This window comes from Acinetobacter sp. WCHA39 (assembly GCF_002165385.1).
Classification (GTDB): domain Bacteria; phylum Pseudomonadota; class Gammaproteobacteria; order Pseudomonadales; family Moraxellaceae; genus Acinetobacter.
The window spans coordinates 1-57,671 of sequence record NZ_NHRP01000002.1; the positions used below are offsets into that span (position 1 = coordinate 1).

The window sequence follows — 57,671 nt, forward strand, 5'->3', positions numbered from 1 at the left end:
GTTTACTGCTCATAAGCACCTCGTTAATTAGCCATTTTATCTAACTAAAAGGTGTCTACAAAATCGGTGGCTATTCAAATATAATTCAGATCAAACCAGCATCTTTGCATTCTAATTTAATGTAAGCGTAAAAAATCGGTGCAACGATTAAGCCACTTAATCCGAAAATCGATTCAAAAATGAGCATAGCCAAAAGTACTTCCCATGCACTTGCATTAATTTTTGTACCAATGATTTTTGCATTTACGAAATATTCAAGTTTATGAATGATGACTAAATATGCTAAAGCGATGGCTGCTACTGAGAGTGAAATGGTTAAGCCAGCCATAATAATTAAAGTATTAGAAATTAAGTTACCAATAATAGGTAAAAGACCAAAAATGAAGGTCAAAATAGTCAGTGTTTTAGCAAAAGGTAAATGGATATGGAATAGAGGCAAAACGATAAAAATAAAAATGATAAATAGTGCTGTATTGATTAAAGAGATTTTTACTTGAGCAAAGACGACATTTTTAAATGAAATCGAAAGCTTCTGAATACGATGTAAAATAGCAGCTTTAAAGACAGGTTGTGGTGCGTGCTGCTTAAAGTTCTGAATTGAAACCAAGATACCTACAATTAAACCGATCAGCATGGTCGCTAAGTTATGCAGAATATCGGTACCTGTATTTTTAACAATCGAAATATTATTCTTGATGAAGGACAAAATCTGATTCTTGATATCTGCAACACTATGAGGAAGATAACCAGGGACATATTGACTCATTTCAGCTTGGAATTTAATGAGAGTTTGATCAATCTTAAAGTTAAACGAGTTAAGACCTGTTCCTTTTAAATCATAGATCACAAAGCTAATTAAACTAGTAATAAAAAATCCAATCAAAAATGTGGTCAAAATTCCAAGAATAATACTGATAAAGATACGCGCACGTTGTCCATCAATATGTTTTTCAACAATTGAGCTTAGACTGTTAATAATTTCGAAAATCAAGAAACCTGCAAAAAAACTAGGCAACAAATGCAGGGGAATGACCATCATTAAAAATAAAAACATCAGAATAAAACTAGCGATGATGCTTTGACGGTCATTGAGAAGGGTCATGATCTGTATGCCTAAATTTGCTTGTAGTTATGATAAATGACAAAGATATATGCTTAATGACGATAGTCTATGCTGATGAAATTGCTTAATCAATTTCCATTTTATCAAAATGACGAGCACCTTCTAAAATCATACGAATCATTACCATGGTTTGCTCTGCAACGTCAGTTCGTTGTTCAGCAGGTAAATCAATCACTTTTGCGCCCATATTGAATACCAATTGGGTAATCGCTTTAGCCGCAATGTCAGCATGACTGATTTTACTATTATTCATTTGTTCTAGGCGAATCAGGTCTTCTTGTAATTCTTGCTGAAAGAAATTTAGCTGACGGTCTACAGCGAGTTTATATGAGGTTGAGCCCGTATATCCTTCACGTAATAATAAGCTGAGATAACCTTCATCGGCATCGAGCTGTTGAATGAAAACTTCAACTGAACTTCGAATAATGCTTTGCTGCATAGATGCCTGCAAACGCGCTTCGCGAATGATTTTACGTAATACCAAACCTGCACGATCGATCAGAGCGATAGCCAGTTCATCAATATCTTTAAAATGTCGATAAAAACTATTTGGTGCAATGCCTGCTTCACGCGCTACTTCACGTAAGCTCAAAGATGCAATACTTTTTTGTGGGCCAATTAAATTTAGTGTCGCCTGAAAAAGTTCTTCTTTGGTAATGGTTGCTTTTCTACCAACCGAACGTACAGGAGATTTCATAGCAATGACATCTTGTTCATTTAGTGTGTCATGACCGAGCGGTAAAAAAGTAGAAGACTGAACCATTATTTTCAAAATATAAGTAAGCTACTCGGGATTATAGCGATTGTCTGACTACTTGGGAAATGTAAATTATTATACGAATATATATACAAATATATATACACATGTATAATAATTAAAAAATGATCAGAGTTCCCGCTCATGCAAGCAGTCGAAAAGAGAATTTCTCTATTCAATTCAATAGCCCAAAGCGTAATTACGAACCATGATGCCAATTTTTGGCTACAAAAAATCAATCCACTGTGGTCTTTGAATCAATCACTCGCTAAAGTTGTAAAAAAACAAACGGTAGCTAAAGATACGGTAAGTCTTATTTTGCAATGCAATCGTCATGTACAACGCGGCGCAGCAGGACAACATCATCCTGTCACCGTTGAAATAGCAGGGCGTCATTACGAACGCACGTATAGCTTGATGCAATTAGATGCAGATCATCTCTGTTTAACCGTCAAAAAAGTTGATCAAGGTTTGGTGAGTTCATGGTTGGTTGAGCAAGCTAAAGTAGGGGATATTGTCTATTTAGGGCAACCTTATGGCGATATGCAGCAGCATATTCAAACTCCTAACCTGTTATTACTTGCAGCAGGTAGCGGCATTACGCCGATGCTGAGCCTGATCGAAAGTTTGAGTCAAACTAAACAGTTTTCGACGACATCTTTACAGTTGATGTATTGGGTGAAAACTCAAGCCGATGCAGCTTATGCTGAATATTTCAAAGAAACAGCGGAAAACTTTCCTCATTTCAGTTATCAAATTTTTTATACCCAAGAACAAGATCAACGCTTGAACCAGAGTTATGTTGATCAAATTTCAGCTTTAAATGAAACCACTGTATATGCCTGTGGTCCATCGGGTTTTGTGAGTACAGCAGAAAAATTATTTTCTTGTGCTGCTTTGCTTCAAACCGAGGCTTTTAGTTTAAGCCAATTTGATGTGGATGCTTCGGAAACTGGTTTTATAAATGTGAGATTGACTCAATCCAACAAAACGGTTGCGATACCTAAAGGGCAATCCATTCTTTCTAGTTTGGAACATCAAGGGATTAAACCTAATCATGGTTGTCGTATGGGCATTTGTAATAAATGCGCCTGCACTAAAGCACAAGGCTCAACGAAGAATTTGTTGAATGGTTCAGCGAATCATGAACCTGCTCAACTATTAAAAATTTGTGTAAATTCCGCTCAGTCTGATCTAGTGATTGATCTATAAATGAGAAATTAATTATGAATATGCCTGTTAAAATTGAATATTTTAAAAATCCAAAAAATCGTGATTTAACTGCTTCAGAATTAGATGCTTTTGCTCGAGAATTAGATCAGATCAAGCAAGAAGTATTAGATGACTTAGGCGAAAAAGATGCGAAGTATATTCGCCGTGTTTATTCCTCAATCCGTTATAGCAGCTTACTCGGACGAGCTTTGTTGTTTGCAGGATGGTTTCCGCCTGCATGGTTATTAGGAACGGGGCTATTGGGTTTTGCCAAAATTATGGAAAACATGGAGTTAGGTCATAATGTGATGCATGGACAATATGACTGGATGAATGATCCAAAATTTAATGGTCAGACTTACGAATGGGATACCGTTGGAACCTCAGATAATTGGCGACAAACCCATAACTATAAGCACCATACCTATACCAATGTGAAAGGTATGGATGATGATGTGGGTTATGGTGTATTTCGTTTATTTCCCGAACAACGTTGGACAAAGTTTACTTTAATTCAACCGATGTATATCGTACCGTTTAGCTTATTATTCCAATGGGGCGTCGCAATTCAAAATCTTGAACTCGGCAAAGTGATTTATAAGCGTAAATCAATGGCGCAATTTAAACGAGAATGGCAACCAGCGCAGAAAAAAATAGCGAAGCAACTTTTTAAAGATTATGTATTTTTTCCATTGATTGCAGGACCTTCAGCGATCCCAGTTTTTACTGGAAATTTAGTTGCTAATGGGATTCGTAATATTTGGACTTTTAGTATTATTTTTTGTGGTCATTTTACTAAAGATGCTGAGGTCTTCCCAAAAACTGTTTTACAGAATGAAAGTCGCGGTCATTGGTACATGCGTCAAATTCGTGGTTCATCCAATTTGACTGGCTCGGAAGCATTTCATATTTTGACAGGACATTTGAGCCATCAAATTGAACATCATTTGTTCCCAGATATTCCTGCACGCCGTTATCGCCAAATTGCACCAAAAGTTGAAGCGGTTTGTAAAAAATATGGTTTGAATTACAACAATGCCAGCTTTGTAAAGCAATTTGGTGAAGTTGTCGGACGTATTTTTAAATATGCCTTGCCGTTAAAAAAATAAATGTTAGGAGAGCGTATGTGATACGCTCCTACGAATTTATTTAAACTGAATCGACCCATTGGCGCTAACCGTGATTTTGGATTCACCAGCCGCCATGTCTTGTGCTGGAGCTGCCTCAGCCATCGCAAATTTTGCCATACCACCACGCATCATTGGTTGAGGGAAATAATTACTTGTATTTAAATTTAAACTGACAAGATTATATTGCGTTTTATTCCAAGCTTGGGTAATCGCTTGTGCGCGTTGCTGAAAGTTTTTAGAAGCTTCAATCATTAGTTCATTTTCAACTTTTTTACGTTGTTCGTCAGATACGCTAAAACTAATCGATTGAGTCTGAAAGCTCTGTTGTAGTTCACTAATCAACTGGCTTGCTGCTTTAAAGTCTTTACTTTCAATTTGGATTTCTGCGCGCGCTCGCCATTCTTTTAACTTATTATTATCATTGTCGTAAATAGGGTAAGTGCTTTGAGCACCCGTTTCGACTTTTACTTGTGTGTATTTACGTGAAATAGCTTGCGCTTGATTCATTAATTGATTGATTTGATTCGAAAGCTCTGCGGGTTGCTTATTGCTTCTTTCAATATAAAGCACAGCACGCATTTCATCATTGGCAACTTGGCGTGCTGCATCGGCTTGGATATTCACAATATTATAGTTCAAGTTTTCAGTCTCATGAGCAAAAAGTCTTGGGCTAAGTGCAGCTCCGATCATTAATGTTGCAAGTGCTAAAGTACGCATAAAAAACTCCTTAAAATTTGGTATTAAACATTTATTTTTACAAGTCTGATATTAGAAACAACTGATGGGGAACTTTTGCACATTTTGTGGTGTCTTTGTAATATATTAACAGTGTTTTGCAACAGAAAAATTAATTAAAAAATATTTAAAATTAAATAATTAGCTTTATATATTTGACCATTTATCTAAAAAAATTAAGGCTGTTAAAAAAAGCTTACTTTCTTTCGCTTGTCACATAGTATGATGATAATTCATCATAGTTAATTGAAAGAAACATTTTTTCAATAATATTAGATGAATGTCAGGCATAAAAAGAGTTTATTTTATTTCAAAATTAGGTATCATCTCGCTCCTAGTTGAAAGATATAAAATTTGTGTCTCACTAGATTCTAAAAAGCACCGAGTCAAACGACCGCAAGTCACCAGACTTATTTCTTTTACCCATATCAGAGATGGTAATTCGATATGAGCGTTACTTCCGTAAATCCTGCCGCTAATGCAACTAACGAATATTATCTGACTCGCCAAAGTCAGATGGAATCTAATGTTCGTAGTTATCCACGTAAATTACCGTTAGCGATAGCAAAAGCACAAGGCTGTTGGGTTACTGATGTTGAAGGTACAGAGTACCTTGATTGTTTAGCTGGGGCAGGGACATTGGCTTTGGGCCATAATCATCCTGCGGTGATTCAAAGTATTCAAGACACATTGGCAAGCGGTTTGCCATTGCATACTTTAGACTTAACGACTCCTTTAAAAGATGCTTTTACTGAAGCACTTTTGGCTTACTTGCCAGGCGGTAAAGAAGAATATTGCTTACAGTTCTGTGGACCATCTGGTGCAGATGCTACAGAAGCGGCGATTAAACTGGCTAAAACATATACTGGTCGTAGTTCTGTGATCAGTTTTTCAGGTGGATACCACGGTATGACTCATGGTTCACTGTCGATGACAGGTAACTTGAGTGCTAAAAATGCCGTGAATGGTCTTATGCCTGGCGTTCAGTTTATGCCATATCCACATGAATATCGTTGCCCACTTGGTTTAGGTGGTGAAGCGGGTGTTGATGCTTTGACTTACTTCTTTGAAAATTTCATCGAAGACGTTGAAAGTGGTGTAACGAAACCTGCTGCTGTGATTCTTGAAGCAATTCAAGGTGAAGGCGGTGTCGTAACTGCACCTGTTAAGTGGTTACAAAAAATTCGTGAAGTGACTGAAAAGCACAACATCGTTTTAATTTTGGACGAAGTTCAAGCTGGTTTTGCACGTTCAGGTAAAATGTTTGCCTTTGAACATGCAGGTATCGAGCCTGATGTTGTGGTGATGTCAAAAGCTGTAGGTGGTGGTTTACCATTAGCAGTGCTTGGTATTAAGCGTAAGTTTGATGCTTGGCAACCAGCAGGTCACACGGGTACTTTCCGTGGCAACCAGTTGGCAATGGGTACAGGTTTAATGGTTCTAAAAACTATTTCTGAACAAAACCTAGCTCAAAATGCGCAAGAGCGTGGTGACTTCTTACAAGCTGAATTCAAAAAGTTAGCTCAAGAATTCCCATGTATCGGTAATGTCCGTGGTCGTGGTTTGATGATCGGCGTTGAAATCGTTGATGAGCGTAAACCAGCTGACCATATGGGTTCACTTCCTGCTGATGCACAATTAGCTGCGGCAATTCAAACAGCTTGTTTCAACAATAAACTTTTACTTGAGAAAGGTGGTCGTAACGGTACTGTAATTCGTTTACTTTGCCCATTGATTATCAATCAAGACGAATGTGTTGAAGTGGTTGCACGCTTCAAAAAAGCTGTTGCTGAAGCATTAAAAGCAGTACGAGGCTAATCCATGGTTGATTTTGCAGAACATCGTAAAGCGTTACTCTGCAATGATGCACAATCCATTGCTGACTATCAGTCAGCAATGGGCGAAGCGGTTAAAGCCGTTTCAGCATGGTTGCAAAATGATAAAATGTACACAGGTGGAAGTATTAAAGATTTGCGTGCAGCAATTTCTTTTAATCCATCAAAAGAAGGTTTAGGTGTACAACAATCATTACAACGTATGGTTGAGCTTTTCCTCAACAAAAGTTTAAAAGTACATCATCCACACTCACTTGCACATTTGCATTGCCCAACGATGGTGATGAGCCAAATTGCGGAAGTGTTAATCAATGCAACGAACCAATCTATGGATTCATGGGATCAAAGCCCTGCGGGTTCATTGATGGAAGTTCAGCTTATTGATTGGCTACGCCAAAAAGTGGGCTATGGCGCAGGTCAAGCAGGTGTATTTACTTCAGGTGGAACACAATCAAACCTGATGGGTGTGTTACTGGCGCGTGACTGGTGCATCTCGAAAAACTGGCAAGACGAAAACGGCAAGCCGTGGTCGGTTCAGCGTGATGGTATTCCAGCAGAAGCAATGAAGAACGTCAAAGTCATCTGTTCTGAAAATGCACATTTCTCTGTGCAAAAGAACATGGCAATGATGGGGATGGGTTTCCAGTCTGTTGTCACTGTTCCTGTGAACGAAAATGCACAGATGGATGTTGATGCACTAGAAAAAACCATGGCGCATCTTCAGGCTGAAGGCAAAATCGTAGCATGTGTGGTAGCGACAGCAGGTACAACCGATGCGGGTGCGATTGATCCGCTCAAGAAAATCCGTGAAATTACCACCAAGTATGGTTCATGGATGCATATTGATGCGGCTTGGGGTGGTGCACTGATTCTTTCCAATGACCATCGTGCAATGTTAGATGGTATTGAATTATCAGACTCAATCACACTTGATTTCCATAAGCATTATTTCCAAAGCATTAGCTGTGGCGCTTTCTTGTTGAAAGACGAAGCAAACTATCGTTTTATGCATTATGAAGCAGAATATTTAAACTCTGCTTATGATGAAGAACATGGTGTACCTAACCTTGTATCTAAATCATTACAAACGACACGTCGTTTCGATGCATTGAAATTATGGATGACAGTTGAAGCATTAGGCGAAGAGCTTTATGGTTCAATGATTGATCATGGTGTGAAACTTACACGTGAAGTTGCTGACTATATTAAAGCAACAGCGGGTCTTGAATTGTTGGTTGAACCACAATTCGCTTCAGTCCTGTTCCGTGTAGTACCAGAAGCTTATCCTGCTGAATTTATCGATAGCTTAAACCAAAACGTGGCAGATGAATTATTTGCTCGTGGCGAAGCGAATATTGGTGTAACCAAAGTGGGTAATGTTCAATCATTGAAGATGACCACTTTAAGCCCAGTTGCAACGCTTGAAAACGTTCAAAACTTGCTTGCACTTGTGTTGGCAGAGGCTGATCGTATTAAAGATGCAATTGCTGCAGGAACTTATGTTCCAGCGATTGACTAATCGATTTGCTTTCTAAGAGAAAGGCACATTCATGTGCCTTTTTTATTTTTTAGTCTGTGAGATTGAGCTTAGAAAGATTTAGTTCATATGAATATACCTTTCATTTAATCTCAAGTAATTTTCGGAATAGCTTTAGATAGACGTGTAAATGGCTATTGGAAACCTGATTTTATTTCATTTAGAACCAAGTCGACGGATTAAAACTAATATTACATAGACATTTGTCATATAGTTTTCATTACTAAGGCTGTCAAATTTGTATTTCTAGTTTGATTTCTTATATGTCGTGTTTTAAGTAAAAAATTATAAATTACAATCATTAAGATAATTTTCTTTTGCTATTTTTATCAAAAAATTCTTTTCTTTATGACTGAAAATTTTCAAATAAAAAATGATCATCATAAAAGCGTCACAAAGTTGTCACTTAATTGTCATATTATCTCCTCAAAATGCAGTTAACTAAAGTACAACACTTGAATTAAAAAGAGTTGTAAATCAAATTGTATAAATGAGAGAAAACAGAATGCGCTTAAATCCACGTCATATCGCAATTGCATTAGCTGTATCTGGAGTAGCCGTAGCAACAACTGCGAATGCAGCTCGTGATACTATTCAAATCGCTGGTTCTTCAACTGTATTGCCATATGCAAGTATTGTTGCTGAAGACTTTGGGAATACCTTCCCGCAATTTAAAGCACCCGTTGTTGGTTCAGGTGGTACTTCAGGTGGTTTAAAGCAATTCTGTCAAGGTGTTGGCGATAATACCATCGATATTGCAAACGCTTCACGTAAAATTAAAGATTCTGAGCTTGCTGCATGTAAAAAAGCAGGCGTAAATCAAGTTCAAGAAATCAAAATTGGTTATGACGGTATTGTATTTGCGTCTAACTCAAGAAAGGGTGCTTATAACTTAGATCCAGTACATGTATTTACTGCATTAGCTGCACAGCTTCCTTCAGGTGGTAAATTGGTTCCAAACCCATATACACGATGGAACCAAATTGATGATGACTTACCAAATGAACCGATTACTTTAGTTATTCCAGCAACAAACCATGGTACGCGTGAAGTGTTCCAAGAAAAAATGGTTGAAGCGGGTTGTGAATCATTTGCTTATTTCAAAAACTTAGATAAAGAAGCTCAGAAAAAAGCGTGCTCTACATTCCGTAAAGATGGTCGCGTAATCGAAATCGCTGGTGACTATACAGAAACTCTTGCTCGTTTAAAAACTTCTCCTAATGCAGTGGGCGTATTTGGTTTAGGTTTCTATGACCAAAACCGCGATAAATTACGTGTTGCGACAGTAAATGGTGTATTACCTTCTGAGAAAACAGTTTTAAGTGGTCAATACCCAGTATCTCGTGCACTTTACTTCTATGTGAAAGGCGAGCATTTAAAATCAATTAAAGGTTTACCACAATACGTAGAATATTTCTTAAATAAGAAAGCTTCTGGTAAAGGTTCTAAATTAGAAAAAGCTGGCTTGATCAGTATGAGCGATAAAGAACGTGCAAAAGTTCTAGCTGATTTCAAAGCGGGTAAAACAGTTAAGTAATATTGTTAAAAGGGAGGCTGGTGCGACTTAGGTTCATCAGCCTTTTTGTCTAACTAAGTTTTTTCAAATGATGAAAATTGAGAAAACAGTGGAGATTACATGAATCTGCTACTTATCGGTGTGTTATTAGCCCTTGTGGCAATTGCATATCAAATCGGGCTGAGCAAAAGCCGTAACCTAGCAGGTAAGGGAAACAACTCAGCAACTTTGCATTCACGTCCAGGTTATTATGGTGCGTTGGTCGCTTTGTGGTGTGGTGTTCCTGCTTTTTTAATTTTGATCATTTGGAACTTGGTCGAACCAAGTGTCCTTCAACATATTATTTTTAACAATATTCCAGCATCGGTCAGTGCAACTTTAGATGAAGCAAGCCGTGAGGTTTTAATCGATCGTGTTCAAGCGATTGCGTCTGGTTTTGGGGTTACAGATCATCCAGCAGCTTATGAGCTAGCAGCTGCACAACAACTTGCTAAATTTGAAACCATAGGTTCTTTTGCAAAATTGGCAATCGTAATTAGTGCTGGTTTAGCAGGTTTAGTTTGGGCAAAACGTCATGTGAGTCAGCAATTTCGTGCTCGTAATCAGGTTGAAAAAGCCATTAATGTTGGTTTGATCCTATGTTCTGGTGTAGCGATTCTCACAACGATTGGTATTGTACTGTCAATGTTGAGTGAAGCATTACATTTTTTCCGTTTTGTTAGTCCAGCAGATTTTTTCTTTGGCACAGAATGGAATCCAGGTTTTAGCACGTCAGGTAATGCAGAGGGAAGTTACGGTATCTTGCCATTAATTTGGGGTACTTTAATGGTCAGTGGTATTGCATTATTAGTTGCAGTACCAGTGGGATTGATGATTGCGATTTATCTAGCTGAATATGCATCTCCAAACTTACGCTCTTGGGCAAAACCAACAATTGAAGTATTAGCGGGTATTCCAACTATCGTTTATGGTGTATTTGCTTTAATGGTCATTGGCCCATTCTTCAAAATGATTGGTGAAATTGTTGGTATTGATATTAATGCAACAAGTGCACTGACTGCGGGTTTTGTCATGGGGATTATGATCATCCCATTTGTTTCATCGCTTTCAGATGACATTATTACTCAAGTTCCTCGCGCGTTACGTGATGGTTCATTGGGTTTAGGTGCAACCAAATCAGAAACGATTCGCCAAGTTGTATTACCAGCAGCATTACCGGGTATTACAGGGGCATTTCTACTTGCAGTATCTCGTGCCGTAGGTGAAACCATGATTGTGGTACTTGCAGCAGGGAACAGTCCATTATTGCATGCAAATCCATTTGAAGCGGTTTCAACAGTGACTGTAACCATTGTTAAACAGTTAACTGGTGATACAGATTTTGCGAGTCCACAAGCATTGGTGGCATTTGCACTCGGTTTAACTTTGTTTGTGATTACTTTGGGTTTAAACATTATTGCACTATATATCGTGCGCAAATATCGTGAGCAATACGAATGAGTTCAAATACATCTCCTCTGGATCAGAACGTATTTGATCCACAAGTTGCTGCTGAACAACGTGAGCAGCGTAAAGCAATCATTCAAAGCTCTCTAGCAAAGCGTCATCGTAAAGAAAAGGCATTTCGCTTTGCAGGTTTCTCTGCGGTGATGATTGGTCTTGCATTTGTTGCTTTACTGTTCGTTAGCATTTTAGCAAAAGGTTTGCCTTCATTTTGGCAAAGTAGTATGACCGTTCCTGTGTATTTTGATCCTGCAATTATTAATGTAGGAGCAAAGCCAAAGCAGACTGCTGGTGAGACACCTGCTCATTTTGAAGAGCGCTTTGTGGCTTGGCAAACTGAAATGGGCATGGTGGATTGGGATGCACTTATTGTTAATGGTATTGTTGCTAAAGATCCAGCACTTGAGTCACAACGTGATTATTTGAATAGTTTGTACACGAGTTCAGAAGCCTATCGTTTACGTGACATGGTGCTTGAGAATCCAGCATTAATTGGTACTAAAGAAGAGATTAAATTCTTAGCGGACGCCAATGTGGATGTGTGGTTAGCAGGTAATATTGATCGTTCTTTACCAGATGACCAACAGCAGCTTGATCCAGAAGTTCGTCAACTTGCAGATAAACTAAAAGCAAATGGTGTTATTGAAAATACATTTAATACGAATTTATTTATCAGTCCAGACTCTCGTAGCTCACCAGCAACAAGTGGTTTAGCGGGCGCGTTTATGGGTTCGTTATTCATGATGTTGATTGTAATCTTGATTTCAATTCCAATCGGGGTTGCAAGTGCGATTTATCTTGAAGAATTTGCACCTAAAAACATCATGACTGACATCATTGAAGTCAATATCAACAATTTGGCTGCTGTACCTTCGATTGTATTTGGTCTACTCGGCGCAGCGATTTTTATTGGTTGGATGCATTTACCATTGTCTGCACCGTTGGTTGGTGGTCTGGTACTCAGTCTCATGACTTTACCAACCGTGATTATTACCACACGTGCTTCATTAAAAGCTGTGCCACCTTCAATTCGTCAGGCAGCGCTTGGCTTAGGTGCATCAAAAGTTCAAACAGTGTTCCATCATGTGCTACCACTTGCGTTGCCAGGAATCATGACAGGATCAATTATTGGTGTTGCACATGCTTTGGGTGAAACCGCACCATTACTATTAATTGGTATGAGTGCTTTCGTTGCGAGTGTTCCAGCTACGCCAATGGATCAGGCAACAGCCTTACCTGTACAAGTTTATTTATGGCAGGGAAATGAGTTACGTAACTTCTTTGAAGGACGTACTGCTGCTGCGATTATTGTGTTACTTGCATTAATGATTGGTTTAAATAGCCTTGCAATTTGGCTTCGTAAGAAATTTGAAGTGCGTTGGTAGTTGAGGAGAGTACAATGAATACGATTGATATTATGAACGCCGTAGAAAAGGATAAGTCAGTGAATCCACAGCAAACAGAATTTACTTCATCTGAAGTGCCAGTTCAGCAATCGAATACTGCGTTTGTTTCTCAGTTTGAAACAGCTTCATCGAATAAAAAGCCAAAAGTAAATGATGTGAAAATCAGTACCAAAGATGTTCATGTTTATTATGGTGAAACTGAAGCAATCAAAGGTATTGATATCGATATTTATCAAAATGAAGTGATTGCATTTATTGGACCATCGGGTTGTGGTAAGTCAACATTCCTGCGTACCTTAAACCGTATGAATGACACGATTGACAGTTGTCGCGTGACTGGTAAAGTAACACTCGATAACCAAGATATTTACGATCCAAATCTTGATGTAGTGTTGCTGCGTGCTCAAGTGGGTATGGTATTCCAAAAGCCAAATCCATTCCCGAAATCAATTTTTGATAACGTTGCTTACGGACCAAAACTGCATGGTTTAGCACGTGATAAATATGACTTAGAAGAAATTGTTGAAAACAGCCTACGTAAGGCAGGCCTGTGGGATGAAGTGAAAGATCGTCTCAGCCAACCTGGTACTGGTTTATCTGGTGGTCAGCAACAACGTTTATGTATCGCGCGTACCATTGCTGTAAGTCCAGAAGTCATCTTAATGGATGAACCATGTTCAGCACTGGATCCAATTGCGACCGCAAAAATTGAAGAGTTGATTTCAGAACTTTCTGAACAATATACCATTGCAATCGTAACTCACTCGATGCAACAAGCTGCACGTGTATCTGATCGTACTGCATACTTCCACTTAGGTGATTTGATCGAAGTCAATTCAACTGAAAAAGTATTTACACAACCAGATCATCAATTGACTGAAGCTTATATTACCGGTCGTTTTGGTTGATTCTTGCTGAATAAATTAAAGAGCCTTCGGGCTCTTTTTTTATGAGATAGATGAAAATGAATCTATTTTGCAAAATCACTATTGAATTTTTATTCAACAGGCCACATCTTAGTCGAATAAAGCCGAACTTATAGAGCACTTACTTTATGTTATTCCATTTACCTAAATTTCCTGCTGAAATTCGTATTAGTCATTTAAATGCGTGTGTGAATGAACAAAGAAAAAGAATTGCACAAACAACTGCATCTCGTTTGGAATTACTACAACTCGTTCAACAACTTGCTAAAGAAGCAAAGATTCGAAAAAAGAATGATCAAAAAATTTATGTGCTTGACTTTAAAGGTGATGTGCAAGCATCTGCGGTAGATACTATTCGTGAAGAAATTACTTTAATTTTAGCAACTGCAAAAGCAGGGCATGACCGTGTCGTTGTACGTTTAGAAAGCCCTGGTGGTATGGTTCATGGTTATGGTCTAGCTGCTGCTCAATTGGTTCGTTTACGTGATGCCGGTTTTAATGTCACGATTTGTGTGGATAAAGTCGCTGCAAGTGGCGGTTATATGATGGCATGTATTGCCAATGAAATTATTTCTGCTCCTTTTGCGGTTGTAGGTTCGATAGGAGTGGTTGCTCAAGTTCCAAACTTCAATCGTTTATTGAAACAGCATAATGTGGATTTTGAACTGTATACCGCTGGTCAATATAAACGCACCGTAACCATGTTTGGTGAAAATACTGCTGAGGGTAAGGCCAAGTTTGAAGAGGAATTGCAGCAGACACACGTGCTGTTTAAGCACTTTATTGAAAAATACCGCCCACAACTCAACGTTGAAAAGGTTGCCACTGGTGAACACTGGTATGGTGAAGATGCACGTGAATTAAATCTGGTAGATAAATTACAGACCTCGGATGAATATTTACTCAGTCTTCTGCCACAACATGATGTCTATGTGATCAATACTCGCAAACGCCCAACATTTGGTGAAAAGCTAGGGTTGCAGGCGGCACAAATGGCTGAGACTCTGATTCCAACGGTGATGGGTAAAATCGCTGATAGTCTCGCCAAGGCAAACAGCACGTTGGTTCAGATGCGTGACCCTAAGTTTTAATCAATTTGTTCTGATCAAATAAAAGCACCTGTTTAAGGTGCTTTTCTTTTGCTTTTGCCTAAATAGAGCAGCCCTGTAAAGATTGATCCGATTGTGGCTAGAAACATATCCTTGTGTGCATCCCACATATCTCCCTGCTGTCCATTATAGTTTTCTGCATCTTCGGGCGATAAACCAATGGATAGTCCCCATTCGAGCAACTCATAGAGCATACTGGAAGCCATCACAAACTGGATCACCAGCAGGAGCAACGTCAATGGTTTTGCGGTAGGAAACCAGACCTGAAAACAACGGAGAAAAAATGGGTAAAGCAATAATCCATAAGCAAAATGCACCAGTCGATCATACATGTTGCGAGACCAGCCCATCACCTGATTCAGGTCAAAATGAAATAGGGACTTTAACCATTCATTGTAAGGCACATAGGAGTACAAATAATGTGCCGCAACAATATGGATGAAAAGAAAAAGCAGGTACAAGCAAAAACTGGAAAAATTGATGCCTATTTTTTTCATGCTAATGATCAGCACAACCAGCATAAACACGGTGCCCACCTGATGCAGGAGATAGGACTCAAGCTCAAGCGGCTGTATGCTGGCAATTGCCACGGCAAGGGCGATGACCCCAAGCGCAATATAATGTTTTAAACCAAGTTGTTTTTCAATCATGCTGCATCCGAGAAGAAAAAATCATCAGGCAGGTTGATTTATCATTGTTCGGTTGAAACTGGTATTAAAGGTGACGCTGCAACCCCACCAAGCGCCTGACAAGCCTGTAGATAGAGCTGGTACTTTTGTTGTACAACTTCATCGAGTGGAATGTCAAACAGGTCCTCACCATTTTTATACTGTTCAATATAGGTGCTGGCTTTGTCCTTGTTTGCGGCAAGGGTCTGTTGATAAAAATTAGTAATGGAAGAAGTGGCAAGCTGGCTGGTCTCGACGTTGCTACACTGGAAACGCTGTAAAATTTTTTCAGCACGTTTGACTTCACTTGATTGTCCAAATACACATCCTGTTAATTGGGCAATCACAATCAGCACGCATAAGATCTTCATGATATTTAGAATAAAAATTTTTAAAGATTGTTATTGTATATAGAATTTATTCTGTAAATAAATTAATTATGTCTAATATAAGCAATTAAATGACTTAAATAGTGTGGCATAAAATCCAGTTTTGAGATGAAGCGCATATTTTTTTCTATATATTTGATTTTAATCATGTAATATAATTGGGAAAACAAAAATGAAAAATTTATCCTATTTTATCTTATTTTTCTCCTGTGCCTGTCATGCAGGGGATTATAATTTTTTTACAGAGGTCAATGATGATACTGAAGAAATGTTTGACTCTGCCTATCCACAGCAAGAGAAAACAGATTATTCAATCTTGCATAATCTGTTTTTCCAAGATGATCGTTGGCGTGTTTATAACTATACCGCTTACCAAACCAATCAATTTAATCAAAAGATGTTAACAGGAGATACCAGCAATCTATCTTTAGGTGATTTTTCGATTTCACTTGGATACGGTATGGTGTATCAATTGAATAAAAATAATCGGATTGGTTATGAATATCTTTCCAGTTTTCCATTTGATCGGGGCCAATTAATTCGATTATTTTGGTTGCGCATTTTTTAAGATTTTTTCTGGTATAAACCCGCTCTGACAATTCCTGCTTTGGTTTCTTTAATTTTTTGCCAACTAGATGGAAGTTTTAATTGAGATAATTCTCGATCTGCCTCTACATAAATAAAGGCATTTTCCGTAATAATAGGATCAGCTAATTCAGCAAGTTCTTCCCATAATTCTAGATCGTAGGGGGGGTCTAAAAAAACAACCTGATAATGACTATTTAATTGCTTTAATGCTTGCTGTGCAGTGAGTGTTAGTAGCTGACAATTTTCTGCTTTTAGCAATTGAATGTTTTCTTTTAAAAAGCGAGCTTGAATCGGGTTGGGTTCGATCATGACGACTTTTGCAGCGCCGCGTGATAAAGCTTCAAAAGCTAGTGCACCAGAGCCGCTACATAAATCTAAAACTTGTGAATTTTGTATATCCCACATGAGCCAATTAAATAATGTTTCTCTTACTCGATCTGGTGTCGGACGTAAACCTTCAATGCTAGCGAATGGTAGCGTTCTACGTTTCCAATCACCACCGATGATACGTAATTGATTTTTCATTACTCAGTGACTCCATCATTAGAATGAGAAGCAGCAGTAGTTGTAACTGAACTTGCTGCTGGTGTCGATGCAGGTGAATCAGAACTACTTGGTAGTTCACCGGGCTTAATACCAGCAGTCATTAAACCGCCACTCACTTGATGGTTGGCTGGACGAATAGGATTATTTTTACGAGTGACTAGCCAGTAATCAAAGACTGGACGTGCAAGTTGAGCTGCTGATCCGCCATGTTTACCATTTTCCCAAACGACAGCAATTGCGATTTGAGGATTATCCGCTGGTGCAAAGCCAACAAATAAACCGTGGTCCCATTGTCGGGAGGAAAGAGCGGCTTCATTATAACGTTTGCCCTGAGCAATACTTTTGACCTGAGCTGTACCTGTTTTACCCGCAATAGAATATTGTAATCCGCCCTTAATGCCACGCCCCGTTCCAGATTGAATCACGTCTATCATGGCTGCGTGCATGTTAAGCCAATCTTGCTCTGTACCATTAAATTGAATTTTACCGTCAGGAGCATTGTGCACAGAATATTTTTTTGCGCCTTTATTATCACGTAAAACGTGAGGTGTAACGTGAGAGCCTTTGTTCGCAGTAATTGCTACAGCCATCGCAAGTTGTAATGGGGTAGCAGTAAATGCGCCTTGTCCAATACTCACAGAAATCGTTTCACCTTTTAACCATTTCGATTTGCGTGTACGCATTTTCCAGTCTGGACTTGGATATAAACCTGTGCTTTCACTTGGTAAATCTACACCTGTTTTTGCGCCAAAGCCAAATTGTCGCATCCAGTCATTCATTTTTTCGATACCCATACGATAAGACAAGATATAAAAATAGGTATCACAAGATACAACTTCGGCTTTATGTAAATTTACAGCACCATGACCTGTCTTTTTATGATCACGGAAGCGGTGGCTATCTCCTGGTAAATTAAAATAACCAGGATCAGAAATTGCTGTGCCCCAATCGACGAGTCCGTAATGAATTCCGCCAAGTCCGAACATCGGCTTAATTGTCGAACCCGGTGGATAAACGCCTTGTACGGCACGGTTATAAAGTGGTTGGTCTAAGTTGTCACGTAAACCACTATAATCTTTTGAACTGATGCCTGTAACAAATAAATTTGGATTAAAACTTGGGCTAGAGACCAGTGCTAAAATTTCTCCAGTTCGAGGATCCATGGCTACAATTGCACCACGACGATCTGCCAACTGTTGAGCTGCAATGGTTTGAAGACCATAATCTATCGATAAATAAAGATCATTTCCGCGCGTTGGGTTTTGACGACCTAGATGACGGAGTACATTACCATGTGCATCGGCTTCAACGGATTCATAACCTGGTGTTCCATGTAATAACTCTTCATAGCTTTTTTCTGCACCAATTTTTCCAATCAGGTTGGTACCTGCATATAAATCTTTATCAATAGATCTTAATTCTTTGTCATTAATTCGCCCCACATAACCGATCACATGGGCAAACAATTCGCCATGAGGATAGTAACGTGTCATTTGTGTTTCAATTTTCACACCCGGGAAGTCGTATTTAACTTCGCTGAATTTCGCAATATCTGCTTCAGTCAGATTTAACTTGATGGCAATTCTTTCCGTTTTACGTGCAGTTTTTACGCGACTTTTAAAACGATCGACATCTTCTTGGGTTAAGCTCAGTACTGGAATTAAACGTGCAATGGTTGCATCAATATCTGCGACATCTGTACGACTGAGTGTTGCTGTAAAAACAGGATAATTATCCGCTAAGAGTACGCCATTACGATCATAAATATAACCACGTGCGGGTGGAAGAGGTTGTAAACGAATTCGGTTTTTATCAGAGGCTGTTGTAAAGTCGTCGTAATGAATAATCTGTAAATATGCATAACGGCAAATTAATAAAAGTAGAAAAGTAGCAACGACAAATATAGCAAAGAAGATTCGACCCTTGTAAATGCGCTTTTCTTGTTGCATGTTTTTTAAAGGAAAGTGCTGTTTCATAGGGTGTCGACTTAAATTACAAGGGAGAAAATATAAAAGGCGCACTATTTTAACGTAAGTTGCATGATCATACTGTAGTATTTTCAATACATCATCTGAATGATGATGCGACAGTTTTTGACTTTGCAGACATTAAAATTGTAGGGACTTGTATATTAGATGCAAAATAATTCTGTTAAAGTCTGAAGCTGTTTGAAATAGGATTGTCCAAGATACACTCTTAGGGAAAATGGAGAAAATAATGAAAAAATCTTACCTTTTACTAGCGGTTTTAGCATTCAACGGCGTTGTCCATGCTGAAGAAAATCCATATATGCCTGAAGCAAAATTAAAAGGGGCAAAAGACGTAGCAACTTGGAATATTGGTGCTGGTTTTACTAAAAAATTACTACATGCCAATCTTGAATGGGTAAATCCATACGGTATTGCTTATGCAAAAGTAGGCGCTTTTTTAAATGATGATAATGAATCTGGTGCGCAAATTGGCTTTCGTTATCCATATCATTTAACAGGTACAGATAAAAATGGTTATTACCTTGGTCTTTATGCTGGTCATTTAGATAGTAAAAACTATGGCGGTAAACAAAAAGGGAATTTAGGTGTTGGTACTGATTTAGCATTTGTTTGGTTAAATAGTGATCGAATTAGTACGTTTAGTGTAGGAGCGGGACTGCGTGACAAGATAGAAGATGGAAATGGGAATACTGTTAAAAAAGTAGAGCCCGTTTTTCAGATTTCTTACACGTTAAGTTTTGGCTTATAGGGACGTGACTGATTGTTCATTCTTTTATAAGTCTTAATGTATCAATAATTCTGAGAGTCATGCATGTTTGATTACGTCAATGAATTGTGGCAGATTTTTTTAAATCGGCCTGACCATCTGGCGGTCCTAAGTATTATTCCAGTGACAGCCCTAGTAACATGGGCTCATGTATGGATGGCTTTAAAAATGGTGTTTTACCCAATTAATTTTTGGGGATTCCATTTAGGACCATTACCTGTAGGTTGGCAGGGGATTGTGCCGCGTAAAGCAGGGCGTATTTCGGGCATCATTACCGATAATACATTATCTAAGTTGGGTTCATTGCGTGAGTTTTTAGAGGCAATGGATCCAGAAGATATGGCAATGATCATTGGTGAGCAAGTTGGCTTTGAGCTTGAACACTTAATTGATGAAGTCATGGTTGATCGTAATGCTGTGTTGTGGGAGAACTTACCATACTCGATTAAACGTCGAATTTATGCGCAAGCCCATAAACAGTTACCAAATACATTAAAAGAACTTGTGACTGAGCTGACCATGAACGTCGAGTCACTGGTTGACATGCGGGAAATGGTGGTCAGCCAAATGGAAGGTGATCGCCGTTTAATGGTACGTATGTTTCTTAAAGTTGGTCAGAAAGAAATTAATTTTATTTGGCATATCAGTGCGTTAATTGGAATGTTCTTTGGGATTTTCCAAATGATCGTTTGGTTTGTGGTACCGTGGCATTGGACAGTTCCTTTTTGGGCATCAATCTGGGGCTTTTTAACCAACTGGATTGCGATTTGGATGGTATTTAACCCAATTGAACCGCATTATATCCGTTATCCACAGATTTTCCGTTTGACCAAAGACCGTAAGTTTCCATGGATCGTTCCTGTGCTAAGGATTGGTACATATAACGTTCAAGGTGCATTTATGAAACGCCAAGAGGAAGTTTCAGATGTATTTGCAAGCGTGGTAACTGAAGATTTAATTACTCTGAAATCCATCATGACTGAAATGATGTATGGTAGTAAAAAAGATAAAACTCGTCGGATTGTCAAGCGCCATATTAATGAAATTATGGAAACTCCATTGGTCAGAACTTCACTGCAGCTTTCATTAGGGCCAAGAGAATATGCTAGACTCAAGACCGACTTGATTGATCGCTCAATTGAAATTACTATGGGTCCAGTATGTGACCCAGCTCTGAATGCAAGTCGTGCGCAGAAGATCTTTCAAATGTTTAGAGACCGCATCCGTGAACTAACACCGAAAGAGTTCCAGAATTTATTGCGACCTGCGTTCCAAGAAGATGAGTGGATCCTAATTGTATTGGGTGGTGTGACTGGTTTTTTTGCAGGTTTAATCCACTTATTTGTTGCTTTCTTATAATTAATTTGATGTTGGTTGAGCAATAAATCTGTATCATATTGCTCAATTTAAGATTTATTGTTTTTAAATGAGGATGTTCTTTTATGCGCATTATTTTACTCGGACCACCTGGGGCAGGTAAAGGTACTCAAGCTCAGTTGATCTGTAAGCGCTACAATATCCCACAAATTTCAACCGGTGATATGCTCCGTGCTGCAATTCGTGAAGGAACTGAACTAGGTCTTAAAGCGAAAAGTGTTATGGAGTCTGGTGGTTTAGTATCAGACGAACTCATTATTGGTTTGGTTCAAGAGCGTATTGCTCAACCAGATTGTGTGAACGGTTGTATTTTTGACGGTTTCCCACGTACGATTCCACAAGCTGAAGCTTTGGAAACGGCGGGTATTTCAATTGATCATGTGATTGAAATTGATGTTCCAGATGAAGAGATTGTTCAACGTCTTTCAGGTCGTCGTCAGCACCCAGCTTCTGGTCGTGTTTATCACCTTGTTTATAATCCACCTAAAGTAGAAGGTAAGGATGATGAAACTGGTGAAGACTTGGTACAACGTCCAGATGATCAAGAAGAAACGATTCGTAAGCGTTTAGGTTCATATCATAGTGAAACTGAACAATTAGTAGGTTTTTATCAAGGTCGTGCTGCTTCAGGTGAAGATGCACCAACTTATAATAAATTGAATGGCTTACGTGCAATCGAAGAAGTTCAAAAAGAATTATTTGCTATTTTAGATAAATAATTTAGTTTTGATAGAACTGTCTTATATAGCCATAAGACAGTTTTTTTATACCTATAATTATCTACGACATAAAATGTCGCTATGTCAGATTAAATGATATAAAAACTAAACAAAAAACGTTATATTCCATTCAAGCGTACAATTTAAAAATACTGAAACTTAGAATTATTTTAAAGGGTTAACTATGTTGCTGACGATTCAATCTGATCAAGTCGAGCAAATTATTCCAGATGCAAGTTCGGCAAAATCAGCCAAGAAACTCGCAAAATTTGAAGCATGGAACAATATCTCGGGTTCGACTGATCAGTGGATTTGGGGAGAAATTCAGGGTAGTGCGATTTATCAAAGCGCAGTTTTTTTACCTGAACTTAAATGCGAATGTAGTTGTCCAAGTTTTAAACGACCTTGTAAACATGCTTTAGCATTATTGTTTGTCTATACCGAGTATCAAGATAAATTTACTGTGCAATCAGATGAACAAAGCATACCTGATCGAGTACAAAAATGGCGAGATAAAAAAACTAAAACACTTGAGAAGAAAGAAAACAAGATTGATAAACCGATTGATGAGGAAGCACGTGCGAAACGCCAATTGGCACGTGAGAAAAAAATGGATGCAGGCATTGAGGCATTACAAACATGGTTGAATGATGTTGTTACGATGGGACTTGGGAGATTACGTCAGCAACAACATGAAAAGTTCCGCGATATTCAAAGTCGTTTGGTCGATGCTCAAGTTTCAGGTTTAGTTAGTTATTTAGATGAGTTTTCGAGTGCGCTATATCAAAGTAATTGGCAAATGCAGACTTCATTTTGGATAGCTAAATTACAAACAGCCGTTCATTTATGGCAAAACCGTCAACAGCTCAAACCAGAACTATATGAAGAATTAAAACAGCTTTTTGGTGTGAATTTACCAACTGATGCGTGGCATAACATATCCGCTCAGATACTTCATATTTATGCCTTAGGACAAGTAACTCAGGAGTTGGTCAATACCCGTGGACGTTATCGTCGTCAATGGCTGTGGGATAGTCAAAATTTACGCGACTATTTGCTATTAGATTTTGAAATTCCACCTTATTCGAACTTTGGCTTAACGTTGCCTTTCCAAAAACAACTGGCTCTAAATGCCAAACTTTATCCAGTGGTAAGCCAACAACGTCTTCGTTTAGAAGATAATTTAATGTCATTCAATGATTTGAGCCTAACGCTGGTTGCGCCAAAAGGCTTTAAAAATTTTGATCAAGCATTTACTCAATATGCGAATGGATTAAAACAATATCCTTTGCAGCTAGTACGATTTTTCTGGCTAGAGCAATTGCGTTTGGTCAAGCAGGATAAAGTAATTTATTTGGTCGATCAGGATCAAAAAATGTGTGAAATTGAGATTAAACAATTTGTTGAGTTATGGTTTTTAGTGGGGAATGAGCCATTTAGTGCAGGCGTTGAATGGAATGGATTGCAACTTAAACTGGTGAGTATTTGGCAAGGAGGGCACTTTGAATGTCTTTAAGCACATCATACAGTGAGTTTAATCAGCAGTTATTACTCAAACTGACGCTAGGGCAGCAGTTTAAACAGACTGTAAAAGTACCGAATGAATTGCAAGTCTATGCACCTAAACAGATTGATTCAGCTCAAGATTTATTAGTCTTGAATCAATATTGGGTGCTCATGCAACAAGCAGGTTATCAAGCACAAGGTGTACTTGAAACCTTACAAAAGAATATTGCTGAGATTGATCAGATAGAAAATGAAAAGCAATTGGATAATCAACTTGTGCAAATTTTGAAATGGGTTGTTGCACAAGAGTCGCCATTTTTATATCAAGATTGGGTTATTCAAATTTTCAAACTTGCTCAACTACAGCAGCGAGTGATTCCTCGTTATTTGGTGTTGAAAGTTCTACCACTGTGTCGAAACCCAGTGTTATTGGCATCAGTCTTACCTGAGTTTGCATTTCAGGGCGATGTGACAACGCGTTTGGATGATGCAAAAAGGGTATGGAAATATGTGAAACAACAAGACGCAGCACCATTGATTCGTCAATTACAGAAATCAAAAAGTAGCGAATGGTCTTTGTTGATGAGCCAATTATGCGGTCAATTGCCGAACTTTATTCATCAACATATAGCAGAGTTTTGGTCACAATCGATTCAGAGCAATCATTTGCAAAGTCATGCTGAAAGTCTTGTGATGTATAACATGCCAGTGACTCAATTTGAAGCTTTATACCAGCATGTAAAAACATTAGAACCACAGAATGCAGCGACAGTAAGTAGTAATGCTGCATTAGCTTTCTATTTATATTATCAAGATAATGCACTGTACAACGAAGTTATGGTGTTAATGCGTGTATGTTTGAGCTACGATGCCCAAGCTGAAAAAGTTAAATTCAACATTAACTTAGATCAAGATGATGCCCTCAATGATTATGGCTTTTTTGATCGAGAAGCTAATTTGGTTGAAAGTCGTAAAAGTTTAAAAACAGCTTACCAAAGTGCTCAGGTCGAGCAAGCTTATCAGGCATTTTGTGCAAGTTCACAGGGCGTACTTTATCTCAAAAGAATTTTAATCCAATTGCCACTTGCGTATTGGTTAGAATTATTTGGTACTTGGGATCATTTACTTTCATTGCATTCACAGCAAAAAGATTCACTTTGGAGTGCGTTTATTGTGTGTTGTTATCGAGAGCAACGACATGATTTAGCTTTATGGTTTTACCAACATCAAGTCAAATGGTGTGAAGCTGTAACGGCATCAAGTGGGAACATGTTTGAACGTGAGTTATTCTTTACTTTGCTAGACCAAGAACCAGCAACTGGATTGTTATTAAAGCAACTTGAATCCCATTACCAAAATCAAGATTTAGAACATTTTTGGTTGTTGTTTCAGCGTGCTAAGGCGCTGCATGATGTTCAAAATATCTCAGAAATGGCAGTCGTATTATTACAACATGCATATGCGAACTTAGATTTGCAGCAGGATCAGAAGAAATTTGCATTATTAAAAGAGCAGGCTCAATGGTTGATTTTGCAAGCTTATCCAATCGACATCAGTAGTTTACAAGCTCTTTTTTCTATTTCTGAATGGAAACAGCTCATTCAATTGAATCAGTACAAACAAAAACTTATTGCTTAATGATCAAGAAATCATAAATTAGGATAATCAACATGTCTCAACAAGTTTTACGTGCGCGTGCAGAACAACAGTTTTCTCATGAATTAGATGCATTAAAAGCACATGACAGTTTAGTAAAACCTCCACAATGGCAACTTTCGCCTAAAGCAGTCGTAGATTACTTATTGGGTACAACACTGCCAGATGGAACAGAAATTTCACCAAAATATATTGGTAATCGCCGTTTGATGGAAATTGCTGTTGCGACATTGGCGACTGATCGTGCCTTGTTGTTATTAGGCGTACCAGGCACAGCAAAATCATGGGTATCTGAACATTTAGCAGCGGCGATTTCAGGTAATAGTGCTTTATTGATTCAAGGTACGGCAGGTACGAGCGAAGATACTCTACGTTATAGTTGGAATTATGCCCAACTTTTATCCAAAGGTCCGAGTGAAGATGCTTTGGTGAAAAGCCCGATGTTACGTGCGATGCAAGAAGGTAAGATTGCGCGTGTGGAAGAGTTGACTCGTATTCCTGCCGATGTCCAAGATACGTTGATTACTTTACTTTCAGAGAAAAATTTACCTGTTCCTGAGTTGGGAATTGAGTATCAAGCGGTACAAGGTTTTAGTGTGATTGCCACCGCGAATAACCGTGATAAAGGGGTGAATGAACTCTCCTCTGCGTTAAAGCGTCGTTTTAATACGGTAATTTTACCGCCGCCTGCTACCATTGCTGAGGAAGTGGAAATCGTACAAAAACGCGTTCAATCTTTGGGCAAGAGTTTACAACTACCTGAGATTCAGCCTTTGGATGCTCAAATTCAAAAACTGGTGACGATTTTTAGAGAGCTGCGTCATGGGCAAACCTTAGATGGCAAGCAAAAACTCAAAACCACCACGGGAACTTTATCAACGGCTGAAGCCATTTCAGTGATGAGTCATGGTTGGGTGATGGCAGGGCATTTTGGTTCGGGCAATGTCACTGATCATGAGTTGGCGGCAGGTCTGCAAGGTGCAGTATTAAAAGATCCTGTGCAAGATATCGTACCTTGGAAAGAATATGTTGAAACGGTGATTAAACAACGTGAGGGTTGGCAAGACCTGTATCGTGCTTGTCGTGATTTAGAATAAAACCAAATAATAAAAACCTCATCCCAATCTTCTCCTTGAAAGGGAGAAGCTGTGATCGGAATAAAGGATAAAAAATGCTGCATATTCTCGGTATTCGTCATCATGGGCCTGGTTCGGCGCGTAGTGTCTGTAATGCTTTGGCTTCGATTCAACCTGATTGTATTTTGATTGAAGGACCACCTGATGCCAATGCAATCATTGCTCAATTGCAACATGCAGATTTTAAGCCGCCTGTGGCGTTGTTGTTGAATACCCCTGTACAAAAAGAAGTGCGATCACAGGCAGTGTTCTATCCTTTTGCTGAATTTTCGCCTGAGTGGCAAGCTTTGCAATATGCGTTGCGTCAGCAAATTGCAGTAGAGTTTATGGATCTGCCTTTGCAACATCGTTTTGCGTTGGAAAAACAATGGGCAGAGCAACGTTTACAGCAAGCTTCAGCAGACGAGCAAGAGATTGAGTCTAATCAGCAAGGTGATGTTGAGCCAGAACAGAATTTGGAACAGCATTATCTTTCGATTCGCCGAGATCCAATTCAATTGCTGGCAGAGCAGGCAGGCTATCAAGACAGCGAACGTTTTTGGGAGCATTTGGTCGAGCAGCAGCCACACACTGGACAAATGTTTGCCGCAATTAGCGATGCCATGTCAGCTTTACGTGATTATTTGCTAAGCCAGCAACCTGAAAATTATAGTAGTGAAGACCAACTGCTAGAGCAGTATCGCGAAGCCTACATGCGCAAAGTGATCAAGCAGGCACAAAAGCAAGGCTACCAAAATATTGTGGTGATTTGTGGTGCATGGCATGCACCTGTATTGGCGGATTTAAAAGCGCAAAATAAAGCAGATACCACCTTGCTCAAAGGCTTACCTAAAGTCAAAGTTGATGCTGCATGGATTGCATGGACACATGGGCGTTTGAGCAGGGACAATGGCTATGGTGCAGGTGTACAAGCGGTTGGATGGTATACCCATCTTTGGAAGCATTACCAACAAGCCTTAGATGCAGAGGTTGATGGCGAAAAAATTACGATTGATTGGTTAAGCAAATTTGCCCATGCCTTACGCCAAGCAGGTCATGATGCTTCTAGTGCTCAGATTATTGATGCGGTACAACTGATTCAATCTTTATTGCAATTACGTGGACGACGTATTCCTGATTTGGAAGATTTATTTGAGGCAATTCGTTCGGTCTTAAATCACGGCTTAGATATTCCGCAACCGATTTTAGCTAAATTGCTTGAAGACGAGCAATTGGGGCAAGTGCCTGATGAGTTGATTGAGTTGCCCATTCAAAAAGACTTTTTACAGCAAGTGAAGCATTTTCGCCTGAAACTCGAAGCACCGCATCGTGACATTAGTCTGGATTTACGGGAAGCCTTCGACTTGGCAAAAAGTCAATTTTTACATTGCGTGAAATTACTGGGTCTCGCTTGGGCAGAGTTAGCTGGTGCAGGCTCAAAGCAAGGTAACTTTAAAGAAGTTTGGCAGTTGTCTTGGCAGCCTGAAACTAGTTTATATCTGAATGAAATGTCGTTGTGGGGAAATAGCATTCAGCTTGCCACACAAAGTTATGTCGAACATCAGATTAGACAATGTGAAGATGTGGCGCAAATTGCGCAACTGATCGAGAACATTTTATTGTCTGGTTTGGATCAAAGCCTAAATTTGGCTTTGGATAAATTGAATGAGCTCACCACTCAGCATCAAGACCCAAGCATTATTTTGGCAACATTAAAGCCGCTTATTACGGCAATTCGTTATGGCAGTGTGCGCCAATTTTCAATGCAACATTTACATCAAGTGGTAGAACATTTAGCGATTCGTTTGATGTTGAGTTTGCCAAGTTATTGTGTACAACTGAATGCCGAAATGGCTCAGCAATTTGCCCAACAACTACAAACTTTATATGAGCTTTTAGAACAATTACAACAAGATGAATTGCTACAGCTCTGGCAAGAGACCTTACATCAGTTATTGCAGTTGGAACATATGCAAGGTTATTTGCATGGTTGTTGTGTGCGTTTAGCACGAGAACAGCACTTGATTGATGTGGAGCAAACACAGGGATTTCTGTCTCGAGCTTTGTCGATTGGGCAGACGGCAGATTATAGTGCGGCTTGGTTTGAAGGTTTCTTGACCCATCAAGCTTTGTTATTGATTCATGAGCAAAGTCTTTGGGACACCGTGAGCCAATGGGTCAATCAATTACAAGAACAGCAATTCATTGAGTTATTGCCAATTTTGGCCAGAACAGCTTCAAGTTTTAGCCCTGCTGAAGCACAGCAATTAATTCAGAAAGTGACGCAGAAAGCGACCGCAGTCAAACAAGAGGTCGGTACTTTAGATATTACACGTGCTCAAACGGTATTAGATGAAATTTACGCGTATTTACAGCCTGTTGCTGTCGAGGTTTAAGTGATGAATATGAATGAAGAACTGATCACTTTAGAGCAACCTGATCTTGCGGAACAAGAACGACGTTGGCGATTAATTTTAGGGCAAGTCCCCAATTCGACCTCGCATTTACCGAATTGGTCGGTGCAAGATACCAAAATGCAAGAATGTCTGAATGAGCTTTATCAGGCACAACAGCCTAATCGCCGTGGTGGTTTGGGGCATTCTAGTCCTAGAGTGGCACAATGGTTAGGGGATATTCGCCAGTATTTCCCATCTTCTGTGGTAAAAGTTATTCAGAAAGATGCTTTAGAGCGTTTGAATTTACAACAAATGTTGTTAGAGCCTGAATTGTTGGCAAGTGTAGAAGTCGATATTCATTTAGTTTCTACCTTAATTTCACTCAATCATTTGATGCCTGAAAAAACCAAAGAAACCGCGCGCATCGTGGTACGTCAGTTGGTAGAGCAACTTGAAAATCGTCTAAAGCAACCATTACAGCAAGCGATTCGAGGCAGTATTAATCGCTCAGCACATACACGCCGTCCTAAACGCATGCAAGACATTAATTGGCAGCGCACCATTCAGTCTAATTTGAAACATTGGCAGGAAGATTTTAAAACGATTATTCCACATGAGTTACATGGTCATCCACGTCAACAAACGGCTTTAAAAGACATTGTACTCTGTGTTGATCAGAGTGGTTCGATGGCACCTTCCGTGATTTATTCCAGTGTTTTTGCGGCAGTGATGGCAAGTATTCGTGCAGTCAGTACACAAATGATCGTGTTTGATACGGAGCTAGCCGATTTAACCCCTTTGCTCGAAGATCCTGTGGATGTGTTGTTCGGCACACAGTTGGGTGGGGGAACCGATATTGCGAAAGCAATTAAATACTGTCGTAGTAAAATCACTCGCCCAGAAGATACCATTTTTATTCTTATCAGTGATTTGTGTGAAGGTGGAGATGCTAAGCAAATGCTCAAGCAAGTGGCTGAAATGTTAGATAGTGGTGTGCAAGTGATTGCGCTACTGGCATTGTCTGATGAAGGTGCACCTTGGTACGATACTCAACATGCACAGATCTTTGCGGATATGGGGATTCCAACGTTTGCCTGCACACCTGATCAATTTCCAGAACTCATGGCGACGGCTATTGAAAAACGAGATATTCATGCATGGTATGCAACCCAGCAAAATCTGACATAATAGAACATGAAGATGAAGTTTCGGTATGCAAGTCGAAACATGTGAGCTGATTGAGGATACTTCGTTGCTGAAAATTATTTTGATTGTGGTGGTAATTTTAAGTTTAGCTTTACTGTTGTTTTTATTGTATCAAAGTCAAAAAATGCTGCGCCATGTGCAGAAACAACAGGCTTTGGAAAATAAGAAAAATGGTCGAGAACGTCAGCTACACCCCAAATTACAGCAGCGTAAAAAACCTCAGGATTAACTGAGGTTTTTTGTTGGAATTGTTTTTACGGCTCCAAATTCAAAACGATCAGGCCAGTTGCAGACATCGGATACGATACATTCAGCACATTTAGGTTTACGTGCTATACAACAATAACGTCCATGCAAGATCAGCCAATGATGAGCATCAATAATAAACTCTTTAGGAATAACCTTAATTAATCGATCTTCGACTTCTAAAACATTTTTACCTACTGCCAAACCAGTACGATTGCCAACACGGAAAATATGGGTATCGACTGCCATGGTAGGGTGGCCAAAGGCGGTATTGAGCACGACGTTTGCCGTTTTACGCCCTACACCTGGTAAAGCTTCTAGTTCTTTTCGCGTTTCTGGAATTTGTCCTTGATATTGGTCAACTAAAATCTGACAAGTTTTGATCACATTTTCAGCTTTAGCGTTATATAAGCCAATCGTCTTAATATATTCTTTTAAGCCATCAACCCCAAGATTTAAAATAGCTTGTGCAGTATTGGCAACGGCATAGAGTTTATCAGTGGCTTTGTTGACACTGACATCGGTTGCTTGCGCAGAAAGCAAAACAGCAATCAGTAACTCAAAAGGAGAGCTGTAGTTCAGCTCAGTTTGGGGATGTGGTCTTTGCGTACGTAAACGTTCAAAAAAAGTCTGAATTTGTTTTTTGGTCATATTTTTGACAGGCATTTAGATTCCCTGTAATTCATTTAAACGTTGTTGTAAATCAAGTAATTGTGTTTTCTTTGATTCATCTGCACGTACACTTAACTGCTTTTCTAACTTTTTGATTTGCGTTCTAATTTTCGCAAGTTCAATTGTCGTTTTTGCATCTAATACAGGATTTTCTTTTGGTTTATCCATGAGTGTGATCAAGGGTACATTGTTAAGTGCTTGAGAAAATTGAGCAAAAAATTCGGTATCAATTTCAGCACGGACAATCGGTCCTTTACGACTCAAACGACGTTTTTCTTCTCGTTGAATATGCGCATAGTAACGATGTCTTAGATCATCTTGTTCAAGGGTACGCTGTTGAACTGTAGGTAATGGATTGGAATCTTCGACCAGATCAATACAATCTACAGGACAGGGTGGAATACATAACTCACAACCTGTACATAGATCAGTCAAGATACTATGCATTAATTTTCCGCTACCGATAATGGCATCAACAGGGCAGGCACTAATACATTTAGTACACCCGATACATTCATCTTCACGAATTATCGCTTTCATTTGTTGCGGTCGACCATCTGCTTGAATATCCCAAACACTCGGTTCCGCAATCATTGTTGGTCTTTTTAATAATGCTGCAAGTGCATCTGCAACGGGTTGCCCACCAGGAACGCATTTGTTTGCATCTTCACCTTCCACGATCGACTTTGCATAAGGTAAACAACCATCACGATGTCCACATAAACCACATTGCGTTTGTGGTAAAAGTTGGTCTACTTGAACGATAAGAGAGAGTTGTTGTGCTGAAACTGACATGAAAGAAGATAAGATAAAAACAATGTCGTTATTATAGCAAAGAATAGTTTAATCGGCGGCAATCGTTGCTTAAATCTACTTTTTATAGATTTTTATTTTTGCAATTTTATAGTGCTAATATTGTTTTATTTTAGTGCTAAATCTTGTATTTCGAATGATTTCTAATGCCTTATTACTAGGTTAAATGCTTATTTAAGCTATTTTTTTGAATATTTATTATAAAAATAATGAATATTTTTTAGAGTAAGATATTGATTTAAAATAATAAAAAATATTATTTATGAAGATTGGGTTGAGAGTTGATCATAAAGGGTATTAAATGTGTTTAATATTCTATTTTGGTGCATTTTTTGCACTAAATTAAATCACTATCTGGGGGTGAGAGTTGAAATACGATAGCTTAAATGATTTCTTGGAGTATGTTAAAGCTAGAGATCCATATCAACCTGAGTTTTTACAAGCAGTAGAAGAGGTCATGACGAGTTTATGGCCTTTTATACAGAAAAATCCTAAATACGCTCAATACGGTTTGTTAGAGCGTTTGGTTGAGCCTGAACGTGTTATTCAATTTCGTGTATCGTGGATGGATGACCAAGGTCAAACTCATGTAAATCGAGCTTTTCGGATTCAATTTAATTCAGCGATTGGGCCATTTAAAGGTGGCATGCGTTTTCATCCTTCAGTAAATTTATCGATTTTAAAATTTTTGGGTTTTGAGCAAACTTTTAAAAATGCATTAACGACTCTCCCTATGGGGGGTGGTAAAGGTGGTTCAGACTTTGATCCAAAAGGAAAGTCAGAAGCTGAAATTATGCGTTTTTGCCAAGCGTTAATGTTGGAGTTATATCGTCATTTAGGATCAGATACCGATATTCCAGCAGGTGATATCGGGGTTGGTGGTCGTGAAGTAGGCTTCATGGCGGGGATGATGAAAAAGCTGAGTAATGATACGGCTTGTGTTTTTACGGGCAAAGGTATTTCTTTTGGCGGAAGTTTAATGCGTCCAGAAGCGACGGGTTATGGCACTGTTTATTTTGCTGAAGAAATGCTGAAAACTCGTGGTGATAGCTTTGCAGGAAAAACGGTTTCGATTTCGGGTTCGGGAAATGTAGCGCAATTTGCCGCTGAAAAAGCTATGTTTTTGGGTGCAAAAGTGGTGACTCTGTCAGATTCGAATGGCACTGTTTTTGTAAAAAATGGTTTTACTGATGCATTACTTGCCGAAGTGATGGAGCTGAAAAATATCAAGCGTGGACGTATTTCAGAGTTTGCATCGAAGCATGGTTTTGAATATTTTGAGGGTAAAACCCCTTGGCATATTCCTGTTGATATCGCATTACCTTGTGCCACTCAAAATGAGCTAGGTGCAGAAGATGCAAAATTATTACTAGAAAATGGTGTGATCTGTGTTGCAGAAGGAGCCAACATGCCATCTACCTTGGACGCAGTTGAACGATTTATCGCAGCTAAGATTTTGTATGCACCAGGTAAAGCATCAAATGCGGGCGGAGTTGCAACTTCTGGTCTTGAGATGTCTCAAAATGCGTTACGTTTTGGTTGGTCACATGGTGAAGTTGATGAACGCTTACATGCCATCATGAAAGATATTCATGCCAATTGCTTAAAATATGGGACCAAAGAAGATGGTACTGTCAATTATGTTGATGGTGCAAATATTGCTGGTTTCGTCAAAGTAGCAGATGCCATTCTTGCGCAGGGTATTTATTAAGGGTCTCCCAAAATCCCACTTTAATAAAGAGGGGATTTCCATAAAAAAATCCGATGTTGAAACATCGGATTTTTTTAACTGGCTAAAATTATGGTTTTTTCACGATTTCTTGTTCAACCACCATATCTAACACATCTGCAATACTTGATTGATCGGCAGCAGGGTTTTTAATGTCGAAACGTTTAACTCGAACGATTACACGTTGGTTTGGATTATGTTCAAAATCTTCGATTTGACCATAGTAAAGTGACCAATTTTTATCAGCGTATGTTTTGATGCCTTTATCGTCATATTTAATTTCACGAACTTGCATACAAGTTTGTGGTGCTACACCCGTACATGATTTAGTTTGTGGTGAAATTTCGAGGAAAACGATTTTAGCTTCAGACTGGTATTTTGCTTCAGCTGTCATTTTACCAAGGAACGTATATTTTTGACCTTTACTATCAGTTATCGTCAAGATCGCTTGATCATTTTGGGTACTGAGTGTGAAAGGAACTTTTTTCTCACTAAAAATATCAGCAGATAAGCGTTCTTGTTGCATTAAATCATCCGCACACGCCATCATTGTTGATGCCAGTGGTGAGGTTACAATGGTATTATCTTCAACTTTCCAAGTCCCGCCTTGATTATTACAACCAGTTTGAATAGATAATCGTTGATTATCATCGAAAGATAAAACTAAAGGTTTTGATGCTTTTGAACCTTGATAAGTCCAATTATATTCAGTTAAATTTTTTGCTGCTGTTGTATTAATTTGAGAAATAACATTATCAGTTACATTTTGTACAGTTTGGCACGCCATCAAAGAAAGCGGTAATAAGGCAACAACTAAATATTTAATTTTCATAGTCAAACAACAGTAAATAAATAACAGTCATTAGCTTAAAGTATTCTTAAAAAAATAAAATGTAATCAGTTTATGGATTAAGTTCGTTAAATATATCTATTTGTAAATTTTAAGAAAATTGATTAGGGAAATGACTTACTCAAATATAAGTAAGCCATTTGAAAAGTCTGATGTTTGGTTTTTAATCAAAACGATAAATATCCATACCTAATGATCCCATTGAAAAACTACTATGCACGATACTAAAACGATGGCCTGTCCCCATCGCAAAAAACAGTGGGGCAAAATGTTCAAGGGTAGGATGATTTCGTTGCACGTAGGGTAAAGATGGCCAGTTAAGCACAGCGTCATAATCTTGATGATTTAGTTTACTAACTACACTATTCCGAAATGTGCTTGCCCATATTGGAACTTCAGCATCTGCATGCCATGAAAGTTCAGAGAGATTATGGGTAATGCTACCAGAGCCAATTAATAAAATTTGTTGTTCACGTAAAGGTGCTAAAACTTGCCCGATTTTGTAAATCTGGTCAGCATTCATTTCGATGGGTAAGGAAATTTCAATCACAGGAATGTCGGCTTCTGGATACATATGTAATAAAGGCATCCATACACCGTGATCTCGTGGTCGTGTGCTATTTGCATGTGCAGGAATATCTGCTTCTGCAAATAGAGTCAGTATTTCCTCAGCAAGTTTTGGAGCGCCCGCAGCAGGATAACGGATCTCATAAAGTTCAGGGGGGAAACCACGAAAATCATGCCACGTTTGAGCTCGAGTTGATGTACTCACTTCTAGCGCTTGGCTTTCCCAATGAGCAGACATCACAATAATTGCTTGGGGTTTTGGTAAATTATTGCTTAAACGATGCAATGCGGGACCCACTTGTTCAGGATCAAGTGCAAGCATGGGAGAACCATGAGAAATAAATAACCCGGGTAAAGTCTGGAAATTCATAGATAAGCACCTGATTGGAAATACATCATTATCGTGACAAATTCATGAGAACAATGACAGCCCTTAAACATCAACAGATTGTTCTATAATCAGAACAATTTTAAGCACGATGATAAGGATGATTATGATTGATACTCATCGCTCTATAAAGTTGTTCAATCAGTAGAATACGAACCATGGGATGTGGCATTGTCAATTTAGAAAGAGACCAATGCCAAGCTGCTGCTTTACGAACTGCGTCTGAATGTCCATCAGGACCACCAATCGCAAGAGCAATATCATTGCCTTCAAGCATCCATTGTTTCATGGTATCTGCCAGTTTTTCTGTACTGAGTTCTCGACCACCTACTTCTAAGGCAATTAAGGTTTCATTGGGTTTAAGTGCATTTAAAATACTATCGCCTTCAATTTGACAATATTTTAAAATATCTGCTTCGGAATCATTTTTGCCTCGTTTTGCCATCGGGAGTTCAATCACTTGAGTTTGTACAAAAGGTTGAATGCGTTTGAAATAGTCTTCAAATCCAGTTAACACCCAAGCAGGCATTTTTTGTCCGATAGTCAGAATACGAATTTTCATAGAATAAATAGATCGAGAAATTACGCCTATTATAAACAGTGTTCTTTATCGATAGTGATCAGCATGAAAGGGAATAGTCGCTGAAAGTGTATTTATTGATTACGTTGTATAAAAAATGCAGCTCAAAATTGCGTTTGAGCTGCGATCAAAGTGTCATCAGTCTGGAGTTCGGATGACACTAAAAAATGGGTTCACTGAGTCAAGCTTCATCTTTATTTTTATCGACTCTATTTTATTATGCAATATATTGGTTGTTTTTCAACCAAATTATGTAACAAAAAAAGAGAGCCGAAGCTCTCTTTAATTTTCATCTACTTACTTGTTTAATGGCGCGCAGCCTTTGCTTCTTCTACTGGTTTAACAATAGGCGTTTTAGGTAAAGGCTTCGGCGTATCCGTTAATGCTAAAGGTAAGATCTCATCAATGCTTTTTACAGCTTTGATTTCTAAGCCTTCTTTTACATTGTCAGGAATCTCAGCCAAGTCACGAACGTTATCTTGTGGAATAAAAACTAATTTAATTCCACCACGGTGAGCTGCAAGAAGTTTTTCTTTTAGACCACCAATACGCATCGCACGACCACCTAGACTCGTTTCACCTGTCATCGCAATGTCTGGACGAATCGCAATACCAGTAAATGCTGATACAAGCGCAGTTGTGAGTGCTAGACCAGCAGATGGACCATCTTTTGGCGTTGCACCTTCAGGTAAGTGAACATGGACATCAGTTTCATCAAAACGTGATGCTTCAATACCTAATTCATCAGCACGAGTACGAACTACAGTCATTGCAGCAGTAATCGATTCTTTCATCACATCACCGAGCGAACCCGTCGTAATGAATTTACCTTTACCTTTCACGGCTGCAACTTCAATAGTAAGCAATTCACCACCTACCGAAGTCCAAGCTAAACCATTTACACGACCGACTTGGGCTTCATCTTCAGCCATACCAAAGTCAAATTTGTGCGGACCTAGGTATTCAGGAAGATTGGCAGAAGTGACATCAACTTGTAAGTTTTTAGACTTCTTGCTAACGGCTTCTTTCACCACTTTACGTGCAATTTTAGACACTTCACGCTCTAGGCTACGGACTCCCGCTTCACGTGTATAACGTTGTACGATGTCACGGATTGCTTCTTCGTGAACAGTCAATTCTTTTGCACGTAGACCATTGTTCTTAATCGCTTTTGGAACAAGGTAACGTTCAGCAATATTTACTTTCTCATCTTCGGTATAACCTGGTAGACGAATGACTTCCATACGGTCAAGCAATGCTTCAGGAATATTCATGCTGTTAGCCGTACAGATGAACATGACTTCTGAAAGATCAAGATCAAGGTCTAAATAATGATCGTTGAACTTGCTATTTTGTGATGGATCAAGTACTTCCAATAATGCTGATGCAGGATCGCCACGGTAGTCTTGTGCCATCTTGTCAATTTCGTCGAGTAAGAACAGTGGGTTCTTCACGCCAACTTTTGTTAAAGATTGTACAATTTTACCCGGCATCGCACCGATATAGGTACGGCGGTGACCACGGATTTCAGCTTCGTCACGTACGCCACCAAGCGCCATGCGAACAAACTCACGACCTGTTGCTTTAGCAACAGACTCACCTAGTGAGGTTTTACCTACACCTGGAGGACCAACTAGACAAAGAATAGGACCACGGAGTTTTTTCACACGAGATTGCACTGCAAGATATTCAACAATACGATCTTTGACGTCATCTAAGCCGTAATGATCTTCATCAAGAATCTCTTGTGCTTTCGCTAAGTTAATGCTGACTTTACTCGCCTTATTCCAAGGTGTATCTAAAATGACTTCTAGATAGTTACGAACAACGGCAGCTTCGCTCGATGCAGGTTGCATCGCTTTCAGTTTGCGAAACTCAGCTTCAGCTTTTTTGCGTACATGTTCAGGCAAATCTGCTTCAGCAAGACGTTTTTCAATTTCCGCAACGTCATCTTCAGCACCGCCGTTCATATCAGAAAGTTCACGTTGAATAACTTTCATTTTTTCATTTAGAAAGTATTCTCGTTGATTCTTTTCCATCTGACGTTTAACACTGTCATGCAACGTTTGTTCAATTTGCTGTTCAGCAGATTGATTCATCAAGTAGCTCATCAACTCTTGCAAATGCGCTTCAAACTCGTCGTGCTCTAAAAACTTTTGTTTCACTTCGATATTTAAAGGTACACGAGTTGCAACAAAGAACATTAATTGTAATAAGTCTTCGATTTTATTTGCTGCTGCAACAAGTTCACGTGCATTACGTAATTTCGCTTCAGCATATTGAGCGAATAGGGTACGCAATTCGTTTAAGCGAGTTGCTTGGGCTTCCTTATCCAATGGTAGTGTAATTGGACTGAGACTGTGCTCGGCAGTCAAGTATTCTTCACCATCAATGATGCGCTCTAATTTAGAACGATGCAGACCTTCAATCAGTACTTTGATGCAGTTTTCATCATTTTCATGATTTACGACTTGTACGATTTTAGCCACAGTTCCATATTGATAGAGGTTATCGTGATCAATTTCTTCTGTAAGCGAATCTTTTTGCGCAACTACAAATACTAAATTGTCACCGTTACGAGCCACATCCACTGCATTGATCGATTTTTCACGACCCACAAATAGCGCAATTTGCATGTGTGGATAGACCACAACATCACGTAATGCTAAGAGTGGTAATACACTTGGAACCTGTGGCTCTAAGCTTGATTCATTATTTAAAATATATTCAGACATGGGCACTCCTAATGAGTGACAACGGTGTTGCCATGTTTTTTATAGTGATGTGCATTTCAAAAATTACAAGGGTTTTTACTTAGAAAATATTAAAAAAAGACTAAATTGGTTGGTTTTTTTTCTAAAAAATATTAGAACAATAAGGTTAAGGCTTGAAAATATAGAACTTTTTAGGTGTTAGTAAGCCATGAATCGGTTGATCCCATTTTTGTCTAGGTAAAGTTTGATCAATATATTGAAATGTATGAGCGAGACCCAAACGAAAAGGTCGATGCGGCGCACTTGCCAAAGTACGATCATAGAAACCACCTCCCATGCCGATTCGTGTCCCTAAGTGATCACAGGCAAGTAAAGGCATAATTAAAATATCCAAAATGGAAATATGATGACCGCGACTTGCCATGGGTTCTTTCATCCCGAGTGGATGATGGGAAAAGCGTTTATTTAAATATTGACTGGAGCTGATTTTTACCCATACAAGTTCTTGATTCATCGTGCAGATCATGGGTAGGTAAACGAGTTTTTTGTGTTTGAAACAAAGTTGAATGAGTTTGTGAGTGTGCACTTCGCCAAAAGCATGAAGATATAATCCAACGCTTTTTGCACACTTGAATTGAGGTATTGATCTGAGGCGATTTAAAGCGTCTTGCTCACTTTTTTTATGTTCAAAGCGATTCACTCGTTTTCTTTTTAAACGAATATCTTTTCTGAGTACATGTAAATCACTATTCATCGTATTCAAAATATAACAAAGCCTCGAGAATCATACTTGATTTAAGTGTGCTTAAGCATCTAAATAAATTGAAGCTCTAATCTTGTTGGTCAGTTCTGGATTCTGACAATTCAAAGTAATCACACAGCTGTAGCACTAGACTTAATCAGTGTGCTGTCAAAAATAAGAATAAAATAACAAATTTTGGTTTTATATGGCAAAAATATCACAAATTGTGTAAAAAGTGCTCTATAATCTTGCTGTGAAAATTGCAAATACTTGGTTATTTCACATATTTAAACAATTAAAAGGAATATTTTAGCGCTATGAATGGGGTGTTTTATTTCATTCGTTACGATATTCACTGTGTCACTTTATAAAAATATTGAAAAGACCATAGGGTAATGTTTAGAGGGAAAAAGTATGTTTGATTCAAAAAATGTAATTGTCTTAGATCAAATGCTTATCTTAACTAAAGAAGGTAAAAATGATTTGGTTTATCACAATGATACGCTGTTGAAAGTAATGATGATCTCTAATCAGCATCTCATCGTCGCCGATGATTACCAAACCAGTTTCTTATTGAAACAGAAGGATGAAAATGTGATTTGGTCATTTATCTAATGTTATGTACTTTTTTGATGAGTATTGATTCAACTGTCTAGATTGATTGATGGAATTTATTGTTTGAGTTCCATCAATATTGGGCAACATTCATTTTCTGTCGTTTTACACTCGTGTAACCATGTGGAAAGTCTTTGCTTAAGACCCATAAGTTCCTGAATTCTTTGATCGATCTTGCTCAATCGTTGTTCAATAACATGTCTGACTTGGATGCGATCTTCTAAATTCAATGTGAGCAATTCTTTAATTTCATTCAGTTGTAATCCAGCATCCTTCGCTTTCTGAATAAAGCTCAAGGTCTCTAAATCTTGCTGACTATAATGTCGGTAACTTTGAGTACTTTCAGGTATTCGCATTAAGCCTATACGTTGATAATAACGAATGGTTTCGACATTAACGTGGCAGGATTTTGCTAGTTTTCCGATTGTAAGGTTCATTTTCTCATACCTTTGTTGGGATAGTAAAAAAGCACTTGACTCTGTACCTAGGTACAGACTTTATCCTAGTCCTATCGAGAAAGAAAAGATAGGTGTCGTCATGACTCAACAACCATCTTCATGCCATTCTAAAAATGAAGTACCGCTTGTGTACGAATATATTGATCCAGTTTGCGGTATGACAGTCGCTGAAAATTCGCAGTACTATTTTGATTATCTAGGTATCCGCTATTTATTCTGTTCAGCAGGTTGCCAACAGAAATTCAGCTCAAAACCTGAAAATTATTTAAAATCAGATCAAGATCTAAAATTGACATCATCTTGCTGTGCTAAGCAGCCTCAACAAAAAGCAGGTTCATGTTGTGAAAGTGAATCAGAGCTGTCTATTGAATTAGCTCAAACATCTTCTTGTTGTAAGCCTAAGCCAACGAAGCAAAAACTAAGTTCATGTTGTGGCCCTAAACCAGAAGTACCATCTATTCAAGATGAAGCTAAAAAATCTTCTTCTTGTTGGGGTGGAAAGCATGATCATTCAAGTGAAAGCAATTTAGTTGATACAGAGATTGATCCTGTTTGTGGTATGTCAGTCAAAATCACGACAGATTTAAAAACAGATTATCAAGGTAAAACCTATTATTTCTGTAATTCATCTTGTTTATATAAATTTAAAAATGATCCTGAATTTTATCTAATTCCAGTCGATCAGCGTCCTGTACCTGAGGAGGCAATGGATATGGATTATACCTGTCCAATGGATCCTGAAATTGTACAAAAAGGGCCAGGAACTTGCCCAATTTGTGGGATGGCACTTGAGCCGATGCAACCCACTTTGGATGATGGACCAAATCCTGAGTTAGTAGATTTTAGTCGACGTTTTTGGACTACATTACCTTTGAGTTTGTTGGTGATGATCTTGGCCATGGGTTCACATATTCATGCCTTTATTTCGCCACATGTTCAGCCGTGGATTGAACTTCTTTTAAGTTTGCCTGTGGTGCTATGGGCGGGTTATCCCATTTTACAGCGTTGTTGGGTGTCCTATAAAACAGGACATCTGAATATGTGGAGTTTGATTGGTGTTGGGGTACTTGCAGCATTTATTTATAGTGTTATTGCCACGATTTTTCCATCATTAATCCCTATTGAAGCGAAAACAGGGCATGGTGTTGCTGTGTATTTTGAAGCAGCATGTATGATTGTTTCGTTGAGCTTACTGGGTCAAATTTTAGAACTAAAAGCACGTTCACAAACAGCAAATTCATTAAAAGCTTTACTACGTTTACAACCTGCTAAAGCGAAACTTGTGCAGCATGATCAAGTTGTTGAAGTAGATATAGCGATGGTCAAACAAGGTGATATTTTGCAAATATCATCGGGTGAGCAAATTCCATTAGATGGTCTAGTCGTTGATGGAAAGACCTATGTTGATGAATCCATGATGACAGGTGAGCCTGTTCCTGTGAAAAAGGAAAAAGATGACCGAGTGATTGGCGGGACAATTAATCAACAAGGCGCTATTCGAATCCAAACAACTGCTGTGGGTACGAACACGACATTAGCCAAAATGATCCAAACTGTCGCTGATGCGCAACGCTCCAAAGCACCATTGCAACGAATTGCAGATGTGGTTGCAAAATATTTTGTGATCGCCGTACTCAGTATCAGTGTGCTGACTTTTATTGCGTGGATGGTATTTGGGAAAGCACAGTTTGATTTGGCTTTAATGTGTGCAGTCGCTGTTTTGATTATTGCTTGTCCATGTGCTCTTGGCTTGGCAACGCCAATGTCAGTGATGGCAACCACGGGTCGAGCAGCTCAAAAAGGTGTGCTGTTTAAAGATGCAGAAGCAATTGAAGCCTTAAGCAAGGTCAATACTTTGATTATTGATAAAACAGGAACATTGACCGAGGGTAAACCAAGTTTAAAAGAGATTCGGCCTTTATCTGAAGCGTATAGCCAGACACAAATTGAGTTATGGATTGCATCGATTGAACAATATTCGACACATCCAATTGCACAGACATTAACTAAACTGGTTGATCTAAATCAATTGCTCAATGTCTCTGATTTTGAAGATGTCGCAGGCTTTGGTGTGAAAGGAAACATTGATCACCAGACCCTGTATATTGGTAGTCAGAAGCTTATTGAACAGTTGGCGTTGACCTTAGATGCTGATTTAATCCATGAGTTGGATCAAAAACGTGCACAAGGCGATGTGTTTAGTTTTTTGATGTCAGAACAAGAAGTGATTGCCTATATTTCGATTCATGATGCAATCAAACAAAATGCCAAAACTTTGATTGATCAACTACATGCTGATGGAATTGAAGTAATTATGGCAACTGGTGATCATCAGAAAAATGCAAATATGGTTGCAGATGTTTTAGGTATTAAAACAGTCTATGCCAATCTTGATCCTAAGCAAAAACTTGAAATTGTGAAACAAGCACAAGCTCAGGGAAAAATTGTGGCAATGGCTGGGGACGGTATCAACGATGCACCAGCACTAGCGCAGGCGAATGTTGGTATTGCGATGGGAACAGGAACAGATATTGCCAAGCAAACAGCGCAAGTGACTTTAGTTAAAGGGGACATTCAAGGGGTTGCACAAGCAGTTCATATGGCAAAATTAGGGGTAAAAAATATGAAGCAAAATCTTGCATTCTCTTTTGTTTATAATGGATTAGGTGTTCCTGTTGCAGCAGGTTTATTTTATCCACTAACAGGATTATTGCTCACACCAATGTTTGCTGCTGTAGCAATGTCATTAAGCTCGCTCTCTGTTGTGGTGAATGCTTTACGTTTGAATAAATCATAATTCATTTTAAGAAAAATAAAGCCCCTATTCTCATAAATTGAGAGTAGGGGTTTTATTTTGACCCAACTGACATCATCAACATATAACCGAGCACTCATTCATCGTGGAAATATTGCCATTTGGTTTGATCCTGCTACGCAATGGTATGCTCCATCAAAAGGCAAACAAGGGCGAAATCAAACCTACTCCGATGCAGCCATCCAACGCTGCATCCTTATGAACTATTATAAAAAAGATTTAGAAAATTTAATGGGGATTAATTTAACAGTACAAATTCTATTCAAAATAAATAGTTTATTAAAAAATACTTGAGGTGAAATCATTATTTTTATAATTAAAAAAGTTGCTCCAGAGATGCCGCTGCATGGTCGTTACCCTGAACCCGATGAGTTCAAGGTGGAGGTGACGCATACTTACTGGGTTTCCTACTCGGGGTAGGCATACACTCAAAATATACAGGACACATCCATAAATTTAAGTATCGGCAGGGGACTAGACGTACTGGCGAACACCCTAGAGACAGTTTTAGTATAACCGATCTTTACACGATGACAATCGCTACTTGTAAAGATAATTATTAATTGATGAGGCTTTGTGCAATTTTACTCAACAGTTTGTTCGACATCTTCCAAGATGGTTTGAAGTAGGCGCTCACAGTGAGCATATTCCTGCAAAGATTTATTCAAACTAAAGACATCTTGTGCCATCTGTAAGGCAACCATAATGACTAATTTATTGTGTTCTACACGAGGAGCATTACGTCGCATATCCTGAAACTTTTGATTCAGTAGTTCAGCTGCACGCTCTAATTCTTCACGTTTATCTTCAGTGGTATTTAAGCGAAAAGTCTGTTCAATTAAACGAAGTTCTACTGTCACTTGTTCACTCATGATCAGTTTTCCTCTTGTGTTTCAGCATTTGGGTGGGCAAGTTGCTGAATCTCTTGTGCATGTTGATCCTGTGCTGTACCAAGAACAGCCAGACGCTGGATAATCGCCTCAACTTTAGATTTTGCCAACTCATTTTTTTGTAGCAAACGATCACGGTCCTGCTGCAAGTCCTGAATTTCCTGCTGACTATGACGTTGCTGTACTTGTAACTTCTCTTTATTTACACGTAAGTCATTACGCTCAGCTAAAATCTCTTGGAAGCGGTTTTTTAAATCAGTGGTGCTTTTCTCTAAGCGGCTATAACGTTCCGCTAAAGTTGTTGCATCTTGATTCAGTTGTTTAAATTGATCTTGTAACTGAGACAATTGTTCAGTTAAGTTATCAACTTCTTCCTGCTTTTGCGTGATGATGCTATTTTTCTGCACAACTTGTGCATGATGATCAGTTTCAGCGAGTTGTTTAGCCTCAGTAAGCGAAGTATTCTCTCGCTCTAAATGATGTAAGCGTGTTTTTAAAACACCAATATGCGCTTGTAGACGCTGTAATTGTTCTAACATAACGAAGGTCGCACAGAGTTGCAATCAAAGGTAATATATACAGCAGTATAGAGATTGGATAAACGAATGCAAGACGATATTTCAGGTTGGACGGAATGGAATGCCCATTTTGATGGGATTGAAGAAATTTCAAGCCCAAGTGAGTTACACGGTTTACTCACAGGTATAGTTTGTGTCACACAAGCGCCAACCACCGATGAATGGTCACAAATTTTAAACACCCTCAACGTGCCAGCTTTACAGTCAGAAGCACTCGAAAGTTTAACGGATGAAGCAGAAGACGTTGCTCATGCTTTGTCAGATGATGAATTAGATTATTTGCCTATGCTTCCAGATGATAGCCATTTGCTTGTAGATCGTGTGCAAGCTTTAGCTGATTGGTGCGCAGGCGTAGTCCTCGGTTTTGGTTTGGCTTCAGGTCATATTCGTGGTGAAGAACAAGAGCTGATTGAACATTTACAAGATGTTGCAGCAGTTGAGTTTGAAGACTCTGATAATGATGAAGAAGGCGAAGAAAGCTATCAGGAATTGTATGAGTTTGTACGCCTGATTCCTGTGAGCTTGTCGATTGGTCGTAAAAAGATTGCTGTGGCTGAAAGTTCTTTGTTACAAAATTTTCATGCCAAAAGCAGAAATCAAGATAATCAGGCGACTGATCCGCAAACGGTTGTCGAAATGTTCACCCCACATCGTCCGAGTTAAGGCGGTTTTAAATCTCCCTAAATCCCTCTTTATAAAAGAGGGACTTTCTAGCTGTAGGATAATATGAAATTAAGTCAAGCCGATTTCAAACAACGTCGTGATCTTCTTGCTAAACAAATAGGCAGCAATAGCATTGCAATTATTGCGACTCGAGCAGAAATGTATCGTAATCGCGATGCGGATTATAAATATCGTGCAGACAGTAGTTTTTATTATCTGACTGGATTCGCAGAACCAGAAGCTGTTGCAATCATTGAAACTTTTGAAGAAGGTGAGGAATATAGCTATAGCTTGTTCTGCCGTGAACGTAATCGTGAAATGGAAATCTGGAATGGCTATCGTGCTGGGATTGATGGTGCGATTGAAATCTATGATGCAGATGAAGCGTATGCAATTGATCTGCTCGATGAAGAAATTATTGACAAATTATTAAATAAACAGCGTCTTTACTATCGTATTGGCCAAAATGCGGAATTTGATGCACGTGTCAGCCAATGGATTCAAAAGGCAGATGCACAACAACGTCGTGGTGGCGCTGCACCCGCTGAAGTGGTTCAGTTAGACCGTATTGTTGATGAAATGCGCTTGAAAAAATCAGCAAAAGAAATTGAATTGATGCAGATCGCATCGAATATCAGTGCAGAGGCGCATACCCGTGCCATGCAAACTGTTAAACCGAATGTGATGGAGTATGCACTTGAAGCAGAACTCAATTATATCTTTGGTAAAAATGGTTGTGTACCTGCTTATAACAGCATTGTCGGTGGTGGTGAAAATGCTTGTATCTTGCATTATGTTGAAAATAACAAGCCATTAAACGATGGCGATTTGGTCTTGATTGATGCAGCATGTGAATATGAGTTTTATGCATCGGATATTACGCGGACTTTCCCTGTAAATGGCAAATTTAGTCCTGAACAGAAAGCACTTTATAATATTGTTTTAGATGCTCAATTGGCTGCCATTGATGCAACTCGTATTGGCAATCACTATAAATATCCACATGAAGTGGCTGTCAAGATTTTAACTCAAGGTTTGGTTGATCTTGGGTTGCTGAGTGGCAATGTGGATGAGTTGGTTGAGAGTGAAGCATTCCGTCAATTCTTTATGCATGGTACAGGTCATTGGCTCGGTATGGACGTGCATGATGTCGGTGCGTACAAGACTGGCGAAGATTGGCGTGCTTATGAAGCAGGTATGGTGGTCACTGTTGAACCTGGTTTATATGTTGCACCCGATGATGAAACAGTTGATGCAAAATGGCGGGGTATCGGCATTCGTATCGAGGATGATATTGTTGTGACTGAAAGTGGTCCATTGGTTTTGACCAAAAATGTAGTGAAAACTGTTGAAGAAATTGAGCAATTAATGGCTAGTTAAGTCAGAAATATTGATCTAAAGGTTTATTCTAGGATAAGCCTTTTTTATTTGTCGAATTAAAATAAAACACTGACCAAACAAAGTACAAATTCCAATCTCAATTTGAGTTAGAGTAAGATAGTCTCCAAACATCAAGTCATGAAAAACTGATAAGGAATAATATTATGCAGCAACAAGTCATCATTGTCGGTGGGGGTATGGTTGGACTCAGCCTTGCCTTAATGTTGGCAAAATCTAATATCGCAGTAAAGTTATTAGAAGCTGTGAAATATCCAAATTACGATGACGAGAACGCTTCCCCTTATCATTCTAGCTTTGATGCGCGTAACACCGCATTGTCACGCCGCAGCGTACAGATTTATCAAAAATTGGGTTTGTGGGAAGCCTTACAACAACATGCAACACCAATTCTACAAGTGCATATCACCGAGCAAGGCAGCTTTGGTAAGGCACGCCTAGTTGCTGAACAAGAAAAAGTAGAAAGCTTTGGGCAAGTGATTGAAAACGCGTGGTTGGGTCGTGTGTTGCTGACCCAAGTTCGTCAACAAGCTTTGATTGAGTTGATTGATGGTGTGCAAGTCACCTCACTCACACAAGATGCAGATCAAGTCCAGATTGAAGCCATGCGTAATAGTGAATATATCCATTCCTTAAAATCCAAGTTGGTGATTGCTGCTGATGGTCGTGATTCATTTTGTCGCCAAGCCATTGGGGTAGGTGTCGATGAACATGATTATGATCAAGTGGCAATCGTCACCACCGTACAAACCTCGAAACCACATCAACAAGTTGGCTTTGAGCGTTTTAGTGCTTTAGGGCCATTGGCCCTGTTACCTTTACCGGGTGAATACCGCCGTTCAGTGGTTTGGCCTGTAAAAAAAGGTACTGAGGCAGAATGGTTAGGTGAGGAAAATGATCAGCATTTCTTGGATGCTTTACAGGAAACCTATGGTGATCGTGCAGGTAAGTTTGAAAAAACGGGTAAGCGCTTTAGCTATCCACTGGCTCAGGTCTTGGCACATAAGCAAGCCGTTGGGCGTGTGGTGTTGATGGGTAATGCCGCACATACCATCCATCCAGTGGCAGGGCAAGGTTTTAACCTATGTCTACGTGATGCAGATGTGTTGGTTCGTTTCTTGATGGAGCAATTGGCGAAGTCCGATGATATTGGTGCTCCAGAAAATTTATTGGCTTATGAACAAGCACGCTTAACTGATCAGCAAAGGGTGATTAAGTTCTGTGATTCAGTGGTACGTGGTTTTAGTAATCAAAATCCAATTCTCAAGTTATTACGTAATACTGGACTGATTGCATTTGATGTGATTCCGGGTGTTAAACCTTTGGTTGCTAACTATGCGATGGGATTAAAAGCATGAGTGAGCTGTTAGATGTTGTGATTGTTGGCGGTGGCTTAGTCGGTGGTCTAACCGCTTTATTGCTAGCCCAAGGTGGGGTGCAAGCTACAGTGCTTGATGCTGCACCTGTGCTAGATCAAGACAAAACTTTGGCTGTGATGAATCCTCGAGTATTGGCACTGAGTCAGGCGACGATTCACTTACTTAAAACAGTCGATGTTTGGAATGGTTTAGCACGTCAAATGCCCTATTCAGGCATGCAGGTCTGGAATAAAAATGGCTATGGTGAAATTAATTTTGGCCATGCATCTGAACAGCAACCTCAATCAGATCAGGCTTTGGGTTCGATGGTTGAGCCAAGTGTCTTGAATGTTGCGATTCAACAGAAAATGTTGCAGCAGCTTAAAGACTATCGTACCCAAGTCAAAGTGATTCGAATTGAGCAGATTCCACAAGGCTGGTCAATTCAATTGGCGGATGGCACGGCACTAAAAACCAAGTTGCTGATTGGTGCAGATGGTGCGAACTCTTTTGTTCGTGAGCAAGCCTATATCGATTTAGATGTACTGGATTACAAACAGGCTGCCATCAGTTGCGCGATTAAAACCACACAACCGAATCAATATGTGGCTCGTCAAATTTTCCTACCGACAGGTCCACTGGCATATTTACCAATGGCGAGTTTGGATGCACAAGAGAATGGTTATTGGCAGTCGATTGTCTGGACTTTACCCGATGATTATGCCGATGAATATTCGGAATTAAATGATCAAGACTTTATGCGCTTACTGACTCAAGAAAGTCTGCAAATGTTGGGAAAAGTAGTTGCGGTTCGTTCTAGAGCACAGTTTCCACTAAAAGCTCGCGCAGCGCAGCGTTATATTAAATCTGGTTTAGCCTTGATTGGCGATGCAGCACATGTGATTCATCCTTTGGCTGGTCAAGGTGTAAATATTGGCTGTCTGGATGCTGCGGTATTGTGTGATGTTCTACTGCACGATTTAAAACGTGGTGTGTGGGCCAATGAGCAAACGTTATTGCGTTATGAACACCAACGTAAAGGCCAGAATGATGCCATGATGCACAGTATGTCCGCAATTGGTTGGTTGGAAAGTTCAGAATTATTTCCGTTTGTTTGGGCACGAAATTTTGGTCTAAAACAAGTTGAACAATTCGATTGGTTTAAAGATCGCTTTATGCGACAAGCGAATGGATTAGGGGCTTTACAGCACACTCGTTATGCTTGCTAAAAAACAGTAGATATTTTTTAAACAATCATTTATAAATCAGAGTGAATTTGGTTATAAAAAGCACAATTTAATGAATATTTTGCTTTGATAAATGAGAAGAGCTTGTTAAATTTCATCAAGTTCTGATGACCAAATAACGATGATGAGAGTTTAGTCATTGTGGGGAGAGTAATATGACGGAAATGAATGATTACGACGAAAACACTGAAGATTCTGCGGTAGACGATGAAGAAGCGAAAGCTGCAGAAAGTGGTGCGGATAGCGAAGAGTCAAGTGTCAATGACGCAGATTTGGCTGAAGCAGAAACCTTAACAGTGACTGCTAAACAGAAACAACGCCAAGCTCTAGAAGATGAGGTTGCAGCGTTTTTGGCACGTGGTGGGCGTATTACCGAAGTGCCACCGGGTGAGACCCACGAATAAGCTGAAAAGATTTAAAAGCATCACGACTGTGGTGCTTTTTGATATTGATGTGATTTGTGTCCACATTACAGTGCTTTAAGAATCCCACATTGTGCATTCTGGAGAGTATTGATGCCTTATCCATTCCATGAAGGCAGCAATATGTGTTTGGTATGCTTATTTCTTGTTTCTGGAAAGATGCTGTAAATAGAATTCAATATCTTCCTCTCGATAGCCCAGCAATTGACCAATTCTTCGCTCAAGCTCTGGTACAAATCCTGCTTTCGGTTGATTGAGGGATAGTTCAATGACCGATATCAATTCATCCACTTGCTCTATTGCAACATCCTTATAAATAAGAATATTTTCCATTTGTATATTGGGGATGCGAGTTGTAGTGGCCTTGGTTCGGGATTTTAAAATGCCTGATTCAAGATAAGGCAAAAACTCATCAGGAATGCCTTCATAAAAAAAGGCAATTGGTTTTTCACCAGAAAGCAGCAATTCAAGTTCTCTGCCTTCATGGGGACCTAACATGGGTAATGAGTCTATAGCCATTTCCTACGTATCTTTTTAAGTATTATTTATTATCTTGAGTCAATTCCAAAGCACGTTGATAAGCCACTTTCTTTTTGATACCTGTCAAATCAGCAGCCAATTGAGATGCTGCCTTGACTGATAAATCTTGTAATAAGCGTTTTAGCAACTCATCCAGTTTATCCTGCGCCATATCTTTTTCAGCAGTGGCACCACCCACCACAACTACAATTTCACCTTTCTCTTGGTTGTGATCATTTTCAATAAAAGTGACCAATTCTTTTAAAGTCATTTTTTTAATAGTTTCAAAGGTCTTTGTGATTTCACGAGCAAAACCTACAGGTCGATCTTCACCAAATACCTCAGCCATATTTTTTACACTGTCTAAAATACGATGTGGCGCTTCATAGAAAATGAGTGTTTGTGTCTCATCTTTTAGTTTTTCAAGTTGGCTAATTCGTTGTGAAGCCTTTGACGGTAAGAAACCTTCAAAACTAAAGCGATCACTTGGTAAACCTACAGCACTCAATGCTGCAATTGCAGCACAGGCACCTGGTACTGGAATGACGCGGATCTTATGTTCTTGTGCTGCGCGTACTAACTTAAATCCAGGGTCACTAATTAACGGTGTTCCTGCATCACTAATCAGAGCAATACTTTCACCATTTAACATTCTTTGTATAAGTTGATCAATTTTGTTACTTTCATTGTGATCATGGCACGCTGTTAACGGTGTTGAGATATTATAGTGTTTAAATAATTGAGCAGATTGACGAGTGTCTTCTGCCGCAACCACCGATACAGACTTTAAAATATCAATCGCACGAAAGGTCATGTCATCTAAGTGCCCAATCGGGGTTGCTACAACAAATAATTGAGCACTCATAAAAGGTAACTCCCTCATGTCTTATCAAAAATATTGGTTGCTACTGTGTTTGGCAGCATCTATGAGTCCAGTTTATGCGGACGTACTGGTGATTCTACCTGAATCGGGTACGATGGCGCGAGCGAGTCAAAGCATTAAATCATCGTTTTCAAAAAGATCGCATCAAAAAGCTTTTTATCGTTTGAGAAACACGAACTGAGTCAGCAACAGAACTTTTGCTTTCTGCACTAAAGGATCAATTTTCATCAGAATAGAATTTGTTGATGAAGTACCACAAAAACGATCAAGTAAAGAAGGGGTATTATTGCTAGGGAGTCAACATTGGTTGGAACAATTAGGTACATTACCCGAAAAGAATATTTACGTCACACCGATGAGTATTGAGCAGGGACAATCTATTCCAATTGGTTTAAGTTTTTGTGATACACCCGCGCTATATAATGGGCAATGGGCAGATTTAATCGAAGCCTATAAGAAACAACCAGAAACAATGGCATTTCAACGTTTATTAGCTTTTGGAGGAGATGCTTGGACGATAAGTCAACAATTATTAGAAAACCCTGAGCATAAATTCTCCTTTGAAGGGCGTACAGGTAAGATTAGCGTTAAAGATGGAAAAATTGATAGGCAACCTTATTGTTATCAACAACAGAAAAATGAAATTCAAATTTTAAAATAAGCTATGGGCACAATGGAACAACACAAACATCTTTTGGGACAGTGGGCAGAACAAACGGCATTGCTATTTTTACAGTCCCAGCAATACCAATATGTACATGGAAACTACCATTCACGTTTTGGAGAAATTGACCTGATTGTCAAACGTGGAAATGAGCTGGTTTTTGTGGAGGTGAAAGCTCGTTCCGCAGGCAGTTATGCAGAGGCTTGTGAAGTGATTTCGTATTCGCAGCAACGCAAGATTATTAAGACGGCGCAGTTCTTTTTACAAAGATACCCCAATTATTACAATTTTGACTGTCGTTTTGATGTGATCTGTTTTGATTTTCCACAGAAACTTGCAAAAACAGTACAACCAGATTTTTCAAAATTGAAGTATGATCAGCAATGGATTAAACATGCGTTTACTTTGGATTGAGATACGGTTGAGTCATTTCAAGACAAGTGCAGTAGATTGAACAAGTTAGTGGATAGGGAGTCTTGCCAAGTGTTGAAACGTTTAACGATGACGTTGGTTTGCGTTGCAAGTTTATCGGGATGTGCGAGTTTTATTTCTGGTGGAACAGGATCGGCGCCTGTTGGTACAAGCAGTGGTGAACGTAGTCTAGGGCAGGTTTTTATTGATTCTTCAATCAAGCGTACTGCAAATATCAACCTATACAAATTAGACCATCGCTTTAAGCAGTCACGCATCAATATTGAAAGTTTTCATAGTAATGTTTTATTAACAGGGCAAGTTCCTGATCCTTATTTGAAACAATTAGCAGAAGACAATTTAAGAGCGATGAGTGATGTAAAAGCTGTGCATAACTACATTACTGTTGGTGATAAAGTAAATTACAACACGATTATGCAGGACTCTACTGTGACTGCAAATACTCGTGGTTTGCTAATGAGAGCGCCTGTTATATCTGACAGTAAAGTATTAGTTCATACTGAAAATGGCATCCTTTATGTGATGGGGCGTTTAAATACTGCTGAGATAAGAGACTTAGATGATGTCTTACAAAAAGTTGGTAATGTGAGTAAAATCGTGACACTGATTGATAATATTGATCAACCATCGGGAACGGTAGCAAGTGCTACAGCAGCAACACCGATGATTGGTGGTGCTTCAACACAACCTTTAGTTGAAACTCCAGTTGCAATTGATCCTGATCAGACTGAACCAGCGACTATTACTCCGACTAAACCCTAATCTATGAAGCAACTTATTCAACAAGTACAAGAAAATGTTATACGGGCGAAAAACTTTTATCAGGAATTTCGCCTGTATGATTTAGCAAGCTATTCGATGAATTATCTGACGCCAAAGGATACTTTTGAAAAAGAAGAACATCTTGCTTATGGATTAAAAGCCAGAAATCGACTGGATCTTTATCGAACCAAGAATCCAAAGAAACAAAAACCTTTGATTGTTTTTGTACATGGTGGATCATGGCAACATGGTAATAAGAGAGATTATTTATTCATTGGCGAAACCTTTGCTCGAGAAGGTTTTGATGTTGCTGTTATTAATTATCAACTCGCTCCAGAGAATATCTTTCCAGCATTTGTCGATGATCTAGCGCAAGCGATTCATTATTTGAATCAAAATAAAGTTAAATTGAATATTTCAACCGATAACATCATTTTGATGGGACATTCTGCGGGTGCCTTTAATGTGATGTCTGTGGTGTATTCTGCTCAGCCTCAGCAATTTAAATATACAGATAATATTAAGGCAATTGTGGGTTTGGCTGGCCCGTATCATTTTGACTATAAAGATGATCCTTTATCTGAACATGCATTTGATCCAAAAATATCGTACCAACAAGTGATGCCGTATTATTTTATTAATCCGAATAAGATTAAACATTATCTATTGATGGCTGAGAATGATCAGTTGGTTGGTAATCATAATAGTTTCGATCTTGATAAGGCATTGAGAGAAAAGGGTAATCATAGTCATGTGATGATTATTCCTAAGACTGGACACATTACCATTGTGGCGACTTTGGCCAGTTTTGTAAGTCATTACTTCAAAACCAAGCGAACGATTTTGCATTTCTTAGATGAAGCTTTAGAAGATTAAATAAAAAAGCATCTTGATTAAGATGCTTTTTTATTCTCAACGATTTGCATAATTATTGCATGTGCAATACTACCTTTAAATGGAATTTCAGGTAGTTGATCAAACTTAAAGAATTGAGCCTCGCTAATTTCTTCCACTTGTAATTGAATATCACCTGAATCATATTCAGCATGAAAAGCAATCATTAAATTACTTGGAAATGGCCATGGTTGGCTCGACATATAACGAATATTTTTTAGTTTTAAACCGACTTCTTCAAAAGCCTCTCGTTGCACAGCTTCTTCTAATGTTTCTCCGACTTCAACAAATCCGGCAATTAGCCCGTACATATTACTTTTATTATGCGCCGATTTCGCAAGTAAGATTTCATCATTACCTTTGGTAATGATTGTAATAATACAAGGCTGAACGCGAGGATATTGATGATAGCCACAAGCTGGGCAAACCATTGCGTATTCTTTGGCGTGAATTTCAGTCATATGACCGCAATGGCTACAGAATTTATGATTACGTCGCCATTCTAATAGTTGGACTGCTCGACTGGCTTGAAGAAATTCTGTAGTTGACCATGACTGAATCAGTTCACGGATTGGAACGAGCTGATAGCCATCGGGAATGGCTTCATTTTCAAGTAGATCACGCGCAATAACGTGATCATTATGATTCAAGGGTAAATCACTTGCTAACTTTTCAACTTCTGGCAGTTGAAGATTTTGGTCGACTAGCAGTTTTTGGTGTTGAAAAATATAAGCAAGTGATAGTTGAGTCATTATGCGGCTATGTTTTGTAATTGCTGACTGCTTGATAATGCCACATCAAACATAGATTGCAATACAGGTTGCTTATTGTTTAGGTTATCAACGAGTAAATCTAAACCAGCAACAACATTTAGAATGCAGTTAATTTGCTCAGCATCAATCGCTTCGTTCTGATTCAAACGATGCTGTGAAAAATGTGCTGCGCCTAACAGTGCAGTTTGTTGAGCAGAGCTACCTAAGAATAACGCAGCGCCTGATAACTCATTCAGATATACAGGAAGGGCTTCTAATGTATTAGATGTTGGATCTTGTACATACGAACTTAAGGTTTGAGTCAATGTTTCAATCAAAGTCTTAGTTTCAGTCAACAATGCTCGATGAGCTTCATCTAAGCGATCTAAAGAAATTTGCATATTGTTGACGCGTAATTGTAAACGACTGGAAGTGTAATTACGCTCTAAGATACCGATTGAATTCATCGATGCCAAAATGCTATTCATTAACTGTTGAATAGAAGTTGCATCAGTTAATGTATTCGGTTGACTCAATTTTTCAGCTTGCAGAGTTAATTCTTTAGCTGCTTCATTTAAGTTCAGTACCTTAAATACATTAGAAAGTTGAGTTAACTTTTGCTGTAGTTCTTGGGTTTTTTCAGCCGACATATTTTGATGGTTATACTCAATTTCATTACGAATTTGAGCCATTTCATTTGTTATTAATTGACTGATTGTATGTACCGTTTCATAGTCAGGACCGTATAAATGACGACTCAAAACTTGAAGTTGAGTATCACTGAGTAATTCATCACCAATGTTCAATTGTTGACGAATATGTTGTGATAAATCATCTTCTTGACTGATGCAGATCGTCAAAATATCTGCCAAATCAGCAATACTGTTTTGATAAGTTGTTGGTTGAGCCAAGAATTTTGCAATATTCGTTTCGATTTGAATAAGGGTACGTAAACGTGCTTCTGTAATCAAAAGCTCATCAATATGTCCTAAGCCTACATTGACCAATTGCCAATATTGTTGGCTCGGTAGATTGTTGGCTAAACCTGCAAGGTAAACACCAACGAGTTTAATTCCTTGTAAATCGAGAGGAGATTCACTTTGTTTAATCAGCTTGTTTAAGCATAATTTATAAAGTTGGTGGATATACTTCGATTGTTCCAAACTTGGTGCTTGTGGCAAATTAAAGTTTGGTGTCATGAAATCCAGTAACGGTTGAAGCGTTTGACCTTCTTTGGTAATTGGCTTGCCTAAAGCTTTCTCCAAGCGATTAAGCGTATCAATTAAGAACTGAGGTACTTTGACTTCACGTAAACAAATAAACTCAATATAGCGTTTTAACATCGTTGTACCTTCACTGAGAGCAACGATATCGCTAGTTTTAATTTGTTGCGGTTGAGCCATGATTTGACGCATAAGCTCAGCTGAATATTGAGTGATTTGTGCTAAATGAGGCATATCAATTAATGCAAGTACTTGTGTGCACTGTTCGAACTGATTAAGTGCGTCATCAATACCAAAAGGCAATGCTTGTTCTTCGGCAAGCGTATTGACCGCTGTCTCCACCAATTTAATCGAATTGTCGATCTCATTTTTTATTATTAATAATGCAGTTGGGTCGAAATGAATCGAGGTTTGGTAAGACATATGACCTACACCTTTCCTAAGTTGTTATATCCATGAACCTCCTAGAGTAGGAGGCAAAATCATTAACAGTTAATATAACTTAAGTTTGAAAACTTGAAATACAAAAAATTACGCTCAACAGCAAATTTATTTTGCAAAAAGGCAAGCGCTTCCATGTTTTTGCTCAAATTGTTTGACCCAAGTCTCATGTTCATTTAGTTCATGTTCTGATGGATAGATAATTGGTAAATCTACTTCGATACGAGAACGAGTGGTTTTATTTTGGTTTTGTTCATTTTGTGAAAGGGCATCCATATCAAAAGAAACTTGTCCACCCGTCATTGCGAGATAAACATCAGCCAAAATTTCAGCATCGAGTAACGCACCATGGAAGGTACGATCACGTGCAGGAATTTCATAACGGCGAACTAAAGCGTCTAAAGAGTTCTTTTGCCCAGGATGTTTATTTTTAGCTAAAGCCAGTGTATCTGTAACTTCACAAACATCAGATAATAATGGCAGACCAACACGTTTGAACTCCATATTTAGGAAGTTCATATCGAATGTCGCGTTATGCGCAATAATTTCAGCGCCTTGTAAAAAATTAAACAGTGTGTCGGCAATTTCTGCGTATTTAGGTTTATCTTGCAAAAACTCGTCGCTGATACCGTGAATATCCTCAGAGTCACCTACAGGTTTTTCTGGATTGATATAAATATGAATTGAGCTTCCCGTAAGTTTACGATTGATCATTTCAATCGCACCAACCTCAATAATACGGTCACCATCTTGGAAATAGAAACCTGTAGTTTCGGTATCCAGAATAAGTTGGCGAGGGCCTTGTAAGTGTACTTTTGCCTCAGTAATAACAATCTGAGGGTGAACTGTCGTTGTTGATGTATTTGGGCTTATTGAGTGACTCATTACAGCTACATCAGGCTTAATTTCCTCGATACTGATCTCTTCGACTTCTTCAACCAAGTTATCAATATCTTCATCAAGGTCGAGACCAAATGGGTCATCTAATAACCAGTCAGATTCAGGCTTTTTTGTATCAGCGTTAGCCTGCACGAGAGATTTCATTTGTTGAGCCGTTTGTTCGGCACCGAGATTGGCCAATTGATCAGCCATTTCATTACCAGCATGTCCAGCATGCCCTTTGATCCAATTCCATTCAATTTTTCGGTTAGCGCAAACAGCATCTAACTTTTTCCATAAATCAGGATTTTTAACATCTTTCCAATTTTTCTTTTTCCAACCATGAATCCATTCAGTAATACCTTGTTTAACGTAATTGGAATCAGTCCAAATAATCAGATGTGCGTCTGTAGGGCAAAAACTTACACCTTCAATCGCAGCTTGCAGTTCCATTCTGTTATTGGTTGTTTCAGGTTCTCCGCCACAAAGTTTATGTTCACCTTGTTCGGTAATGATATATGCACCCCAACCACCTAAACCTGGATTGCCTTTACATGCGCCATCAACATAAAGTGTGATTGTTTGAGACATAGTTAAACCTAAAGTTAAAAGTTTGCGTTGTATTACGAGATTACATTCATAAAAAATGATGTTTTATTTGAATGTATATGGCTAGAGTTTAGCACTCTAGCTAGATAAGTTATATTTTAAAGCTTAATTCTGGTGTTGAGCGGTTACAAAACTCATATTTTTTAATTTCTTGTA

The 57,671-nt window shown here is 38.8% G+C and carries 51 protein-coding genes, 1 other RNA gene and 3 pseudogenes; 32 read left to right on the forward strand and 23 right to left on the reverse strand.

The features are described from left to right. Positions 1-85: 85 nt before the first annotated feature. Both CDG56_RS00900 and fabR read right to left on the reverse strand, forming a co-directional pair. The gene (locus CDG56_RS00900; protein WP_087546639.1) at positions 86-1,102 is read right to left on the reverse strand and encodes an AI-2E family transporter; all 1,017 of its coding nucleotides are present in this window, start codon (positions 1,100-1,102) and stop codon (positions 86-88) included. 85 nt (positions 1,103-1,187) lie between these two features. Next, a complete protein-coding gene (fabR, locus tag CDG56_RS00905) occupies positions 1,188-1,886 on the reverse strand; it encodes an HTH-type transcriptional repressor FabR (protein WP_004663232.1) in 699 nt (232 codons plus the stop codon). Positions 1,887-2,024: 138 nt separating this feature from the next. Between fabR and CDG56_RS00910 the strand changes: the two genes are divergently transcribed. Next, positions 2,025-3,092 carry a ferredoxin reductase gene (locus CDG56_RS00910; protein WP_087546640.1) on the forward strand — a complete coding sequence of 356 codons (1,068 nt, stop codon included), beginning with the start codon at positions 2,025-2,027 and terminating at the stop codon, positions 3,090-3,092. Positions 3,093-3,106: 14 nt separating this feature from the next. Continuing rightward, entirely contained in the window at positions 3,107-4,201 is a 1,095-nt protein-coding gene (locus CDG56_RS00915; protein WP_087546641.1) for a fatty acid desaturase family protein, read from the forward strand. Positions 4,202-4,237: 36 nt separating this feature from the next. On the opposite strand, the gene CDG56_RS00920 is transcribed toward CDG56_RS00915, so the two are convergent. After that, the gene (locus CDG56_RS00920; RefSeq protein ID WP_087546642.1) at positions 4,238-4,939 is read right to left on the reverse strand and encodes an SIMPL domain-containing protein; all 702 of its coding nucleotides are present in this window, start codon (positions 4,937-4,939) and stop codon (positions 4,238-4,240) included. Positions 4,940-5,404: 465 nt separating this feature from the next. On the opposite strand from CDG56_RS00920, the gene CDG56_RS00925 reads away from it, so the two are divergent. The 7 genes from CDG56_RS00925 to sohB all read left to right on the forward strand — a co-directional run bounded on the left by CDG56_RS00925 (position 5,405) and on the right by sohB (position 14,771). After that, positions 5,405-6,775, forward strand: a complete 1,371-nt coding sequence (locus CDG56_RS00925; protein WP_087546643.1) for a diaminobutyrate--2-oxoglutarate transaminase — start codon at positions 5,405-5,407, stop codon at positions 6,773-6,775. Positions 6,776-6,778: 3 nt separating this feature from the next. Then, a complete protein-coding gene (locus CDG56_RS00930; protein ID WP_005157918.1) occupies positions 6,779-8,311 on the forward strand; it encodes a pyridoxal phosphate-dependent decarboxylase family protein in 1,533 nt (510 codons plus the stop codon). Between the two features lie 523 nt (positions 8,312-8,834). Next, positions 8,835-9,866: a substrate-binding domain-containing protein gene (locus tag CDG56_RS00935; protein ID WP_005157915.1), complete on the forward strand. Its 1,032-nt coding sequence runs from the start codon at positions 8,835-8,837 to the stop codon at positions 9,864-9,866. 99 nt (positions 9,867-9,965) lie between these two features. Further along, positions 9,966-11,345, forward strand: a complete 1,380-nt coding sequence (gene pstC / locus CDG56_RS00940; protein ID WP_087546644.1) for a phosphate ABC transporter permease subunit PstC — start codon at positions 9,966-9,968, stop codon at positions 11,343-11,345. Next, a complete protein-coding gene (gene pstA / locus CDG56_RS00945; RefSeq protein ID WP_087546645.1) occupies positions 11,342-12,733 on the forward strand; it encodes a phosphate ABC transporter permease PstA in 1,392 nt (463 codons plus the stop codon). Before pstC ends, pstA begins: the two co-directional genes overlap by 4 nt. Positions 12,734-12,747: 14 nt before the next feature. Beyond that, entirely contained in the window at positions 12,748-13,662 is a 915-nt protein-coding gene (gene pstB, locus CDG56_RS00950; protein WP_087543760.1) for a phosphate ABC transporter ATP-binding protein PstB, read from the forward strand. 146 nt (positions 13,663-13,808) lie between these two features. Then, positions 13,809-14,771 (forward strand): protease SohB, encoded by a 963-nt coding sequence (sohB, locus tag CDG56_RS00955; RefSeq protein WP_087546646.1) that lies wholly within the window; start codon positions 13,809-13,811, stop codon positions 14,769-14,771. Positions 14,772-14,803: 32 nt separating this feature from the next. Here the strand turns inward: sohB and CDG56_RS00960 are convergent, their stop codons facing one another. Together CDG56_RS00960 and CDG56_RS00965 are read right to left on the reverse strand one after the other, a co-directional pair. Then, positions 14,804-15,439 (reverse strand): DUF2238 domain-containing protein, encoded by a 636-nt coding sequence (locus CDG56_RS00960; protein WP_087546647.1) that lies wholly within the window; start codon positions 15,437-15,439, stop codon positions 14,804-14,806. A gap of 41 nt (positions 15,440-15,480) precedes the next feature. Then, entirely contained in the window at positions 15,481-15,828 is a 348-nt protein-coding gene (locus tag CDG56_RS00965; RefSeq protein ID WP_005157904.1) for a hypothetical protein, read from the reverse strand. A gap of 190 nt (positions 15,829-16,018) precedes the next feature. Between CDG56_RS00965 and CDG56_RS00970 the strand changes: the two genes are divergently transcribed. Next, the gene (locus CDG56_RS00970) at positions 16,019-16,414 is read left to right on the forward strand and encodes a hypothetical protein (protein WP_005157898.1); all 396 of its coding nucleotides are present in this window, start codon (positions 16,019-16,021) and stop codon (positions 16,412-16,414) included. Here the strand turns inward: CDG56_RS00970 and rsmD are convergent. Both rsmD and mrdA read right to left on the reverse strand, forming a co-directional pair. Further along, complete coding sequence (gene rsmD, locus CDG56_RS00975; protein ID WP_005157897.1) at positions 16,411-16,959, reverse strand: 16S rRNA (guanine(966)-N(2))-methyltransferase RsmD; 549 nt, start codon at positions 16,957-16,959, stop codon at positions 16,411-16,413. The genes CDG56_RS00970 and rsmD overlap by 4 nt on opposite strands. After that, the gene (gene mrdA / locus CDG56_RS00980) at positions 16,959-18,956 is read right to left on the reverse strand and encodes a penicillin-binding protein 2 (protein ID WP_005157896.1); all 1,998 of its coding nucleotides are present in this window, start codon (positions 18,954-18,956) and stop codon (positions 16,959-16,961) included. Before mrdA ends, rsmD begins: the two co-directional genes overlap by 1 nt. A 241-nt stretch (positions 18,957-19,197) precedes the next feature. On the opposite strand from mrdA, the gene CDG56_RS00985 reads away from it, so the two are divergent. From CDG56_RS00985 to CDG56_RS01025, 9 genes are all read left to right on the forward strand, one after another. Further along, on the forward strand, positions 19,198-19,719 hold the full coding sequence (locus tag CDG56_RS00985; RefSeq protein ID WP_005157895.1) for a hypothetical protein: 522 nt from the start codon (positions 19,198-19,200) through the stop codon (positions 19,717-19,719). A 63-nt stretch (positions 19,720-19,782) separates the two neighbouring features. Continuing rightward, positions 19,783-21,096: a hypothetical protein gene (locus CDG56_RS00990; RefSeq protein ID WP_005157894.1), complete on the forward strand. Its 1,314-nt coding sequence runs from the start codon at positions 19,783-19,785 to the stop codon at positions 21,094-21,096. An 83-nt stretch (positions 21,097-21,179) separates the two neighbouring features. Then, positions 21,180-21,833 carry an adenylate kinase gene (gene adk / locus CDG56_RS00995; protein ID WP_087536237.1) on the forward strand — a complete coding sequence of 218 codons (654 nt, stop codon included), beginning with the start codon at positions 21,180-21,182 and terminating at the stop codon, positions 21,831-21,833. Between the two features lie 184 nt (positions 21,834-22,017). After that, positions 22,018-23,349, forward strand: a complete 1,332-nt coding sequence (locus CDG56_RS01000) for an SWIM zinc finger family protein (protein ID WP_087546648.1) — start codon at positions 22,018-22,020, stop codon at positions 23,347-23,349. Further along, complete coding sequence (locus tag CDG56_RS01005; RefSeq protein ID WP_005157889.1) at positions 23,340-24,977, forward strand: hypothetical protein; 1,638 nt, start codon at positions 23,340-23,342, stop codon at positions 24,975-24,977. The genes CDG56_RS01000 and CDG56_RS01005 overlap by 10 nt, the downstream gene beginning before the upstream one ends. Positions 24,978-25,009: 32 nt before the next feature. Then, entirely contained in the window at positions 25,010-26,092 is a 1,083-nt protein-coding gene (locus CDG56_RS01010; protein ID WP_087546649.1) for an ATP-binding protein, read from the forward strand. Positions 26,093-26,166: 74 nt separating this feature from the next. Beyond that, a complete protein-coding gene (locus CDG56_RS01015) occupies positions 26,167-28,506 on the forward strand; it encodes a DUF5682 family protein (protein ID WP_087546650.1) in 2,340 nt (779 codons plus the stop codon). 3 nt (positions 28,507-28,509) lie between these two features. Continuing rightward, the gene (locus tag CDG56_RS01020; protein ID WP_087543783.1) at positions 28,510-29,694 is read left to right on the forward strand and encodes a VWA domain-containing protein; all 1,185 of its coding nucleotides are present in this window, start codon (positions 28,510-28,512) and stop codon (positions 29,692-29,694) included. A 64-nt stretch (positions 29,695-29,758) separates the two neighbouring features. Beyond that, positions 29,759-29,941 carry a hypothetical protein gene (locus CDG56_RS01025; RefSeq protein ID WP_034602651.1) on the forward strand — a complete coding sequence of 61 codons (183 nt, stop codon included), beginning with the start codon at positions 29,759-29,761 and terminating at the stop codon, positions 29,939-29,941. Here the strand turns inward: CDG56_RS01025 and nth are convergent. Further along, positions 29,938-30,624: an endonuclease III gene (gene nth / locus CDG56_RS01030; protein ID WP_005157880.1), complete on the reverse strand. Its 687-nt coding sequence runs from the start codon at positions 30,622-30,624 to the stop codon at positions 29,938-29,940. The two genes, CDG56_RS01025 and nth, sit on opposite strands and share 4 nt — an antisense overlap. Continuing rightward, a complete protein-coding gene (locus CDG56_RS01035; protein ID WP_087546651.1) occupies positions 30,625-31,425 on the reverse strand; it encodes an RnfABCDGE type electron transport complex subunit B in 801 nt (266 codons plus the stop codon). 345 nt (positions 31,426-31,770) lie between these two features. Between CDG56_RS01035 and gdhA the strand changes: the two are divergent. Next, positions 31,771-33,154 (forward strand): annotated as a pseudogene (gdhA, locus tag CDG56_RS01040) (NADP-specific glutamate dehydrogenase). A gap of 88 nt (positions 33,155-33,242) precedes the next feature. On the opposite strand, the gene CDG56_RS01045 reads toward gdhA, so the two are convergent. The 5 genes from CDG56_RS01045 to CDG56_RS01065 all read right to left on the reverse strand — a co-directional run bounded on the left by CDG56_RS01045 (position 33,243) and on the right by CDG56_RS01065 (position 39,025). After that, positions 33,243-34,004 (reverse strand): META and DUF4377 domain-containing protein, encoded by a 762-nt coding sequence (locus tag CDG56_RS01045; RefSeq protein WP_087546653.1) that lies wholly within the window; start codon positions 34,002-34,004, stop codon positions 33,243-33,245. Positions 34,005-34,185: 181 nt separating this feature from the next. Continuing rightward, on the reverse strand, positions 34,186-34,959 hold the full coding sequence (locus CDG56_RS01050; protein WP_087546654.1) for a DODA-type extradiol aromatic ring-opening family dioxygenase: 774 nt from the start codon (positions 34,957-34,959) through the stop codon (positions 34,186-34,188). A gap of 100 nt (positions 34,960-35,059) precedes the next feature. Next, a complete protein-coding gene (gene rlmH / locus CDG56_RS01055) occupies positions 35,060-35,539 on the reverse strand; it encodes a 23S rRNA (pseudouridine(1915)-N(3))-methyltransferase RlmH (protein ID WP_004663191.1) in 480 nt (159 codons plus the stop codon). Between the two features lie 323 nt (positions 35,540-35,862). Then, positions 35,863-38,292, reverse strand: coding sequence for an endopeptidase La (gene lon / locus CDG56_RS01060; protein ID WP_087546655.1), 2,430 nt, complete (start codon positions 38,290-38,292; stop codon positions 35,863-35,865). A 145-nt stretch (positions 38,293-38,437) separates the two neighbouring features. Beyond that, on the reverse strand, positions 38,438-39,025 hold the full coding sequence (locus CDG56_RS01065; RefSeq protein ID WP_087546656.1) for a 5-formyltetrahydrofolate cyclo-ligase: 588 nt from the start codon (positions 39,023-39,025) through the stop codon (positions 38,438-38,440). 402 nt (positions 39,026-39,427) lie between these two features. Between CDG56_RS01065 and CDG56_RS01070 the strand changes: the two genes are divergently transcribed. Further along, positions 39,428-39,628: a hypothetical protein gene (locus CDG56_RS01070; protein WP_004663186.1), complete on the forward strand. Its 201-nt coding sequence runs from the start codon at positions 39,428-39,430 to the stop codon at positions 39,626-39,628. 56 nt (positions 39,629-39,684) lie between these two features. Here the strand turns inward: CDG56_RS01070 and CDG56_RS01075 are convergent, their stop codons facing one another. Continuing rightward, positions 39,685-40,065, reverse strand: a complete 381-nt coding sequence (locus tag CDG56_RS01075; RefSeq protein WP_004663184.1) for a MerR family transcriptional regulator — start codon at positions 40,063-40,065, stop codon at positions 39,685-39,687. 100 nt (positions 40,066-40,165) lie between these two features. Between CDG56_RS01075 and CDG56_RS01080 the strand changes: the two genes are divergently transcribed. After that, positions 40,166-42,883: a heavy metal translocating P-type ATPase gene (locus CDG56_RS01080; protein ID WP_087546657.1), complete on the forward strand. Its 2,718-nt coding sequence runs from the start codon at positions 40,166-40,168 to the stop codon at positions 42,881-42,883. Positions 42,884-42,919: 36 nt separating this feature from the next. Next, a pseudogene (locus CDG56_RS01085) lies at positions 42,920-43,102 on the forward strand (transposase); the annotation flags it as partial. A gap of 122 nt (positions 43,103-43,224) precedes the next feature. On the opposite strand, the gene ssrS reads toward CDG56_RS01085, so the two are convergent. The 3 genes from ssrS to CDG56_RS01100 all read right to left on the reverse strand — a co-directional run bounded on the left by ssrS (position 43,225) and on the right by CDG56_RS01100 (position 44,330). Next, positions 43,225-43,406: non-coding RNA, 6S RNA (gene ssrS / locus CDG56_RS01090), on the reverse strand. Between the two features lie 79 nt (positions 43,407-43,485). Continuing rightward, complete coding sequence (locus CDG56_RS01095; protein WP_004912439.1) at positions 43,486-43,773, reverse strand: cell division protein ZapA; 288 nt, start codon at positions 43,771-43,773, stop codon at positions 43,486-43,488. A gap of 2 nt (positions 43,774-43,775) precedes the next feature. Next, a complete protein-coding gene (locus CDG56_RS01100) occupies positions 43,776-44,330 on the reverse strand; it encodes a hypothetical protein (protein WP_005157850.1) in 555 nt (184 codons plus the stop codon). A 66-nt stretch (positions 44,331-44,396) separates the two neighbouring features. Here CDG56_RS01100 and CDG56_RS01105 point away from each other — a divergent pair, with 66 nt between their 5' ends. The 5 genes from CDG56_RS01105 to CDG56_RS01125 all read left to right on the forward strand — a co-directional run bounded on the left by CDG56_RS01105 (position 44,397) and on the right by CDG56_RS01125 (position 49,439). After that, positions 44,397-45,032, forward strand: a complete 636-nt coding sequence (locus tag CDG56_RS01105; protein WP_087546658.1) for a UPF0149 family protein — start codon at positions 44,397-44,399, stop codon at positions 45,030-45,032. Between the two features lie 63 nt (positions 45,033-45,095). Next, positions 45,096-46,412: a Xaa-Pro aminopeptidase gene (pepP, locus tag CDG56_RS01110; RefSeq protein WP_087546659.1), complete on the forward strand. Its 1,317-nt coding sequence runs from the start codon at positions 45,096-45,098 to the stop codon at positions 46,410-46,412. A 164-nt stretch (positions 46,413-46,576) separates the two neighbouring features. Next, entirely contained in the window at positions 46,577-47,788 is a 1,212-nt protein-coding gene (ubiH, locus tag CDG56_RS01115; RefSeq protein ID WP_087546660.1) for a 2-octaprenyl-6-methoxyphenyl hydroxylase, read from the forward strand. Then, entirely contained in the window at positions 47,785-49,017 is a 1,233-nt protein-coding gene (locus CDG56_RS01120; protein WP_087546661.1) for an FAD-dependent monooxygenase, read from the forward strand. The genes ubiH and CDG56_RS01120 overlap by 4 nt, the downstream gene beginning before the upstream one ends. A 173-nt stretch (positions 49,018-49,190) precedes the next feature. After that, entirely contained in the window at positions 49,191-49,439 is a 249-nt protein-coding gene (locus CDG56_RS01125; protein WP_087546662.1) for a hypothetical protein, read from the forward strand. A gap of 156 nt (positions 49,440-49,595) precedes the next feature. On the opposite strand, the gene CDG56_RS01130 is transcribed toward CDG56_RS01125, so the two are convergent. Together CDG56_RS01130 and rsmI are read right to left on the reverse strand one after the other, a co-directional pair. Beyond that, the gene (locus tag CDG56_RS01130; RefSeq protein WP_087546663.1) at positions 49,596-49,976 is read right to left on the reverse strand and encodes a hemin receptor; all 381 of its coding nucleotides are present in this window, start codon (positions 49,974-49,976) and stop codon (positions 49,596-49,598) included. 22 nt (positions 49,977-49,998) lie between these two features. Next, positions 49,999-50,841 carry a 16S rRNA (cytidine(1402)-2'-O)-methyltransferase gene (gene rsmI / locus CDG56_RS01135; RefSeq protein ID WP_087546771.1) on the reverse strand — a complete coding sequence of 281 codons (843 nt, stop codon included), beginning with the start codon at positions 50,839-50,841 and terminating at the stop codon, positions 49,999-50,001. 16 nt (positions 50,842-50,857) lie between these two features. On the opposite strand from rsmI, the pseudogene CDG56_RS01140 reads away from it, so the two are divergent. The 4 genes and pseudogenes from CDG56_RS01140 to CDG56_RS01155 all read left to right on the forward strand — a co-directional run bounded on the left by CDG56_RS01140 (position 50,858) and on the right by CDG56_RS01155 (position 53,593). Further along, positions 50,858-51,520: pseudogene (locus tag CDG56_RS01140) on the forward strand (hypothetical protein). Positions 51,521-51,532: 12 nt separating this feature from the next. Continuing rightward, positions 51,533-51,937 (forward strand): YraN family protein, encoded by a 405-nt coding sequence (locus CDG56_RS01145; protein ID WP_087546664.1) that lies wholly within the window; start codon positions 51,533-51,535, stop codon positions 51,935-51,937. Between the two features lie 69 nt (positions 51,938-52,006). Further along, a complete protein-coding gene (locus CDG56_RS01150; RefSeq protein WP_005157796.1) occupies positions 52,007-52,717 on the forward strand; it encodes a BON domain-containing protein in 711 nt (236 codons plus the stop codon). 3 nt (positions 52,718-52,720) lie between these two features. Further along, positions 52,721-53,593 carry an alpha/beta hydrolase gene (locus CDG56_RS01155; RefSeq protein ID WP_087546665.1) on the forward strand — a complete coding sequence of 291 codons (873 nt, stop codon included), beginning with the start codon at positions 52,721-52,723 and terminating at the stop codon, positions 53,591-53,593. 17 nt (positions 53,594-53,610) lie between these two features. Here CDG56_RS01155 and nudC read toward each other — a convergent pair whose 3' ends face one another. From nudC to dnaQ, 3 genes are all read right to left on the reverse strand, one after another. Then, a complete protein-coding gene (nudC, locus tag CDG56_RS01160) occupies positions 53,611-54,363 on the reverse strand; it encodes an NAD(+) diphosphatase (RefSeq protein WP_087546666.1) in 753 nt (250 codons plus the stop codon). Further along, positions 54,363-56,009 carry a chemotaxis protein gene (locus CDG56_RS01165; RefSeq protein ID WP_087546667.1) on the reverse strand — a complete coding sequence of 549 codons (1,647 nt, stop codon included), beginning with the start codon at positions 56,007-56,009 and terminating at the stop codon, positions 54,363-54,365. The genes nudC and CDG56_RS01165 overlap by 1 nt, the downstream gene beginning before the upstream one ends. Before the next feature lie 126 nt (positions 56,010-56,135). Beyond that, a complete protein-coding gene (gene dnaQ / locus CDG56_RS01170) occupies positions 56,136-57,497 on the reverse strand; it encodes a DNA polymerase III subunit epsilon (protein ID WP_005157782.1) in 1,362 nt (453 codons plus the stop codon). Positions 57,498-57,671 lie beyond the last annotated feature (174 nt).

What these genes read in the sequence shown, in the direction of transcription:
- CDG56_RS01070 (WP_004663186.1), top strand. Translation starts at nt 39,428, where the DNA reads ATGTTTGATTCAAAAAATGTAATTGTCTTAGATCAAATGCTTATCTTA.
- CDG56_RS01145 (WP_087546664.1), top strand. Translation starts at nt 51,533, where the DNA reads ATGGAACAACACAAACATCTTTTGGGACAGTGGGCAGAACAAACGGCA.
- CDG56_RS01130 (WP_087546663.1), bottom strand. Translation starts at nt 49,976, where the DNA reads ATGGCTATAGACTCATTACCCATGTTAGGTCCCCATGAAGGCAGAGAA.
- CDG56_RS01020 (WP_087543783.1), top strand. Translation starts at nt 28,510, where the DNA reads ATGAATATGAATGAAGAACTGATCACTTTAGAGCAACCTGATCTTGCG.
- CDG56_RS01155 (WP_087546665.1), top strand. Translation starts at nt 52,721, where the DNA reads ATGAAGCAACTTATTCAACAAGTACAAGAAAATGTTATACGGGCGAAA.
- pstA (WP_087546645.1), top strand. Translation starts at nt 11,342, where the DNA reads ATGAGTTCAAATACATCTCCTCTGGATCAGAACGTATTTGATCCACAA.
- CDG56_RS00965 (WP_005157904.1), bottom strand. Translation starts at nt 15,828, where the DNA reads ATGAAGATCTTATGCGTGCTGATTGTGATTGCCCAATTAACAGGATGT.
- CDG56_RS00930 (WP_005157918.1), top strand. Translation starts at nt 6,779, where the DNA reads ATGGTTGATTTTGCAGAACATCGTAAAGCGTTACTCTGCAATGATGCA.
- CDG56_RS01015 (WP_087546650.1), top strand. Translation starts at nt 26,167, where the DNA reads ATGCTGCATATTCTCGGTATTCGTCATCATGGGCCTGGTTCGGCGCGT.
- CDG56_RS01075 (WP_004663184.1), bottom strand. Translation starts at nt 40,065, where the DNA reads ATGAACCTTACAATCGGAAAACTAGCAAAATCCTGCCACGTTAATGTC.
- sohB (WP_087546646.1), top strand. Translation starts at nt 13,809, where the DNA reads ATGTTATTCCATTTACCTAAATTTCCTGCTGAAATTCGTATTAGTCAT.
- CDG56_RS01095 (WP_004912439.1), bottom strand. Translation starts at nt 43,773, where the DNA reads ATGAGTGAACAAGTGACAGTAGAACTTCGTTTAATTGAACAGACTTTT.
- CDG56_RS01125 (WP_087546662.1), top strand. Translation starts at nt 49,191, where the DNA reads ATGACGGAAATGAATGATTACGACGAAAACACTGAAGATTCTGCGGTA.
- CDG56_RS01165 (WP_087546667.1), bottom strand. Translation starts at nt 56,009, where the DNA reads ATGTCTTACCAAACCTCGATTCATTTCGACCCAACTGCATTATTAATA.
- CDG56_RS00920 (WP_087546642.1), bottom strand. Translation starts at nt 4,939, where the DNA reads ATGCGTACTTTAGCACTTGCAACATTAATGATCGGAGCTGCACTTAGC.
- CDG56_RS00970 (WP_005157898.1), top strand. Translation starts at nt 16,019, where the DNA reads ATGAAAAATTTATCCTATTTTATCTTATTTTTCTCCTGTGCCTGTCAT.
- pepP (WP_087546659.1), top strand. Translation starts at nt 45,096, where the DNA reads ATGAAATTAAGTCAAGCCGATTTCAAACAACGTCGTGATCTTCTTGCT.
- CDG56_RS00915 (WP_087546641.1), top strand. Translation starts at nt 3,107, where the DNA reads ATGAATATGCCTGTTAAAATTGAATATTTTAAAAATCCAAAAAATCGT.
- CDG56_RS00990 (WP_005157894.1), top strand. Translation starts at nt 19,783, where the DNA reads ATGTTTGATTACGTCAATGAATTGTGGCAGATTTTTTTAAATCGGCCT.
- CDG56_RS01105 (WP_087546658.1), top strand. Translation starts at nt 44,397, where the DNA reads ATGCAAGACGATATTTCAGGTTGGACGGAATGGAATGCCCATTTTGAT.
- CDG56_RS00925 (WP_087546643.1), top strand. Translation starts at nt 5,405, where the DNA reads ATGAGCGTTACTTCCGTAAATCCTGCCGCTAATGCAACTAACGAATAT.
- pstB (WP_087543760.1), top strand. Translation starts at nt 12,748, where the DNA reads ATGAATACGATTGATATTATGAACGCCGTAGAAAAGGATAAGTCAGTG.
- CDG56_RS01120 (WP_087546661.1), top strand. Translation starts at nt 47,785, where the DNA reads ATGAGTGAGCTGTTAGATGTTGTGATTGTTGGCGGTGGCTTAGTCGGT.
- CDG56_RS01100 (WP_005157850.1), bottom strand. Translation starts at nt 44,330, where the DNA reads ATGTTAGAACAATTACAGCGTCTACAAGCGCATATTGGTGTTTTAAAA.
- rsmI (WP_087546771.1), bottom strand. Translation starts at nt 50,841, where the DNA reads ATGAGTGCTCAATTATTTGTTGTAGCAACCCCGATTGGGCACTTAGAT.
- fabR (WP_004663232.1), bottom strand. Translation starts at nt 1,886, where the DNA reads ATGGTTCAGTCTTCTACTTTTTTACCGCTCGGTCATGACACACTAAAT.
- CDG56_RS01045 (WP_087546653.1), bottom strand. Translation starts at nt 34,004, where the DNA reads ATGAAAATTAAATATTTAGTTGTTGCCTTATTACCGCTTTCTTTGATG.
- lon (WP_087546655.1), bottom strand. Translation starts at nt 38,292, where the DNA reads ATGTCTGAATATATTTTAAATAATGAATCAAGCTTAGAGCCACAGGTT.
- CDG56_RS00910 (WP_087546640.1), top strand. Translation starts at nt 2,025, where the DNA reads ATGCAAGCAGTCGAAAAGAGAATTTCTCTATTCAATTCAATAGCCCAA.
- CDG56_RS01010 (WP_087546649.1), top strand. Translation starts at nt 25,010, where the DNA reads ATGTCTCAACAAGTTTTACGTGCGCGTGCAGAACAACAGTTTTCTCAT.
- CDG56_RS00935 (WP_005157915.1), top strand. Translation starts at nt 8,835, where the DNA reads ATGCGCTTAAATCCACGTCATATCGCAATTGCATTAGCTGTATCTGGA.
- CDG56_RS01005 (WP_005157889.1), top strand. Translation starts at nt 23,340, where the DNA reads ATGTCTTTAAGCACATCATACAGTGAGTTTAATCAGCAGTTATTACTC.
- rlmH (WP_004663191.1), bottom strand. Translation starts at nt 35,539, where the DNA reads ATGAAAATTCGTATTCTGACTATCGGACAAAAAATGCCTGCTTGGGTG.
- adk (WP_087536237.1), top strand. Translation starts at nt 21,180, where the DNA reads ATGCGCATTATTTTACTCGGACCACCTGGGGCAGGTAAAGGTACTCAA.
- CDG56_RS01065 (WP_087546656.1), bottom strand. Translation starts at nt 39,025, where the DNA reads ATGAATAGTGATTTACATGTACTCAGAAAAGATATTCGTTTAAAAAGA.
- CDG56_RS01035 (WP_087546651.1), bottom strand. Translation starts at nt 31,425, where the DNA reads ATGTCAGTTTCAGCACAACAACTCTCTCTTATCGTTCAAGTAGACCAA.
- rsmD (WP_005157897.1), bottom strand. Translation starts at nt 16,959, where the DNA reads ATGAAAAATCAATTACGTATCATCGGTGGTGATTGGAAACGTAGAACG.
- pstC (WP_087546644.1), top strand. Translation starts at nt 9,966, where the DNA reads ATGAATCTGCTACTTATCGGTGTGTTATTAGCCCTTGTGGCAATTGCA.
- mrdA (WP_005157896.1), bottom strand. Translation starts at nt 18,956, where the DNA reads ATGAAACAGCACTTTCCTTTAAAAAACATGCAACAAGAAAAGCGCATT.
- CDG56_RS00985 (WP_005157895.1), top strand. Translation starts at nt 19,198, where the DNA reads ATGAAAAAATCTTACCTTTTACTAGCGGTTTTAGCATTCAACGGCGTT.
- CDG56_RS01050 (WP_087546654.1), bottom strand. Translation starts at nt 34,959, where the DNA reads ATGAATTTCCAGACTTTACCCGGGTTATTTATTTCTCATGGTTCTCCC.
- dnaQ (WP_005157782.1), bottom strand. Translation starts at nt 57,497, where the DNA reads ATGTCTCAAACAATCACACTTTATGTTGATGGCGCATGTAAAGGCAAT.
- ubiH (WP_087546660.1), top strand. Translation starts at nt 46,577, where the DNA reads ATGCAGCAACAAGTCATCATTGTCGGTGGGGGTATGGTTGGACTCAGC.
- nudC (WP_087546666.1), bottom strand. Translation starts at nt 54,363, where the DNA reads ATGACTCAACTATCACTTGCTTATATTTTTCAACACCAAAAACTGCTA.
- CDG56_RS00900 (WP_087546639.1), bottom strand. Translation starts at nt 1,102, where the DNA reads ATGACCCTTCTCAATGACCGTCAAAGCATCATCGCTAGTTTTATTCTG.
- CDG56_RS00960 (WP_087546647.1), bottom strand. Translation starts at nt 15,439, where the DNA reads ATGATTGAAAAACAACTTGGTTTAAAACATTATATTGCGCTTGGGGTC.
- CDG56_RS01000 (WP_087546648.1), top strand. Translation starts at nt 22,018, where the DNA reads ATGTTGCTGACGATTCAATCTGATCAAGTCGAGCAAATTATTCCAGAT.
- CDG56_RS01080 (WP_087546657.1), top strand. Translation starts at nt 40,166, where the DNA reads ATGACTCAACAACCATCTTCATGCCATTCTAAAAATGAAGTACCGCTT.
- nth (WP_005157880.1), bottom strand. Translation starts at nt 30,624, where the DNA reads ATGCCTGTCAAAAATATGACCAAAAAACAAATTCAGACTTTTTTTGAA.